The organism is Chitinibacter sp. ZOR0017 (genome assembly GCF_000799095.1).
GTDB lineage: Bacteria > Pseudomonadota > Gammaproteobacteria > Burkholderiales > Chitinibacteraceae > Chitinibacter > Chitinibacter tainanensis.
This window is the reverse complement of the sequence record NZ_JTLG01000042.1, coordinates 5,657-54,509: the sequence shown is the minus strand read 5'-3', so window position 1 is coordinate 54,509 and position 48,853 is coordinate 5,657. Positions and strand designations below refer to the sequence as shown.

The 48,853-nt window shown below is 58.0% G+C and carries 35 protein-coding genes; 18 read left to right on the top strand and 17 right to left on the bottom strand.

Going from position 1 to position 48,853, the window contains the following annotated elements:
* Positions 1 to 299: 299 nt before the first annotated feature.
* Positions 300 to 1,928: a methyl-accepting chemotaxis protein gene (locus L991_RS16610; RefSeq protein ID WP_052190855.1), complete on the bottom strand. Its 1,629-nt coding sequence runs from the start codon at positions 1,926 to 1,928 to the stop codon at positions 300 to 302.
* A gap of 270 nt (positions 1,929 to 2,198) precedes the next feature.
* Here L991_RS16610 and L991_RS12480 point away from each other — a divergent pair, with 270 nt between their 5' ends.
* The 3 genes from L991_RS12480 to L991_RS12470 all read left to right on the top strand — a co-directional run bounded on the left by L991_RS12480 (position 2,199) and on the right by L991_RS12470 (position 3,957).
* Positions 2,199 to 2,525 (top strand): YkgJ family cysteine cluster protein, encoded by a 327-nt coding sequence (locus tag L991_RS12480; protein WP_047395998.1) that lies wholly within the window; start codon positions 2,199 to 2,201, stop codon positions 2,523 to 2,525.
* A 152-nt stretch (positions 2,526 to 2,677) separates the two neighbouring features.
* On the top strand, positions 2,678 to 3,019 hold the full coding sequence (locus L991_RS12475) for a DUF805 domain-containing protein (protein ID WP_047395995.1): 342 nt from the start codon (positions 2,678 to 2,680) through the stop codon (positions 3,017 to 3,019).
* 47 nt (positions 3,020 to 3,066) lie between these two features.
* On the top strand, positions 3,067 to 3,957 hold the full coding sequence (locus tag L991_RS12470; protein ID WP_047395992.1) for a histone deacetylase: 891 nt from the start codon (positions 3,067 to 3,069) through the stop codon (positions 3,955 to 3,957).
* Positions 3,958 to 4,029: 72 nt separating this feature from the next.
* On the opposite strand, the gene L991_RS12465 is transcribed toward L991_RS12470, so the two are convergent.
* Positions 4,030 to 5,241, bottom strand: a complete 1,212-nt coding sequence (locus tag L991_RS12465; RefSeq protein ID WP_047395989.1) for an EAL domain-containing protein — start codon at positions 5,239 to 5,241, stop codon at positions 4,030 to 4,032.
* Positions 5,242 to 5,601: 360 nt separating this feature from the next.
* Between L991_RS12465 and L991_RS12460 the strand changes: the two genes are divergently transcribed.
* Positions 5,602 to 6,300, top strand: coding sequence for an ABC transporter substrate-binding protein (locus L991_RS12460; protein ID WP_052190854.1), 699 nt, complete (start codon positions 5,602 to 5,604; stop codon positions 6,298 to 6,300).
* A 127-nt stretch (positions 6,301 to 6,427) separates the two neighbouring features.
* Here L991_RS12460 and L991_RS16605 read toward each other — a convergent pair whose 3' ends face one another.
* The 5 genes from L991_RS16605 to L991_RS12435 all read right to left on the bottom strand — a co-directional run bounded on the left by L991_RS16605 (position 6,428) and on the right by L991_RS12435 (position 13,458).
* Positions 6,428 to 8,401, bottom strand: a complete 1,974-nt coding sequence (locus L991_RS16605) for a M60 family metallopeptidase (protein ID WP_052190853.1) — start codon at positions 8,399 to 8,401, stop codon at positions 6,428 to 6,430.
* Positions 8,402 to 8,498: 97 nt separating this feature from the next.
* A complete protein-coding gene (locus L991_RS17350) occupies positions 8,499 to 10,241 on the bottom strand; it encodes a DUF3472 domain-containing protein (protein WP_052190852.1) in 1,743 nt (580 codons plus the stop codon).
* Positions 10,242 to 10,513: 272 nt separating this feature from the next.
* On the bottom strand, positions 10,514 to 10,894 hold the full coding sequence (gene panD / locus L991_RS12445) for an aspartate 1-decarboxylase (protein ID WP_047395988.1): 381 nt from the start codon (positions 10,892 to 10,894) through the stop codon (positions 10,514 to 10,516).
* Positions 10,895 to 10,976: 82 nt separating this feature from the next.
* Positions 10,977 to 11,561: a hypothetical protein gene (locus L991_RS12440; RefSeq protein WP_028450314.1), complete on the bottom strand. Its 585-nt coding sequence runs from the start codon at positions 11,559 to 11,561 to the stop codon at positions 10,977 to 10,979.
* A 43-nt stretch (positions 11,562 to 11,604) separates the two neighbouring features.
* Positions 11,605 to 13,458, bottom strand: a complete 1,854-nt coding sequence (locus L991_RS12435) for a ribonuclease catalytic domain-containing protein (RefSeq protein ID WP_047396011.1) — start codon at positions 13,456 to 13,458, stop codon at positions 11,605 to 11,607.
* 177 nt (positions 13,459 to 13,635) lie between these two features.
* Between L991_RS12435 and L991_RS12430 the strand changes: the two genes are divergently transcribed.
* Entirely contained in the window at positions 13,636 to 16,545 is a 2,910-nt protein-coding gene (locus L991_RS12430; protein WP_081986663.1) for an AAA family ATPase, read from the top strand.
* A gap of 59 nt (positions 16,546 to 16,604) precedes the next feature.
* On the opposite strand, the gene prfA is transcribed toward L991_RS12430, so the two are convergent.
* From prfA to dusB, 8 genes are all read right to left on the bottom strand, one after another.
* The gene (prfA, locus tag L991_RS12425) at positions 16,605 to 17,684 is read right to left on the bottom strand and encodes a peptide chain release factor 1 (RefSeq protein ID WP_028450311.1); all 1,080 of its coding nucleotides are present in this window, start codon (positions 17,682 to 17,684) and stop codon (positions 16,605 to 16,607) included.
* Between the two features lie 95 nt (positions 17,685 to 17,779).
* On the bottom strand, positions 17,780 to 19,033 hold the full coding sequence (gene hemA, locus L991_RS12420; RefSeq protein ID WP_047395979.1) for a glutamyl-tRNA reductase: 1,254 nt from the start codon (positions 19,031 to 19,033) through the stop codon (positions 17,780 to 17,782).
* Between the two features lie 98 nt (positions 19,034 to 19,131).
* Complete coding sequence (locus L991_RS12415; protein WP_028450309.1) at positions 19,132 to 20,442, bottom strand: NAD(P)/FAD-dependent oxidoreductase; 1,311 nt, start codon at positions 20,440 to 20,442, stop codon at positions 19,132 to 19,134.
* 195 nt (positions 20,443 to 20,637) lie between these two features.
* On the bottom strand, positions 20,638 to 21,912 hold the full coding sequence (gene purD, locus L991_RS12410; protein WP_028450308.1) for a phosphoribosylamine--glycine ligase: 1,275 nt from the start codon (positions 21,910 to 21,912) through the stop codon (positions 20,638 to 20,640).
* 54 nt (positions 21,913 to 21,966) lie between these two features.
* Positions 21,967 to 22,521 carry a lipid IV(A) palmitoyltransferase PagP gene (gene pagP, locus L991_RS12405; protein WP_047395974.1) on the bottom strand — a complete coding sequence of 185 codons (555 nt, stop codon included), beginning with the start codon at positions 22,519 to 22,521 and terminating at the stop codon, positions 21,967 to 21,969.
* Positions 22,522 to 22,715: 194 nt separating this feature from the next.
* Complete coding sequence (gene purH, locus L991_RS12400; protein WP_047395970.1) at positions 22,716 to 24,278, bottom strand: bifunctional phosphoribosylaminoimidazolecarboxamide formyltransferase/IMP cyclohydrolase; 1,563 nt, start codon at positions 24,276 to 24,278, stop codon at positions 22,716 to 22,718.
* A 64-nt stretch (positions 24,279 to 24,342) separates the two neighbouring features.
* Positions 24,343 to 24,582 (bottom strand): helix-turn-helix domain-containing protein, encoded by a 240-nt coding sequence (locus L991_RS12395; RefSeq protein ID WP_028450305.1) that lies wholly within the window; start codon positions 24,580 to 24,582, stop codon positions 24,343 to 24,345.
* Between the two features lie 17 nt (positions 24,583 to 24,599).
* Entirely contained in the window at positions 24,600 to 25,667 is a 1,068-nt protein-coding gene (gene dusB, locus L991_RS12390; protein WP_081986661.1) for a tRNA dihydrouridine synthase DusB, read from the bottom strand.
* A 226-nt stretch (positions 25,668 to 25,893) separates the two neighbouring features.
* On the opposite strand from dusB, the gene hemF reads away from it, so the two are divergent.
* From hemF to L991_RS12370, 4 genes are all read left to right on the top strand, one after another.
* Entirely contained in the window at positions 25,894 to 26,844 is a 951-nt protein-coding gene (gene hemF, locus L991_RS12385) for an oxygen-dependent coproporphyrinogen oxidase (protein WP_052190851.1), read from the top strand.
* Between the two features lie 180 nt (positions 26,845 to 27,024).
* Positions 27,025 to 31,677, top strand: a complete 4,653-nt coding sequence (gene gltB / locus L991_RS12380) for a glutamate synthase large subunit (protein WP_047395967.1) — start codon at positions 27,025 to 27,027, stop codon at positions 31,675 to 31,677.
* Complete coding sequence (locus L991_RS12375) at positions 31,677 to 33,140, top strand: glutamate synthase subunit beta (protein WP_047395965.1); 1,464 nt, start codon at positions 31,677 to 31,679, stop codon at positions 33,138 to 33,140. The genes gltB (L991_RS12380) and L991_RS12375 overlap by 1 nt, the downstream gene beginning before the upstream one ends.
* A 149-nt stretch (positions 33,141 to 33,289) precedes the next feature.
* Positions 33,290 to 33,841: a hypothetical protein gene (locus L991_RS12370; RefSeq protein WP_047395962.1), complete on the top strand. Its 552-nt coding sequence runs from the start codon at positions 33,290 to 33,292 to the stop codon at positions 33,839 to 33,841.
* Here the strand turns inward: L991_RS12370 and L991_RS12365 are convergent.
* Positions 33,822 to 34,427 (bottom strand): DUF1003 domain-containing protein, encoded by a 606-nt coding sequence (locus L991_RS12365; protein ID WP_052190850.1) that lies wholly within the window; start codon positions 34,425 to 34,427, stop codon positions 33,822 to 33,824. The genes L991_RS12370 and L991_RS12365 overlap by 20 nt on opposite strands.
* A 306-nt stretch (positions 34,428 to 34,733) precedes the next feature.
* Between L991_RS12365 and gltB (L991_RS12360) the strand changes: the two genes are divergently transcribed.
* The 9 genes from gltB (L991_RS12360) to corA all read left to right on the top strand — a co-directional run bounded on the left by gltB (L991_RS12360) (position 34,734) and on the right by corA (position 48,134).
* On the top strand, positions 34,734 to 39,182 hold the full coding sequence (gene gltB / locus L991_RS12360) for a glutamate synthase large subunit (RefSeq protein ID WP_047395959.1): 4,449 nt from the start codon (positions 34,734 to 34,736) through the stop codon (positions 39,180 to 39,182).
* Between the two features lie 105 nt (positions 39,183 to 39,287).
* Positions 39,288 to 40,700, top strand: coding sequence for an FAD-dependent oxidoreductase (locus L991_RS12355; RefSeq protein ID WP_047395956.1), 1,413 nt, complete (start codon positions 39,288 to 39,290; stop codon positions 40,698 to 40,700).
* A gap of 66 nt (positions 40,701 to 40,766) precedes the next feature.
* Positions 40,767 to 42,059 (top strand): GGDEF domain-containing protein, encoded by a 1,293-nt coding sequence (locus L991_RS12350; RefSeq protein ID WP_047395954.1) that lies wholly within the window; start codon positions 40,767 to 40,769, stop codon positions 42,057 to 42,059.
* On the top strand, positions 42,059 to 43,111 hold the full coding sequence (locus tag L991_RS12345) for a tetratricopeptide repeat protein (RefSeq protein WP_047395949.1): 1,053 nt from the start codon (positions 42,059 to 42,061) through the stop codon (positions 43,109 to 43,111). Before L991_RS12350 ends, L991_RS12345 begins: the two co-directional genes overlap by 1 nt.
* Positions 43,112 to 43,155: 44 nt before the next feature.
* On the top strand, positions 43,156 to 43,755 hold the full coding sequence (locus tag L991_RS12340; protein WP_028450296.1) for a MarC family protein: 600 nt from the start codon (positions 43,156 to 43,158) through the stop codon (positions 43,753 to 43,755).
* A gap of 195 nt (positions 43,756 to 43,950) precedes the next feature.
* Positions 43,951 to 44,607 carry a ribose-5-phosphate isomerase RpiA gene (gene rpiA, locus L991_RS12335; RefSeq protein WP_047395942.1) on the top strand — a complete coding sequence of 219 codons (657 nt, stop codon included), beginning with the start codon at positions 43,951 to 43,953 and terminating at the stop codon, positions 44,605 to 44,607.
* A gap of 115 nt (positions 44,608 to 44,722) precedes the next feature.
* The gene (gene phoU, locus L991_RS12330) at positions 44,723 to 45,430 is read left to right on the top strand and encodes a phosphate signaling complex protein PhoU (RefSeq protein WP_028450294.1); all 708 of its coding nucleotides are present in this window, start codon (positions 44,723 to 44,725) and stop codon (positions 45,428 to 45,430) included.
* Positions 45,431 to 45,564: 134 nt separating this feature from the next.
* Positions 45,565 to 47,058, top strand: coding sequence for an exopolyphosphatase (gene ppx / locus L991_RS12325; protein ID WP_028450293.1), 1,494 nt, complete (start codon positions 45,565 to 45,567; stop codon positions 47,056 to 47,058).
* On the top strand, positions 47,007 to 48,134 hold the full coding sequence (gene corA / locus L991_RS12320) for a magnesium/cobalt transporter CorA (protein ID WP_081986660.1): 1,128 nt from the start codon (positions 47,007 to 47,009) through the stop codon (positions 48,132 to 48,134). The genes ppx and corA overlap by 52 nt, the downstream gene beginning before the upstream one ends.
* A 64-nt stretch (positions 48,135 to 48,198) precedes the next feature.
* On the opposite strand, the gene L991_RS12315 is transcribed toward corA, so the two are convergent.
* On the bottom strand, positions 48,199 to 48,678 hold the full coding sequence (locus L991_RS12315) for a DUF456 domain-containing protein (protein ID WP_028450291.1): 480 nt from the start codon (positions 48,676 to 48,678) through the stop codon (positions 48,199 to 48,201).
* Positions 48,679 to 48,853: the final 175 nt, after the last annotated feature.

The following is a 48,853-nucleotide window of genomic DNA, read 5'->3' as shown; positions in this document are numbered from 1 at the left end:
TGCTTCGTCGTGAGCCAAACGATAAAGCCGTTCGTCTCCCTCCTTGCTGCGGTTTTCGCTACACGGGAAACCAAGCCCCAGCTTCACCAGCGCGGTAAATACTGGCGGCAGTATCATGCTGAAGGCATTGCGGGGCGTTGGTTTGGTGAATATACCCTTGCCTTGGTTGCCCCGCCTGGCTCGCGAAGCCGCAGGTTTAGCATCTGCATCAGCTGGCAATCTCGTGCGGCATTAAACCATCAGTGCAAAATAAAAAAACCGCCCAACTGGGCGGTTTTTTTATTGCAGGTAGGCTGGCGTTACAGCTTAAAGCGCCGTACCACGCCATGCAGCGAGCCGGCCATCTGGTTGATGCCGGCTAGCGTGTGCCGGGTTTGTTGCAGTGCTTGGTCAGTGGTGTTGACCTGCTGGCTGATGCGCTCGGAGACCTGAGCGATCTGCTCGGTGGCCAGCGATTGCTCGCGGGTGGCGGCCGAGATTTCGTTGATTTGCGTGAGCACACCCTGCATTTCTTGCTGCATGGCCACGATGCGGTCGCCCACATCGGCCACGGTTTGGCGGCCGGCTTCGGCGCCGGCGGCGGTGGCGGTGGTGCGCTCGACGGCTTGGGCGGTTTCGCTACAGATGGTGCCCAAGAGGCTTTCGATTTCGACGGTGGCTTGCGCGGTGCGCTCGGCCAGGCTGCGCACTTCGTCGGCCACCACAGCAAAGCCACGGCCTTGCTCGCCGGCGCGGGCCGCTTCGATGGCCGCGTTCAGCGCCAGCAGATTGGTCTGGTTGGCGATGTCTTTAATCACATTGGTGATGTTGTTGATCTGTTTGGATTCGTGATCCAGCCGGCTAATCGATTCGGCCAGCGCGTGCAGCGTGGTTTCCATCGAGTCGGTGCGCTGGCGCATGGTGCTCATGGCCTGGGCGCTATTGCGGGCGCCTTCGTCGGCATGGCTCACCGAGCGTTCTACCTGGCTGGTGCTGTCGGCAATGTGGGCAATGCTGACGGTGACTTCCTCGATGGTGGCGGCGGTTTCTGAGACCAGATCGGATTGCGAGCGCGATTCGCGGGCCAGCTGATCAACGACTTTTTCAATATCCTGCACGCCTTGATTCAGGCGATTGGTTTCGGTTTGCACGGTGCTGATCAGTTTGTGCAGCTCGCCAATAAATTGATTAAAGGCGCCGGCAATGCGGCCGGTTTCGTCTTGCTGGCGATCATCCAGCCGCACGGTGAGATCGGCTTCGCCGCTGTTGAGCTGGCGCATGGCAGTCAGCAGGCGCTCCAGTGGGCGGGTAACCAGATTGCCCAGCCAGAACGAGACCGCCGCCGCGATCAAGATCAGGATCAGGCCCGCGCCGGCTTCTTTAATCAGCAGCGTGCGCAGGGTTTTGTGAACAACGCCCAAATCAGCATCGGCCACCGCCACGATGGTGGTGCCATTGGCGGTGCGGAAAGGCAGATAGATCGAGCGGAATTCGCCGTAGCTGCTGCTGTATTCGGCCCAGGTGGGGCGGCCTTCATTCAGTGCGGTGAGCAATTCGGCATTCGGGTTTTCATACACTTTCAGGTATTGCTCGGCAGTGGGGTCGCGCTCTTCTTCGGGGGAGAGCGATGAGAGTACGTAATGCGGTTTGCCGTCTTTCATGACAAAGCTGTACACATAAGGCAGACCCAGCGATTCGGCAAAGCGGGTGAGCTGCACGCTAATGGCGCGCACCTGCTTCAGATCGGCGCTATCGCGCGGCGTGAGCTGGCTGTGCAGTGTTTCCGGCACGATAAAGCGGTAGCCATTGGCCGCGGCGCTGAGCTTGCCATCAATGGCTTCAATGGCCACGGTGCGGGTTTCGAAATAGCTGAAAATACAGAACGTGACCACGGCCAGCGAGGTCAGCAAAATCAGCACCAAGCGGATCTTGGCTTTCAGGGTTGTCATGGCAAATTACCTACCAACAAGGACTAATAGCTCTCACCATAACCGATTGCTGTTCGTTTGGTTAATCAGGGCTGTCGGCAAGGGTGTGATTGCTACAACAAAGTGAAAGTCTGGCGACGAAAGGTCATGTTTCACCTCTCTTTCGCCGGGATAGCGCAGATGTGGCGCGCTGGCACACAACATCTGTCTTGGCGGTCGCATCGCGGCTACTGACGGCGCGCAGAGTTTTTTTTACAATCGCGGCCTTGGTTTAGCGGTGCTTGGCAGCTTATGAGTGATGTGTGTCAGCAATGTGGTGCCTGTTGTGCCACTTTTCGGGTGTCATTTTATTTTGGGGAAACCGATCAGGTGCCCGGCGGCACCGTGCCGGCTGATCTGGTAGAGCCGATTAGCCCCTTTCACGTGGCCATGCGCGGCACCAATCAGCCACAGCCGCATTGCCAGCAGCTGAGTGGCACCGTGGGCCAAGCCGTGGACTGCCAGATTTACCCGCTGCGCTCGAGCACTTGCCGGGAAGTTCAGCCGGGCGATGAGCATTGCCACAAAGCCCGCGCGCACCATGGTTTACCCGCGTTAACGCCGGCACAGCTGGGCTAGCGCTATACGCCGCTTGCAGCAGGCTTTGCTTGATTTTGGGCAAAGTTGCACGCGGGAAAAAATGGCGCGTTCGGGCGCCAATATTGCCGTGATATCCCTGTGGCATGGGGGTAAATTCAGAGCCGTGTTCAACGGAATTCTGGAGCAAAATCATGACCTTCCTGCAGGCGGTACAACGCGGCTTTCAACAATTAACGAATTTTAGCGGGCGCGCTACCCGGGCCGAATTTTGGTGGTGGGCGCTTTTTCAGCTGATGGCGTATTTAGCCATCACGCTGACTTTGGGGCATCAATTAGCCGGCACATTGCTCTTGCTGGCGCTGGCTGTGCCCAGCTTGGCGGTTGGCGTGCGTCGGCTGCATGATATTGGCCGTAGCGGGCGCTGGGTGGTGCTGTGTTTGCTGCCGGTGCTCGGTTGGCTCACGATGCTGTATTGGCATACCCGGCCAAGTGGGGCGCATAACCAATTTGGCCCCCGCCCCGAGTTTCAGTAAGCCGCAGCGCTGCTGCACTTCGCCACCGGCTATGAAACAATAGCGGCATGAAAATCTATCGTTCCGATCGGTACCCCTTGCCGCTCCCGCCCGGACATCGTTTTCCAGCGGAGAAATACCCCATGCTGTATCAGGCGGTAGCCCAGTTCGCGGCTGACCTGATCGAAGATACCCCCTTGGCGAGCGATGCCGAGCTCTTGGCTGCGCACACGCCCGAGTATCTGGCCAAACTGCGCGATGGGGCGCTGAGCGCAGCGGAGCAAAGGGTGATCGGCCTGCCCTGGTCGGCCGAATTGCTGCTGCGCTCGCGCGCCTCCACTGGCGCTACGCTGGCGGCCTGTCGGGCTGCGCTGGCCGAGGGCTGCGGGGTAAGCCTGGCGGGCGGTACGCACCATGCGTTTGCCGATCATGGCAGCGGGTTTTGTGTGTTTAACGATAGTGCGGTGGCGCTGCGGGTCTTGCAGGCCGAAGGCGCAGTGCAGCGCGCGCTGGTGATCGATCTGGATGTGCATCAGGGCAACGGCACGGCACAGATGCTGGCTGATACACCAAGCCTCTTTACCTTTTCCATGCATGGCGCGAATAATTTCCCCTTTGCCAAGCAGCAAAGCGATTGGGATATCGAGCTGGCAGATGGTTGCGACGATGCGACCTATCTGGCCGAGCTGGCCGGCGCTTTGCCGGTCTTGCTCGCGCAAGCGCAGCCCGATCTGGTGATCTATCTGGCGGGGGCCGATGCTTATGCGGGCGATCGCTTGGGCAAACTGGCGCTGACCCCGGACGGCTTGCGCGTCCGCGATGAGTTGGTGCTGGATGCGTGCCGGCGCTTTGCGCTGCCGGTGGCGATCACCATGGGGGGCGGCTATGCGCAGCCGATTAGCGAGACGGTGGCGATTCAAGCCACGACGGTGCGGCTGGCGTGGGAGCGCTTTGCTTGAGTGTATGTTGCGCTAGATATTTAAGCTATTGGGTTGGCAGATAATACGCGGTGGGGTATGTGCGTGTACGCGCTAGTGAATCACGCGGCTGACATTGGGCTTGCCTTGTTGCTGGCGCAGCCAAGGTAGCAGCTCTTCGGCGCTCAGGCCCGGATTGATCAGCGGGCCATCCACCCCATCTACGCCCAATTGCTGAGTGACCGGCCAGAATTTTGCTTCGTTAAACCCGCTGAGATTGAGCTGCAGCCCCAGGCTGTGGGCGAGCAAGATATTGTGTTCGAGCAGGGTTTTGGCCAATGGGTCTTGCGTGAGCTGGTTGAGTACAGCGGCGGCGAGATTGATTTCATTGGCGGGCAATCGGCCAATCAGCTTGACCCATTGCAAATGCAGCTGCGCGGTCTGGATGCCGACCGGTAGATTTTGCAGGCGTAGTAGATTCAGCGCCGCCATAGTGCCGGCGTGCTCTTCGTCCAGCTCATGCAGATTGATATCCAGCCCCAGGCTTTCCGGCTCCAGGGCGTAATCTTGCAGGCGATTGATCAGCGTGCGCGCCTGCAAAGGGCTGCTCAGCAGCGCCAGCGGGATTTGCAGCCGGGCCGAGAACGGCAAGCCTTGCTGTGCCCAGGTACTCAGCTGGGTGCAAATGTTTTTCAAGTGATGATCGTAAAGCTGTAAAAACGCCCGCTCCTGGCAGCCTTGTGGCGCGTACTGGTTTTGCAGCAAGGGGCCGTGTTCGGGGTGTAGCCATACCAGCTGGGCCAAGAGCGCACGCACGGTTTTTCGGGCCGGATCAAAGCGCGGCCAGTAGCGGATTACAAACTGATTGTCATTGATGCCGGTTTGAATTTCGGCCGCACTAAACTGGCTGCTGGCCAGGTTTTGCCGCGGTGCGCGTTGCAACAGCAGATTTTGCAGCATTTCTAGCCGCAGCGGCTTTTGCAAGGCGGTCAGGATAGTCAGCCCGGCTTGGCGGCCCATATTGGCCACGGATTCCAGTAGCGCCGGCTCGCGCGAGCTTAAAATCACAATCGGAATATCAATCTGCGCCCGCCCCAGCTCTTGCAAGAGCCCTACGCCGTTGATGCCGGGCATTTCCAGATCGAGCAAGATCAGATCAATTTGCAGGCCGCTTTTGAGCTTGAGCAGCGCATTCATGCCGTCATCTGCCGTTTCACTCACTGTCCAATGCATTTCAGCGCACAGGCTGGCGGCGTATTGCAGCTGCACGGCTGAATCATCCACCAGCATCACGTGAATGTCGGTTTGGCGTTTGGGTTCGCTCATGATCGCGGGGCTCAAGACAGGGTTATCCCGTTATAGCAAAGCCCGCCCAGCGTCGTGCCGCCGATTTGTGCAGACGCAGCAAGCAAGCGGCCGCAGCGTGGTGGGTGTAAGGCTAGGGTGCTGTTAATACTGGGTGGGGGTAACTATCTGTAGGCTAAATAATTAAATACCTAGCTAGATATACCCGCACTTAAAATCTGACTTTTAAAGAAATAATCGTGTTTGAATGGTGAAATAAAGTGCGTTTTGCCGACCAAATCTTACATCTGTCAGCGCAAAATGACCGGTTATCCCCTTTGCGGCGGTGCGGCGGGCTAGCTCTGCCTAGTTTGCAGCATGCAAAGTGTCGCGGGGGTGAGCATGAAGTGGTTGGGGGTTTTGCTGTTGTGCAGCGCCATGGTGGGGGCCGAGCCGGTGAAGCTGGTCACTGGCAGCGATTATCCGCCATTTACCGATAGCAAGCTGCCGGATGGCGGGCTGGCGACGGTGAGGGTGCAACGGGCATTTGCGGCTGCAGGGGTGGATAGCGAATTATTTTGGCGCCCGTGGGCCAATGGCTATAAAGCCACGCTGCAAGGGGAGTTTGCCGCGACTTTCCCCTATATCCGCACGCCCGAGCGCGAAGCCGAATTTTTGTACTCGCAACCCCTCTTTGAGCTTCGGCTTTTTGTCTTTGGCCGGCTGGGTGAAAACTTGAATGGTAGCCAGCCGGCGACTTTGCGGGGCAAACGCTATTGTCAGCCATTGGGCTGGGCGGTGCTGCCCGCGATTGAGGCGCTGATCAAACGGGGCGAGCTGTATTATCACCGCCCGAATGATATGGCCGCCTGTATGCGGCTGATTGCTCTGAACTACAGCGATTTTACGGTGACCGATCATGCGCAGGGTTTGCAGCTCTTGGGGCAGTTGCCAGCTACCGGCAATATTATTCCGCTGGGTGAGGTGATGAGTGTGCAAACACTGCATCTGATTGTGCCCAAAGCCGCGCCGGGTGGGGCGGCCTTGCTGCAGCAATTTAATACTGGCCTTCAGCGCTTAGGGAATAAGCCTGCGCAATAGGGTATATGCTTGCAGGATTTATGTATCAAGCCTTGTGGCTTGATACATAAGCTGGGTATTTGGAGCTTCGATAAAAAAACAGCCACCCCGCAGGGTGGCTGTTGCCATTGGGCAAGGGTGGTGTAACTTAGCGTGGCTGATACAGCACTTTGCTATCGCGATTCAGCCAGATCGGGTCGGTCAGGGTTTTGAGAGCCATGCCGCGCAGTTTGGTTTGCGTGTCGCCACTGACCGCAATGCCCCACTGGGTAAAGAACGGTGTGAGGTCGTAGCCCGCGACGCGACTGGTTTCGATGATAAAGGTTTGTTTCTCCGCTTCATCACCGCTTGGGCGTTGCGCAGCGGGCATATTGCGGTAGTTGGTGCCCAGCTTGGCATAAAAATCACGCCCAAAGGCCAGATCCAGCTGCCAGAACATGGTGGCGCGCACAAACAGATCGCTCTGCGTCGCAAAATCGCGTGTGGCTTGATTCAGGTAGGCAAAGGTTTTGGTCCAGGTGCCTTGCGTTTCATAGCGCGATGGTTGGCCCAACGCCCGCTGCACATAGGCCGATGACAGATTCACGGTTACTTCGGTCTGGTCGGCCCAGGTGAAAGTGCTCATCTGATACTGGTGGCCCAGCTCATGCCATGGGCCCCAGCCATCGGTTTTCAGCTTTTTGCTATTGAGCACGGTGCCAATCGCGCCATCATCGCTGGCGGTGGCCATCCGGTATTGCCATGAATACATCCAGCCATCGTAGGGAGCCAGCTCGACAAAGTGGAAGCGATGCGGCGTTGGATTGTGCGGCCAGGCTTGGCCGGGTTTGATGCCGTATTGCTCGTCTTCCAGTCGTACGATTTCATCCCACAGCGTCATCAGTGCCACGGGGTCATCCACATGACGCAAGATTTTGCCCATGCTGGCGGTGAGCATCATGCGGCGGCTGACCAGCTCGGCATATGGCGCATCGCCGTATTGCAGCAGCATTTGCTGCCATTCTTCGGCAGTATGCTGGCCCAGCACAAAGCGTGGCATCACGCGGCCACCTGAGAGCAGCTCAACCTTCAGCTCGCCATTGGTCGGGGTATTAAAGGCGGCCACATACACGGCGGCTTTGACTTTGGACACGATGGTGTTGCTACCCACATTCAGTTTGATCTTCTGAGCGGTATCGTAATTCCAAGTGTCGTCATCGATATTGTGCAGCCAGATTTCCGGCTGTTTATTCGGCGCGCTGCCACTGTAGACATAATTCACCACCAAAACATCACCGGGCTGTACCCAATAACCGGTCGATTGGAACGGGGTGTGATTAAAGCTGCGCAACTGCGCGGCACGCAGGCTGCCGACATCACCGGGCTGCTCTAGGGTGAGGCTGCGGGCTGGAATCAGACCGCTGACCGGCGTTGGGCTTGGTTTGGGCGTTGCAGTTGGCGCGGTAGTCGGGGTGGCTGTCGGTGCCGGGCTGGCGGTTGGCGTAGCGCTTGGTTTGACGGTTGGCGTGGCCGTTGGTGCCAGCGTCGGCTTCACCGTAGGGGCGACCGTGGGTGTAGCAGTCGGTGTTGCGCTTGGTTTTACAGTGGGTGTTGCGCTTGGAGTGATGAAGGGGGTACTGCTTGGCGCATTGGTCGGCTGGGCTGAACCGACGAGGCGCCAAACGCCATAGGCCCCTGCTTGCGCTGGATTATCACCCTTGGTCCACCATTCATTGCGATATACCTGCCCCTGATAGCTCACCAGCTGGCCTTTGTTGGCGTAGGTGGTGTTGGCATCCCAGGCTTTTACGGTGCTCGGGGCGGCAGTGGCGCTTGGCGCTGCCGTCACACTAGGCTGTGCGGTATTGGGGGCGGTGGTAGCGACTGGTGGAAGCGTGCTACTTGGAGTTGACGCCGGAGTGACTGTGGCGGCGTTGACTTTGCGCCAGACGCCCCACGCGCCGCTTGTGGCCGGGTTATCCCCTTTGGTCCACCAGCCGTTGGTGTAGAGTTGGCCCTGATAACTCACCACCTGACCTGCTTCGGCGTAGGTGGTGCTGCTATTCCATTCGCTGGCGGCACTCGCAGTCACGACGTGGAGAGCAATGGCGGCGATGAGGCCGTATTGAGGTAGCAATTGCATGGTGTATCCTGTTCGGTGATTCCCAGACATTAAGTACTAGTGCAGGGTATTGCCCGCTAGGCTTTATAAATTATGGCTTGGCGGGTAATACGTATGATTAGTCCAGCGATAGATTGATCACGCTGGGTCCGTTGGGCAGATTGAGTGGCTGGCCAACGACTTCGCCGCCAGTACCCATCAGGAAGCGGCCACCCTCAGCGCTAAAGCTGTAGTTCGCGCAGATTTCGTTGTGCCACTCGTTGTAAACCGCATCGCCGGTCGCTTTGCGAATCTCGCTCCAGGCGCCAGTGCTGGGGTTGCGATATTGCACATTGCTGAAATATGCAGCGCGGCGGGTGTTGGCAAGGCACGAGGCTTTTTCTTCGTACCAGTCCTCCACAAAGGCCGAAGCACCGTACGGTGACACCTTGGCCTGATAGCGCATGGTGGCAAATTTCTTGCGCTGACCATTACTCAGATCGGTGAAGTAGAGCGTGTAATCGGTTTTGCCATCGCTGGTTGCGGCGACTTCCAGCTCGAATCGATAAGTGACATTGGCTTGCGGGGTGTATGGGGCATAACACTTGATGCCAGTCCCTTCGCCACCAAAATTCGAGCAGGTGGCCATCCCTTGATCAATTACCACCGGGCTCACGCCATTTACATCCCAGAGTGAGAACAGCAACTGGGAGGTTTGAATGCCGGTATAACCACCGGGGAAATTGATGGCCGAATAATACGTCGTCGGCGCCCAGCTTACCGGGGTGACATCCACTTTAAAGCCATTCCACAGCGGGGAAGACCAGTTGAGGTGGATCGAGTTGGCACGGGTGCTGTGGGCAAACGCCTGCCCGGTGATTTCGGCCTCGCGGCGGCTGCCATCGGCCAGGGTAATGCTGGCCCGTACCTGCTGACTGCTGGCTTTACCGGCGGTCCACCAGGCACTGATTTGGCCATTGCTATCGGTTTTTGCTGCCAGTGGGAAAACCCAGCCGCTGTCATTGCCGTTTACAGGGCTCCAGCTCACCGCGCAGCCCGCTACAGGCTTGCCCGCATTACTCACCTGAACCTTAATCACTTGTGGGCGATGCGTGTCGTTGCCACTGGTTTCGTTGCTGGGGTCGTATAAAGTGCTGGAATACACCGAGCCGATCCGCGCCACGCCGGCACTTGGGGTGAGCGCGGTAATTGTCGTGGCGGCACAGCTATTCGCAACAGGGCTTGGGCTGGCGGTAGGGACTGGTGCAGCTGTTGGCGCAGGGGTTGCGCTTGCCACTGGTGTGGCGGTTGGGCTTGGTTTCGGGCTGGTACTAGGGGCCAGGGTCGGTGCAGCTGTTGGGGCTAGCGTGGCTACCGGTGTTGGTGCGAGGGTAGGGCGAGGCGTTGCGCTTGCTAGCGGCGTGCTGCTCGGGGTTGCGGCCGCGCCGATTAGTCGCCATACGCTGCTCTGGGCTGGATTGTCGCCGCGGGTCCACCATTGATTGCGATACACCTGACCCTGATAGCTCACAAACTGGCCAGCTTGCGCATAGATGGCATTGGCATCCCAAGGCGCTACGCTATTTGGCACACTGCTGCTCGTTGGGGTGGGAGTGGCGCTGGTGACGGGTTTAGGGGGGGGCGTTACTGTAGGGGCCACCGTCGGTGCTGGACTGTTGCTGCTTACCTTGCTCCAGACGCCCCACGGCCCGGTTTGCCCGGGTGTTTCTCCCCTGGTCCACCAGTTATTTTGATACAGCTGCCCCTGATAGCTTACCTGAGTGCCCGGGGTGGCGTAGATGGTGTTGCTATTCCATTCACTGACGGCCAGCGCGGCCGGGCTGATGGCGATAGCGATCAGACCCATAGCGGTCAAACGCATAAGATGCTCCTCCAGAGCTATTTTTTTGTATTTGCGCACATCGGCTAAATCGATGCGTTCGTCATGATGCCGGAGGAATTTAGCAGAAATATCAGGATTCGATGATGGTCCTGAAGGGCAGCTTGTAATCTGCATCACCGCTAGGGCTGATGGGGGCCAGAAATGGGGTTGGTGGTGGTGCTTAGTGTTTTGATTTAATGGCTAATTTCTTGACTCGAAAGCAATAAAAAACCCGCTCGAAAGCGGGTTGTCCGACGAATGGCGGTAGGCGCTTAGCCAGCCTGGGTCGGGATGGCATTGCTGCTGTGAGTAATGCGGTTATTGCTATCCACATACACCAGCGAAGGCTTGTGATTGCTCAGCTCTTCTTCGCTGTAATCGGCAAAAGTGGCGATGATGAGCAGATCGCCCACTTGCGCGTGGCGGGCGGCAGAGCCGTTCACCGAAATAATGCCTGAGCCGCGCTGGCCTTTGATCGCGTAAGTAGAGAAGCGCGCACCATTATTGATGTTCCAGATGTCGATCGCTTCGTATTCGCGGATATTGGCCGCTTCAAGCAGATTTTCATCGATGGCGCATGAGCCTTCGTAATGCAGTTCAGCATGCGTCGCGGTGACGCGATGCAGCTTCGATTTGAGCATATTGCGTTGCATGGTGTTCTCCCGCCAGAGGCGCAGAGCCGAAAAAGATAGGCGCGATTATAAAACTTTGCCCCAAAAAGCCAAGCGTAAATAATCAGGCTGGACGATAGATCAGGCAGCCGTCTAGTAAGTATTCACCGTCCTTGGTGCGGGCATCGGGCGCGATGCGGTCAAATTCATAGCGCCGGCCATCCAGCAGCAACCAGGCTGGGATCGGTTTTTCCTGAAAGCGGCCGAGCGTTTCTTCGGCCCGCACGATGTCTTGCGCGCTGATGCTGGGGCGATAGCTTTGCTGACGGCTGATTTCGGCCGCATCTTCGCGTGCATCGCGCTCTTCGGGCAGGGGCCAGTTACGCACTTCAGCCTGTGGCGCGGTTTCGCGCGGCTGGGTAGGCAGGCTGCGCAGATACCAGTTAAACAGAATGCGCGGCAAAATAACGCGCTTAACCTGTTTCTGGTTGTTAATCACGCAGGCGACACCAAAATCAGCACCACACTGCTCGCAGCGCGCGGTGGCGGCGATGGCGATATGGTCTTCTACCAGCCGGGCCACGCCATGCATGTGTTTGGCATGCAGCATGTGGCCGCAGCTGATGCAGGGTTTGGAAAATTGCCGTACTTCCTGGCCATTGGCAAATTTCAAAGGCAGAAAATCGGACAAACGACGGTTGGGCTGCATGCGGCTTCCTAAATGAGTGGCCCGGCGCGGCCGGGCCTGACGCTTAAATGGTGGCGATTCGCGCTTCGACGGCCAATTCCAGATAATCGATATTCAAACGTTGTAGTGAGACTGTGGTGCCAGCCGGCAGTTCCGGCAGCCCGCCCACGCGCAAGACCAATGGCATGCCATCGACCCGCACCAGGTTTTCTTTAATGACCTGCGCGGTGAATTCCTGCATGCCTTCCTGTTCCAGATAGCGGATGCACCAGTAGCGCTCCATTTTGTCCTGGAAATCAGCGTAGGCGGCGTAGGCGGCATCAAAAGCCGAAATGGCGCTAAATAGCTCGGCATCATTTTTCTGATAGCGCGGCTTTTCCTGCCGAATCATCGCCACAAGTTGTTGCTGGTTGATGAAATCCACCGCGCGGCGCAGCGGCGAGCTAGACCACATATAGCAATCCACGCCCAAACCGGCATGGGCGGTGGCTTGGGTCGAGAGTTTTACCCGGCCGCCGCCTTGCGAGCGGTAAATACCGGCGATTTCAGCATCGCGCAGGTCGGTACCCCACTGGCTGTTCACCAAAATCATCAGCTCGGCCACCAGTTTATCCATGGGCGCGCCGCGTTTGCGCGGTACGATGCGCACGCGCTCGGGCTGGCCCTCGACGCGATCAATGTAAAAACTGTAATCCAGTCGCACCGGGCCGGGTTGATCGGCCTTGCCGCGGCGGCCTTCCAGGGCGCCAGCCAGATGCCAGAGGAAGGTGAGTTCCTGCTTGTATTGGAAATCCGGCCCGTCGGCTTTGCCGGCGGTCTCTTCATTAAAGTACGGCTCGATGTCGTGGTGACGCAGGTTGGCGGCCACGGGCACGCGCTCGATACGCGAGTAATGGCTTAAGACATCGTAGCCGGGCGAGACTTCCAGATACATCGAGAGGGCGGGACGGGCGGCGCCTTCTTGCAGGGTAAACACTTCAACCACTTCATCCGGCAGCATGGTGATCTTGTCGCCGGGGAAATACACGGTAGAGAGGCGATCGAGCACCAGCTGATCCACCGCCGAGCCCGGCGCAATGCCCAGTACCGGGGCGGCAATGTGAATGCCGACTTGCCAGTTGCCATTGGGCAGGGTTTTCAGGCTGAAGGCGTCATCGATTTCGGTGGTGGTGGCGTCATCAATCGAGAACGCAGCCACATCGGCAATCGGCAAATCTTCGGGCGCGAACACCGGCTCAATCGCTGGAAAGCCTCGGCCTTTCGGGAAATGGGCGCTGAGGAAACCATCGAGGTGATACTGGGCCAGATCGCCCAGTGCGCCGATTTTTTCCAACAGGCGCAGCGGCGATAATTGCGCCGCTTCGGCCGCCTGGGCCAGCGCTTTGTATTCGAGGCCGTTTTTATCCGGGCGATGTATCAGGCGGGAAAGGTTGCTAGCAAAGGCTTCTGGCACGATACCCCGGAGGAGTTCCTCTTGCCAGGCGGCCATTTGCTCGGCTTCACGCGCTTTGCGTTCCAGCCCGGCCAGCGCGGCTTTCAGGTTTTCTTCGGGGGCGGCTTTGTAGCGGCCTTTGCCTTTGCGATAAAAATACATCGGCGCGCCATGCAGGGCGATCACGGCGGCGGCCTGCTGGGTCAGGCTGGGGTTGGCGCCAAAATACTCGGCGGCAATGTCGGCAAAGCCGAATTCATCTTGCCCGCAGCATTCCCACAGGAAATTACTATCCACCTCGGCGGCCAGGGCTTGGGCGTTTTTCAGAAATTCATCGAGGCTGATGCGATCAAAGCGGAGCAGCACATTGGCAGTTTTGATTTTGCTGCGCTTGCCGCGCGCGTCTTCTACCTGCAGGCTGGCGGCCTGTTCGTCGTTGATGGTGGCGACTTTGAAGCTGCCGTCTTCCTCGTAAAATACATTCATTGCGTCTGCGCCAAAGCCAAAACGGCCAATTATATCAAAGCGCTGAGCCTGTGCGCGCAATTGCACCGGCAGCACGCGTCGGGAACTGGCGTATTTTGTGTGATGGCGTGCCGCAGTCATGGTAATTACGCTATAAATCGGCCACAATCACGGCATCTTTTGTGAGTTTTTCAAGCCTTGTCAGCCTCTGCTTCTGCCACCGGTTCTCGCACTCTGCCTGCGGATATCGCCCCCGAAACGCCAGCTTTGGATCGGCGGGCGGTGGCCAGTGCTTTGCGCTTTGCGCTGGCCGAAACCGCCGCCGGCGGGCACAAGCTGGTGATCCTGGCCGGCGAGAGCGGTTCGGGCAAAACCACCTTGGCCCATGAGCTGTTGCCGCATGTACGTGAGCGCGGCGGCATGCTGATCGAAAGCCGGATCGAGTCGCTGAGCTGGGGTAGCCCGCTCGATAGTCTGTTGCTTGGGCTCAGTCAGCTCAGCCAAGCACTCTGCCAGCAGCTGAGCGATTCAGGCCTAAGTGGCCGCGAAGCACTACTGGAGCTGGGTACGCGGCTGGGCCTGATTCAAACCAGCAGTAACGAGCTGGATTTAACCCAGGCCTTGCAGCTGCAACTGTTGGCCGGGGAATTACTCAGCCACGCCAGCCGTGAGCTGCGGCCACTGGTGTGGATTATTGATGGCGTCGATCAGCTGGATCAGGATGCGCTGGCGGTGCTGGATTACCTGATCGAGAATCGCTCCACCCCCTATCTGATGATCTTGCTCTGCGTGCGCGACGCCCAGCTGCCGATGCTGGTGCGCTGGCAGATGCATGAGCTGAGTCAGCTGTATCAGCTGGCGCCATTTAGCATTCGCGACACCATGACCTGGCTGGTGGAAGAGCAGAATATCAATCCGCGCCTGGCCGCCGAGATCGCGCCGTTTTTGCAGCAAACCTGTCAGGGTAATTTGCAGTTGTGCCGCTTTTTGCTCGATAGCCTGGCCGCGCATAATCTACTCAGCCCGGTGCCGGATGCGCAGTGGGCGCAACGCTTGCAGCAAATCTCGCTGCAATTGCGGGTGCCAGAAGCAGAAAACCATTTTCGTGAGCAGCTGCTGCAACTCACCGAAACCGGGCTAGAGATGCTGCAAACGGCCAGCCTGATCGGGCTGGAGTTTGATGCCCGGATTTTGCACGACTACCTACCCGAAAGTGCGGTGCTGGAGCATCTGGCGCTGGCCAGTGGCTATGGCCTGATCGAACATCTGGGCGGTACGGTGTGGCGCTTTATTCATCCGCATCTGCAGCGGCTGGCCCAGCAAAGCTGCCCGCATCAGCATGAGGCCGAGCTGCATGCGCGGCTGGCCTATCGCATGATGAAATTGCCGCAGTATGCCTTGCAAGCGCTGCGGCACGCCCAGCAGGCCGGCCCGGCGCTCACTCAGGCCGATCGGGTGAAATATGCGCAGCGCGGCGCGCAAGTAGCCAGCGAGATTTTGCAGCAGGGCAGCCCGCTGCATGCAGCGCAGATTTTGGAGCAGATGATGGCGCTGCTCGGGCCACGGCTGTGGCTGGACGAGGTGAGCCTGAGCGAGCAAATGATCGACTTATGGTGCGCCTGCCTGCAAGAGCCCAATCAATATCGCGAAGTGCTGGTGGTGCAAAAAAACTTGCCGGCCGAGGCCAGCGCGCAAGTGCGCTACACCTTGTCGGCCTGCCGCCAGCGGCTGGCGCTACTCACGCAAGATTACGCCGGGCTATTTGGCGCGGCCGAAGATGCGCTCGGTAGTCTGGGCCAAGATTTATCCACCCAAACCCCGTATTGGTCGCTGGCCCGTGAGCTGGTGCTGGCCGGTTGGGAGCGGCTACGCTATCGTCCCGCGCAGCAGGCTTGTGGGCAGAATACCCCGATGGATTCGGTGCTGCGCGCGCAGCGGGTGCTGGCGGCGCTGTATGGCCCGGGTCTGTTGGCTCGGCCAACCGCGCTGGCGGGGGTGACAGTGCGCCAGCTGCGGCTGCAACATCGCTATGGCCGCTCGCCCCACGATGTGGTGGCCAAAATTGGTGCGGCGTTGGCGCTGACGGCCCTGCGCCGCTATGCCGCGGCCTTTAAGCTCGCCGATGTGGCGGAAGCTGAAGCGGCGGCACTGGATGAAAACCTGATACTGTGGCCTCGCCATCAAGTGCCGATTTTGAGCTTGGGCTTGATTCAGCCATGGCGAGCCGGCTTGCAGCAGCTGCTGCCGAATTTGTGGCGCTGGCAGCAAAACGCTTTGCTGGAAGGCGATTTTGAATATGCCGGCTATGCCAGCATGTTTTACATTGGCCATTCGCTGCTGAATGGCAGCCCGCTGCAGCATCTGGAGCGTGAAGCGGCCAAGGTCGAAGATGATTTGCGCCATACGCGGCAATTGCAGTTGTTGCCGATGTCCAATGCCTTCCGCCAGGCGCTATATGGCCTAGCACATACAAGCGATAACCCGCCCTGGCTGGGTGTCGGCGCGTTTCTCACGCAGGAAGGCTTTGCGGCGCTGATGCAGCGCGATGATGCGTTGAATCTATGCCATTTCCATTTGCTGTCGGCCCTGACGGCGACCTACTGCGGCGCCAGTGATGCCGCGCTCGGCCAGCTGGCTGTGGGCTGGCAGCGTCATACCGCGGTGCGTGGCTCGATTCTGGCGGCGCTGATGCAGTATTTGCAGGGCCTGAATGGCTGCCGGCTGGGGCATTATGATGGCCCTTGGGCGCGCCGGCGCTTAAACCGCATTCGCCAGCGGCTGCAGCAGTGGGCAGAGCTGAATCCGGCCTTGTTTGCCTGCAAGGCGGCATTGCTGGAAGCGCAATATGCCGGGCGTTTTGCCGAATTCGAGCAGGCGCAAGCGGCGTTTTTGGCTGCAATCGAGCTGGCGCGCCAGCAGCAGCAACACCACGATTACGCGCTGGCGACCTTGCTGTATGGTGAATATCTGTTTGGGCAGCAGCATTTTCACCATGCCCGCCAGCTGATTAATCTGGCGGTAACCCAATACGAGCATTGGGGCGCGCATGGTGTAGCGCATTATCTGGAACGCCGCTACGGCAATTTCCTGCTGCCACCGCGGCGCTAGGGTATTGCGCTGTAGTCCATATTAGGATTGGCTTGCAGGGCAATACCCACTAGGGGCGCTTAGCTTTCACCCAGCTGGGCCAGCAACTCGGTCTGATGCTCATTGATCAGCGCCTGGGTGAGCTCGCTCAAATCACCATCCATCAGCGAATCGAGTTTATACAGCGTCAGGTTGATGCGGTGATCGGTCATCCGCCCTTGCGGATAGTTGTAGGTGCGGATGCGTTCGGAGCGATCGCCCGAGCCGACCAGCGATTTACGCTCGGCCGCTTCCTTGGCCTGAATCTCGCGCAGCTGGGCGTCTTTAATCCGCGCCGACAATACCGCCAGGGCGCGGGCTTTGTTTTTATGCTGCGAGCGGTCGTCCTGGCATTCCACCACAATGCCGGTTGGAATATGCGTGACCCGCACGGCCGAATCAGTTTTGTTAATGTGCTGCCCGCCAGCGCCGCTGGCGCGGAAGGTGTCGATGCGTAGGTCAGCCGGGTTGATATTAATTTCTTCCAGCTCATCCGCCTCGGGCATCACAGCAACGGTGCACGCGGAAGTATGAATACGGCCTTGGGTTTCGGTGGCCGGTACACGCTGCACACGATGGCCGCCCGATTCGAACTTCAGCCGCGAATAGGCGCCAAAGCCGGCAATGCGCGCAATGATCTCTTTGTAGCCGCCAAGGTCAGATTCGCTGGCCGACATGATCTCCACCTGCCAGCGATTGCGCTCGGCATAGCGGCTGTACATCCGAAATAGGTCGGCGGCAAACAGCGCCGATTCATCGCCACCGGTACCGGCGCGAATTTCCAGAAAGATATTGCGCTCATCGTTGGGGTCTTTGGGCAGCAGCGCTTTTTGCAGCTCCAGATCGAGCTCTTCAATCCGGGCCTTACCGGCTTTGATTTCTTCTTCGGCCAGCTCTTTCATATCCGGGTCGCTGAGCATGTCTTGCGCGGCGGCAATGTCGGCATTCACGCGATTAAACTCATGCCAGAGCTCCACCACCGGGGTGAGCTCGCTGTGCTCGCGGTTGAGCTTGCGATATTGTTCCATATCGCGGGTGGCTTCTTCGGATGACAACAGCGCGTTGACTTCTTCGAGGCGGTCGGCCAATTGGGCCAGTTTGGCTTGGATAGACGGTTTCATGGTGTCTTCAATTCAAAAGCAAATCGGGTCTACCGCGATGGTAGACGACAAGAGGGGTAGCGTCGGGCGCCGCTAGAATAGGCAGGGGCCGCGCATCAGGCTTGATCCTGTAGGCGGTACAGGCGGCGCACCAGCGCCACCAAGGCTTCCTGCTCATCGGGCTGGGCGCTATTGAGTGCGGCCAGCGGTGCATGCAGAAATTTATTGCTGATTTGCTGCGCCAGTTGCTCCAGTACCCGCTGGGCATCATCCCCAGCGGCGAGGCGTTTTTGCGCTTTTTGCAGCTCGGCGCGGCTGATGCGCTCGGCATGGTCGCGCAGATCGCGAATGGTGGGCACCATTGCGCGGCTGGCTAGCCATGCGTCAAATTCTTTGACCTTTTCGCCCACGATGGCTTCGGCGCTGCTCACCTCGGCTTGGCGAGAAGCCATACCTTGTTGCACCACCTGGGCCAGATCATCCACGGTGTAAAGGTAGGCGTCTTGCAGCTCGCCCACTTCGCTTTCCACATCGCGCGGTACGGCCAGATCGACGATAAACATCGGCCGGTGGCGGCGCTTTTTCAGGGCGCGCTCGATCATGCCTTTGCCCACAATCGGCAGCGGCGCCGCGGTAGAGGTCACTACGATATCGAATTCGTGAATCCGCTCGGGTAGCTCGCTGAGGATAAATGCCTCGCCACCATGCTCGGCCGCCAGCGCCGCGCCCCGTTCCAGAGTGCGGTTGGCAACGGCGATCTTACAGGGGGACTGCGCGGCAAAATGCGTGGCGCACAGCTCGATCATCTCGCCGGCGCCAATCATCAGCACCTTGCATTCGGCTACGGTAGGGAAAATCCGCTCGGCCAGCTTCACCGCAGCCGCGGCCATCGAGACCGAGGCGGCGCCAATTTTGGTTTGGGTGCGCACATCTTTGGCGACGGCAAAGGCGCGCTGGAATACCCCGTTGAGCAAGGTGCCCATCGTGCCGGCTTCTCGCGCCTGGCGCTCGGCATCTTTGAGCTGGCCCAAAATCTGGGTTTCACCCACCACCATGGAATCCAAGCCACAGGCCACGCGATAGGCATGGCGGGCAGCTTCGGCATTTTTGTATAGATACAGGTGGGGGGTAATGTTCTGCAGGTCTTGATGGCGATTGTTTGCCAGCCAATACGTCACAGCATCAATGTCACGGGCGTGACAATACAGCTCGGTGCGATTACAGGTAGAGACAATCGCCGCTTCAAACACGCCTTTGAGCGCCACCAGCTCGGTGAGCGCCGGCAACATGTCTTCCGGATTAAAGGCCAGCCGCTCGCGCACTGCGACGGGCGCAGTCTGGTGATTCAGACCAAGAACGATGAGCTGCATGCCAATGCCGGACAAGGAAGCGGTAAACCGGCTATTTTAACCGGAAAAGCGTAGTTTGGGCGGCGGCGGGCGGCGTTTTTCTCCGCCCGCTCCGAGACTTAGTGCAGCTTGAGGCTCGGGCGTGCTACCCGGCGCAGTTTATCGCCGATCCACAATAAGCCCGCCAGTACCCAGCCATGTACTGCCGCCTGATGCAGCCGATAGAGCGAGGCGTAAATCAGCTTGGCGCCGCGACCTTCCACATAGTAATTGCGCTTGGGCCCCACAATCGCCGCCAGGCTACCCACGGCGGCGTGTTTACCCAGCGACACCATCATGCCTTGCGGCTTGAATACAAAGGGGGTAATCGGCTGTTGGCGCAGCTTGCGAATCAGCGCATCGGCCAGCCAGCTGGCTTGCTGATGGGCAACCTGAGCAGTGGCCGGCAGCTGTGGGCCGCCTTCGCCATCGGGGGCGCTGGCGCAATCGCCGATGGCAAAAATCGCCGGGTCGGTCAGGGTCTGCAGCGTGGTGGTGACTTCGATCTGGTTATTGCGATTGGTATGCAGCCCCAGCGTGGTAAGCCAATCGGCGGCTTTAACCCCAGCAGCCCAAACGCGAATCATGGCCGGGATTTGCTGGCCATCGGCGAGGGCAAAACCTTCGGGGGTAACCGCCGCAACACGGCTATTGCAGGCCACCATAATGCCGCGCTGTACCAGCGCTTCATTGGCATAGGCGGATAATGATTCGGGGGCGCCAGATAAAATCCGGTTGGCGCCTTCGATAATGGTGATTTCCAGCTGGGCTGGGTTTAAATTGGCGCCATAGTTATGCATTTCGCGAATGGTATGGTCGATCTCGGCAGCGAGTTCCACACCCGTTGCGCCGCCGCCGACAATCCCGATCGTAAGTTTGCTAGCGCCATTGCCCGTGGCGCCCACCGCAAACGACAAATCCAAAATGCGCCGGCGTAGTTGCTCCGCATCGCCGGGGGTATTCAGAAACATGCAGTGCTCGCGCGCACCGGGGGTGCCAAAATCATTGGCAATCGCGCCCAGCGCCAGCACCAAAGTGTCGTAGCCGATTTCGCGTGCGCCAGTCAGCTGCTCGCCATTGGCGCCTTGCACCGGGGCGAGGGCAATGGTTTTGCGCTCGCGATCGACGCCTTGCAGCCACCCAAATTCAAACTGATAGCCATTGCGATAGCCATGGCCGAAATAATTGACTTCATCTTCGCCGGTGTTGAGCGCGCCGGTGGCCACTTCGTGCAGCAGCGGTTTCCAGATATGGGTGGGCGAGCCATCCACCAGAATAATCTGCGCTTGCCGGCGCCCGCCCAATTGCCGCCCCAAGCGGGTAGCTAATTCCAAACCGCCGGCGCCGCCGCCGACAATAACGATACGGTGTAATGCAGTCGATGTGCTCATGGCGCCCCGCCCTCGGAGGAATCATTACAAGATAGCGGCTGCCCGGATCACTTGCAGCCTCATTTGCTCAATGGCTCTGGCATTCTCGCACACTTGCCGTTAGTTACGTAGTTTTGTTACAAAATATGCCGCTGGCGTGTGTGTGGGCGTAAAAAAAGCAGCCCGAAGGCTGCTTTGTGTAGCGCGGTGTGGCGCTTATTTGCGGTTGATCGCGCGCCAGGCGATGTCATTGCGGTATTGCATACCATCAAAGTGGATGCTTTCCAGAATTTCATAGGCGCGCTTTTGTGCCATTTTGTAGCTGTCGCCAAAGGCGGTTACGCAGAGCACGCGGCCGCCGCTGGTTACGGGCTGGCCTTCGGCATTCAAGGCGGTACCAGCGTGGAAAACATGGCCATCGGCCAGCTCGCCCGGTAGGCCGGTAATCACATCGCCTTTGCGTGGGGTTTCTGGGTAATTGGCCGCGGCCATCACCACGCCCAGCGCCACGCGGCGATCCCACTCGCATTCCACTTGATCCAGCGTGCCATTCACGCCGTGTTCGATCAGCGTGACGAAATCGGATTTCAGGCGCAGCATGATCGGCTGGGTTTCTGGGTCGCCAAAGCGGCAGTTAAATTCCAGTGTTTTCAGGCTGCCGTCTTCAGCTACCATCAGGCCGGCATACAAAAAGCCGGTGTAGGTGATGCCATCTTTGGCCATACCTTGCACGGTGGGCAAAATCACTTCGCGCAGCGCGCGCGCGTGGATTTCTGGGGTAACCACGGGGGCCGGGCTGTACGCGCCCATGCCGCCGGTGTTCGGGCCTTCGTCGCCATCGAGCAAACGTTTGTGATCTTGGCTTGAAGCCATCGCCAGCACGTTTTTGCCATCGACCATCACGATAAAGCTGGCTTCTTCGCCGGTGAGGAATTCTTCAATCACCACGCGCGCGCCGGCGTCGCCCAGTTTGTTGTCTGACAGCATCGCATCGACCGCATCGTGGGCTTCGGTCAAAGTCATTGCCACAACTACGCCTTTGCCTGCAGCCAGGCCATCGGCCTTGATCACAATCGGTGCGCCTTTGGCGTCGATATAGGCATGCGCTTTGGCGGCGTCAGCAAAGGTTTCGTAATCAGCGGTGGGAATACCGTGGCGTTTCATGAACGCTTTGGCAAAGTCTTTCGATGATTCGAGCTGGGCGCCGGCTTGGGTTGGGCCAAAGATTTTCAGGCCGGCGGCACGAAAGGCATCCACCACGCCTTGCGACAGTGGCGCTTCTGGGCCGACCACGGTCAGGGCGATGTTTTCTGTTTTGGCAAATTCAACCAAAGCGGCAATGTCAGTGAGATTGACGTTGGTGAGATTTTTATCCAGCGCGGTGCCGGCATTGCCGGGCGCCACAAACACTTTACCTGCGCGTTCAGATTGCGCCAGCTTCCAGGCTAGCGCGTGTTCGCGGCCGCCAGAACCAATCACCAGAATGTTCATATGGACTCCATCAGGATGCCCGCGCCGGACGAGGCCAGCGCGCGGACAGGTAGTTTAGTAATCGAAACGGGCAAACAGGAACAAGACATTCCCGTTGTTTTTGCCACCTGGGATATAGGTGGCATAGAAATTGGTTTTGTCGTATTTCACGCCCAGCATGGGTAGCACAAAGGGCACCGGCAGGTAGTTGAAATCGGAATTACGGAAGAACACCCCGCCTGTCCAGCCTGCCCCGGCGCGCAGTGGGCCAGCCACATTCCAGTACCACATATGGCCGTAGCCGACGTGAAACTGCGGTTGTTCGTGTGAATCGGCAAAGCCAATGGCGTAGATCATTTCTTCGTTGCCATTGCCGACCGGGCGGTGATAGCCCAAGCCGCCGCCGTAGGCGAATTCGTTGTAGCTATCGATATTTTCTTTGTCGTAGGTGGCGCGGTTATGCCAGGCGTAGCCGGTGAGGTACAGCCCGCCGGTGCCTTCATTCCAAGTGCCGCTAATGTGGCTACAGGCGGCATCAAAACCCCACCACCAGTTTTCACATTCGACTGCTTTGGCTGGCAGGGCAAGGGTGGCGGCCAGTAGGCAGATGGCCCAGATTTTTTTCAGCATGGCTGACTCCTGAATGGGTATATCGATACAAGCCTTGTTTATTGATGGCTGCATGGATATACGCACTGATGGTATGTAGAAAATACAAATGGGATGCTGGCAGTGTACTGCAGCATCCCCGCGTGGCGCGTGACGTTTCGTAACCCATCCCGCGCCGCGGCACTCACCGGAGTGTAGTGCCGCTGTGTGTGCGCTTAGTGACGGAAGTGACGAATGCCGGTCATCACCATCGCAATGCCGTGCTCATCGGCGGCGGCGATGACTTCTTCATCACGCAGTGAGCCGCCCGGCTGGATGATGGCCGAGACGCCGTTTTCGGCAATCACATCCACGCCATCACGGAACGGGAAGAAGGCATCCGACGCGGCGACTGAGCCACGCAGCTCAAGGCCCGCATTGCGCGCTTTAATTGCGGCGATTTTGGTTGAATCCACGCGGCTCATCTGCCCGGCGCCAATCCCGAGGGTCTGGCCTTTGCCGCAGAACACAATCGCGTTGGATTTCACAAATTTCGCCACATTCCAGGCAAACAGCAGGTCTTTCAGCTGCTCATCGCTTGGTTGCAGTTTAGTTACTACTTTCAGATCGGCCAGAGTCAGCGCGTGCACGTCTGGGGTTTGCACCAGCAGACCGCCACCCACGCGTTTCAGATCAAAGCGGTTTTCACCGGTTTCGATGGCGACTTCCAGTACGCGTACATTCGGTTTTTTCGCGACCAGAGCCAGCGCTTCAGGGGTGTAGCCCGGAGCGATCAGCACTTCGAGGAATTGCGCCGATACCGCTTCCAGCGTGTCGACATCCACCACTTTATTGAAGGCGATAATGCCGCCAAATGCGCTGGTGGTGTCGGTGGCAAACGCCAGGCGATACGCGGTGTACAGATCTTTGGCCACGGCCACACCACATGGGTTGGCGTGTTTCACGATCACGCAGGCAGGCTCGGCAAACTGCTTCACGCATTCCCACGCGGCATCCGAGTCGGCGATGTTGTTGTAGCTCAGCTCTTTGCCTTGGTATTGCTTGTAGTTGGCGAGGCTACCCGCTGCTGGCTGCAGATCGCGGTAGAACGCCGCAGATTGGTGTGGGTTTTCACCGTAACGCATGTCCTGCACTTTTTCGAACTGCAGGTTCAGGCGGTTTGGATAGGCGGCTTTTTCGCCATCTTCGGTCAGCGCGGTCAGGTAGTTGGAGATCGCGCCATCGTAAGCGGCGGTGTGGCTAAAGGCTTTCTTGGCCAGGTTTTTGCGGGTGGCCAGGCTCAGGGCGCCAGCGTTGGCCTGCATTTCGGCGATCAGGGCGCTGTAATCGGCGGCATCGGTCACGATGGAGACGTGAGCGTGGTTTTTCGCGGCAGAGCGCACCATGGCCGGGCCGCCGATGTCGATGTTTTCGATCGCATCTTCGTAGCTGCAGTTAGGCTTGGCGATGGTGGCTTCAAATGGATACAGATTCACGCACACCAGATCGATATTGCCGATGCCGTGCTCTTGCATGGTGCTCACGTGGGCATCCAGATCGCGGCGACCCAGAATGCCACCGTGGATTTTCGGGTGCAGCGTTTTGACGCGGCCATCCAGCATTTCTGGAAAGCCGGTGTAATCGGCGACTTCGATCACGGGCAGACCTGCGTCTGCAAACAGCTTGGCCGTGCCGCCGGTCGACAGGATTTCGACGCCTTGGGCCACCAGGGCTTGCGCGAATTCGAGTACGCCGGTTTTGTCAGATACGCTAATCAGCGCACGAGTGATTTTGCTCATCGTTCTTCCTCAAAGATCACACTACTCAATCAAAAAAAGGCCAAGCTGCGGTGCGCCGTGAGGCTTACAGCAGATTGTAGGTTTGTAATTTCTTGCGCAGGGTATTGCGGTTAATGCCTAGCATTTCGGCGGCCTGGGTCTGGTTACCCCCCACGCGCGCCAGAATATCGATCAGCAGCGGCTTTTCCATGCGGCCCAGTACCATGTCGTACAGGGCGCTGGGCGGCTCACCGTCCAGATCGTTAAAGTATTGGTCCAGCGATTGTTGAATCGCGATGGCAATCACATCGGTTGCTTGGTTCATGGTTAATCCGATTTTTCTTATTGTGGGTGGCGCGCATCCGCTGCGGATGGCAGGGCGGCGGCCGCAGAGTCAGCCGGGGTCGCCGGCTGGTATTGCAAGCGCTCGCCAAAGGCGAGCAGCTGATCAAAAAATTGGCGCGTCATCTGCGCCTGGCCGGCGGTAGATTCCTCGGCGTACATGGCTTGCCGGAATTCATTACTCCCCGCCAGGCCCTTGGTATACCAGGCAATGTGCTTGCGGGCGATGCGGCAGCCCGAATATTCGCCATAAAAGGCGTACAGATCATCCAAGTGCTGCAGTAAGACGTCGCGAATCTCGATGACTTCCGGGGGCGGCATTTCTTCGCCGGTGGCCAGAAAGTGCGCAATTTCGCGGAATATCCACGGCCGGCCTTGTGCGGCACGGCCAATCATAATCGCATCGGCGCCCGTGTCCTGGAGCACCTGTGCGGCCTTGCGAGGGCTATCGATGTCGCCATTGGCAATCACCGGAATCTGCAAACTGCGTTTCACTTCGCGAATCAGCGCGTAGCGGGCGTTGCCGTTGTACATGTCTTCACGCGTGCGGCCATGAATCGCCAGCGCGGCAATTCCGGCCGCCTGCGCGCGCTCGGCTACCCGCAGGATATTCTCGGCGCCATTGGCAAAGCCGAGGCGGGTTTTTAGCGTAACCGGGATATTGTCCGGCGCCACCGCGGCGACGACGGCATCCAGTATCTGCCCCACCAGTGCTTCGTCTTGCAGCAGGGCTGAGCCAGCCAGCTTGTTGCAAACCTTTTTCACCGGGCAGCCCATATTGATATCGATAATCTGCGCGCCATTGGCCACCTGATAGCGGGCCGCTTCGGCCAGCTGAGCCGGATCAGAGCCGGCAATCTGCGCCGAAATGGGCGCCAGCTCGCCGACGAAATTGGCGCGATTGATGGATTTTTTGTGCGCCCGCAGCGATTGATCGGCCGTGATCATTTCCGACACGGCGTGGCCGGCGCCAAAGCGCTTGCACAGCTGGCGAAAAGGGCGATCAGTCACCCCGGCCATCGGCGCAACGATCAGATTGTTTTTGAGCTGATACGGGCCAATGTGCATGGCGCAAGGGCTGGGGGAATCAAGGAAGGCGCGGATTGTACCCGCTGATTAAAAAATAGGCAAACAATAAAAAGAGCAAGCAAATTGACCTGTCTGGGTATAGCCCAGCGAGCAAATACCCCTCTGTGTTGTATGGCTATACAGGGTGGGGGTGAGTAGGGTGGAGTCGCAGGCGGGCACAGCGTATCATGGCGCGCATTCACGTTTTTGCCCGGAGCGGCCACCCATGACCCACGCCAGCCAGCCTGATTCTGCCGCACTGTCCAGCCAGCAACTGGCGGCAGTTAAAGATTATCTGCTTACCCTGCAGCAAAACATCGTAGCCACGCTGGAGTCGATTGATGGTCTGTGTTTTCGCACCGATAGCTGGGAGCGCGCTGAGGGTGGCGGCGGGATTAGCCGGCTGATCGAAGAAGGGCAGGTATTTGAGCGCGGCGGGGTAAATTTCTCGCATGTGATGGGGGCGCAGCTGCCACCGTCGGCCAGCGCGCATCGCCCTGAACTCGCCGGCCGCGCCTGGGAGGCGATGGGCGTCTCGCTGGTGCTGCACCCGCGCAACCCTTATATCCCCACTGTGCATATGAATGTGCGCTTTTTCATCGCCAAGCCGGCGGCCGGTAGTGCAGATGCACCGGTATTCTGGTTCGGCGGCGGGATGGATCTGACTCCGTATTACGGCCACGTGGATGATGCGCGGCATTTTCACCAGACCTGCGCCGCTGCGCTGGCGCCGTTTGGGGCGGAGCTGTATCCGGAGTTTAAGTCTTGGTGCGATCGTTACTTCTACCTGAAACACCGGCAAGAAGCGCGCGGCGTGGGCGGGATCTTCTTTGATGATTTTGCCCGGCTGGGTTTTGCCGAGAGTTTTGCCCTGCTGCGTGCAGTGGGCGATGCCTTTTTGCCTGCCTATGCGCCGATTATGGCGCGCCGCAAAGATTGCGAATACGGCCAGCGCGAGCGCGATTGGCAAGGCTATCGCCGGGGGCGCTATGTAGAGTTTAACCTCGTGTGGGATCGCGGCACCCTGTTTGGCCTGCAATCGGGTGGGCGGACCGAATCGATTTTGATGTCGATGCCGCCGGTGGCCAACTGGCGCTACGACTACCAGCCCGCCGCCGGCAGTCCAGAGGCCGCGCTGTATACCGATTTTCTGCCAGCGCGCGACTGGCTGGCCTAAACGCTGGCCCAGCTGGGGCGAATCGTGCGGCGTGGGTCTGACATGGATTAAATTTTCGTGAATTTCCCTAATTGACGCCGGCGCTTTCTGGCAAACTGCTGGACGACTGACGATAGTGTGGCAGGTAGCACGCACGCCGCCGTGGGGTGGCAGTCAGACCAGCAGAGAGGACACCAGCGGATGTTAGAACAACGACCAGAAGCGCAGGGGATGTACGACCCGGCAAATGAACACGACGCCTGTGGCGTGGGCTTTGTGGCCCATATCAAAGGGCAGAAAAGCCATAGCATCATCGAGCAAGGCTTGCTCATTCTGAAGAATATCGATCACCGCGGCGCCGTGGGTGCCGACCCGCTGGCGGGTGATGGTGCGGGTATCTTGATCCAGATCCCGGATGCGCTGTATCGCAAGGCTATGCTGGGGCAGGGTATCGTGTTGCCGCCGCAGGGCGACTATGGTGTGGCGATGTGTTTTCTGCCGCAAGAGCCTGCCGCCCGGATGGCCTGTGAGCAGGAAATCGAGCGCGCAGTGCGGGCCGAGAAACAAATCGTGCTGGGCTGGCGCGATGTGCCGGTCAATCGCGAGATGCCAATGTCGCCGCTGGTGAAGGCGAGCGAACCAGTCATTCGCCAGCTGTTTATTGGCCGCGGCAACGATGTGCTGGTGACCGATGCGCTCGAGCGCAAGCTGTATATCATCCGTAAACGTGCCTCGCACGCCATTCGTGCGCTGAAACTCAAACATGGCGGCGAGTATTACATTCCGTCCTGCTCGGCGCGCACGATTAACTACAAAGGCCTGCTGCTGGCTGATCAGGTGGGCGAGTACTACCTCGATCTGCAAGACCCGGCCTGTATTTCTGCACTAGCCTTGGTGCATCAACGCTTCTCGACCAATACTTTCCCCACTTGGGATCTGGCGCACCCGTTCCGCTATATCGCCCACAACGGCGAGATCAACACGCTGCGCGGCAATGTGAACTGGATCCGTGCGCGTGAGCGCGCCATTAGCTCGCCCGTGCTCGGTAAAGACCTCGATAAAGTCTGGCCGCTGATTTATCCGGGCCAATCGGATTCCGCCTCGTTTGATAACGCGCTCGAACTCTTGGTGATGGGCGGTTATTCCCTCGCGCAAGCGATGATGATGATGATCCCCGAAGCGTGGGAAAAGAACGGCGAAATGGACGAAAAACGTCGCGCCTTCTACGAATACCACGCCGCGATGATGGAGCCATGGGATGGCCCCGCCGCAGTGGCGTTTACCGATGGCCGCCAGATCGGCGCCACGCTGGATCGTAATGGTCTGCGCCCCGCACGCTATCTGGTCACCAACGATGATCTGGTGGTGATGGCGTCAGAATCGGGCGTATTGCCGATTGCGGACGAGCGCATCAATAAAAAATGGCGCCTGCAGCCGGGCAAAATGTTCCTGATCGATCTGGAGCAAGGCCGTATTATTGATGACAAAGAGCTCAAAGACAGCCTGGCCAATGCCAAGCCTTACCGCGAGTGGATTGATAAAATCCGCGTGAAGCTCGACGAAATCGAATCGGATGCCGCGCAGTCCGTGGCCCCGAAAGCCAGCCTGCTCGATGCCCAGCAAGCGTTTGGCTTTACCCAGGAAGACATTAAGTTTCTGCTGGAACCCATGGCCAAAAATGGCGAAGAAGCCACCGGCTCGATGGGCAATGATGCCGCGCTGCCGGTGCTTTCGAGCAAAAATAAGCCGCTGTATCACTACTTCAAGCAATTATTCGCGCAGGTAACCAACCCGCCGATCGACCCGATCCGCGAAGATATGGTGATGTCGCTGGTATCCTTCATCGGCCCGAAACCCAATCTGCTGGGCACCACCGATATCAACCCGCCGATCCGGCTGGAAGTGGCGCAGCCAATTCTGTCGAGCGCCGAGATGGAGAAAATCCGCCATATCGGCCAATACACCAGCGGCAAGTTTTATTCGCATGAGCTGGATATTTGCTATCCGGTTGCGTGGGGGCAGGCTGGCGTTGAAGCCCGTCTGGCGTCCTTGGTGGCCGAAGCGGAAGACGCGGTGAAATCAGGCGCCAATATCCTGATCGTTTCTGATCGCAATATGGATCAAGACCATGTTGCGATCCCGGCCTTGCTGGCCACTTCGGCGGTGCACCAGCATTTGGTCAAACGCGGCCTGCGCACGAGTACCGGCTTGGTGGTTGAAACCGGTTCGGCGCGCGAAACACATCACTTTGCCTTGCTGGGTGGCTATGGCGCTGAAGCCGTGCACCCTTATCTGACCTTGGCTACCTTGGCGGATCTTGCCGGTAACGACGCCGAAACCGCGGCGAAATACCAGAAAAACTTCATCAAAGCGGTCGGCAAAGGCCTGCTGAAGGTGATGTCAAAAATGGGTATTTCGACCTATATGTCGTACACCGGCGCGCAGATCTTTGAAGCCATTGGCTTGCAAAAAGCCTTTGTGAAGAAATACTTCACCGGCACACCAAGCAATGTCGAAGGCATTGGCCTGTTTGAAGTGGCCGAAGAAGCCGTGCGCCTGCATACCGCCGCCTTTGGTGCCGATCCGGTGCTGGCCAATATGCTCGACGCCGGCGGTGAATATGCCTTCCGGATTCGCGGCGAAGACCATTTGTGGACGCCTGATTCAATTGCCAAGTTGCAGCACGCAACACGAAGCAATTCGTACTCAACGTACAAAGAATACGCCGCGCTGATCAATGATCAAAGCAAACGCCACTTAACACTGCGCGGCCTGTTCGAGATTAAAGCCGCGGGTGCTGCTGTGCCGCTGGAAGAAGTCGAACCGGCTGCCGAGATTGTGAAGCGCTTTGCTACCGGCGCAATGTCGCTGGGCTCCATCTCGACCGAGGCGCACTCAACGCTAGCGATTGCGATGAACCGCATTGGTGGTAAATCGAACACCGGTGAAGGCGGTGAGGATGCAACGCGCTTCAAACCGCTGAAAGCCGGTCAAACGCTATCCGAAGTGATTGGTAAAAACCGCATCGAGCGCGACTATACGTTTAAAGAAGGCGATAGCCTGCGTTCGGCGATCAAGCAGGTGGCGTCGGGGCGTTTTGGGGTGACGACTGAATACCTCGTCAACGCCGATCAAATCCAGATCAAGATGGCGCAAGGCGCCAAGCCGGGCGAGGGGGGGCAGCTGCCCGGCCATAAGGTTTCGGAATACATCGGTAAATTGCGGCACTCGGTGCCGGGCGTGGGCCTGATTTCGCCGCCACCGCACCATGATATTTACTCGATCGAAGATTTGGCGCAGCTGATTCACGATCTGAAAAACGTCAATCCAGTGGCCTCAATTTCAGTCAAGCTCGTTGCCGAAGTCGGCGTGGGTACCGTGGCGGCGGGGGTGTCGAAAGCCAAAGCCGATCACTTGGTCATTGCGGGTCACGACGGTGGTACCGGTGCTTCGCCACAATCGTCGATCAAACACGCGGGCGGGCCATGGGAATTGGGCTTGGCCGAAACGCAGCAAACGCTGGTGCTGAATAAATTGCGTGGCCGGATTCGCGTGCAGGTTGATGGCCAGATGAAAACTGGTCGCGATGTGGTGATTGGTGCCCTGCTCGGCGCCGACGAATTCGGCTTTGCCACTGCGCCGCTGGTGGTTGAGGGTTGCATCATGATGCGCAAGTGTCACCTCAACACCTGCCCGGTCGGTGTGGCAACCCAAGACCCAGTACTGCGCCAACGGTTCTCAGGCCAGCCTGAGCATGTGGTGAATTACTTCTTCTTTGTGGCTGAAGAAGCGCGCCAGATCATGGCGCAGATGGGTATTCGCAAATTTGACGACTTGATCGGCAGATCTGATCTCTTGGATAAACAAGCCGGGATCGAACACTGGAAGGCCAAAGGGCTGGATTTCAGCAAGATCTTCTATCAGCCAAGCATGCCAGCCGAAGTGGCGCGTCTACACGCAGAAACGCAAGATCACGGCCTGGTTAAAGCGCTTGACCAAGAGTTGATTAAACAAGCGGCGCCGGCGCTGGAACGCGGTGAAGCCACGCAAATCAATCTTCCAGTGAAAAACATCAACCGCACTGTGGGTGCGATGTTGTCGGGTGAAGTAGCGCGCCGTTATGGTCACGCCGGTTTGCCAGATGACACTCTGCGCGTGGCCCTGCAGGGCACGGCGGGTCAGAGTTTTGGTGCGTTTTTGGCGCGAGGCATTACCATCACACTCACCGGTGAAGGCAACGATTATGTCGGCAAAGGCCTGTCGGGCGGGCGGATTGTGATTCGCCCAGCGGCTAGCTTTGTGGGCCAAACCTGGGAAAACATCATCGTCGGTAATACCGTGTTGTTTGGCGCGATTGCCGGTGAGGCGTTCTTTGCCGGTGTCGGCGGCGAGCGCTTTGCGGTGCGCAATTCCGGCGCCACCGCGGTGGTCGAAGGCGTGGGCGATCACGGTTGCGAATACATGACCGGCGGTACGGTGGTGGTGCTGGGCAACACGGGCCGCAACTTTGCCGCCGGGATGTCGGGCGGGATTGCCTACGTTTACGACCCAGAAGGCGTATTTGCGAGCCGTTGCAATATGGCGCAAGTGGCGCTGGAGCCGGTGCTGGCAGCTGAAGCGCAAGCCCAGCCATTCCACAATGGCCTGACCGACGAAGCCCAGCTAAAAGCCCTGATCGAGCAGCACGCCGCCCTGACCGGTAGCCTGCGCGCTGCCGAGATTTTGGCGAACTGGACTGAAAGCCGCACCGCTTTCGTTAAAGTATTCCCGAACGAATATCGCCGCGCGCTGACTGAAATGCAGGAAATGGCCGCCGCCAAACTTGAAGAAGCCACCCGGAAGGAGATCGCATAATGGGTAAGCCGACTGGTTTTCTGGAAATTGAACGCATCAAGGAAACATATGAGCCGGTGGCGCAGCGCCTGACGCACTATCGCGAATTCGTACCAGCGCTTGATGATGCCGCTGCCAAGCTGCAAGGCGCGCGTTGTATGGATTGCGGTATTCCGTTCTGCAATAACGGTTGCCCGGTCAATAATGTGATCCCGGATTTTAACGATCTGGTATATCGGCAAGATTGGCAAAATGCGCTCACCGTGCTGCATTCGACGAACAACTTTCCCGAATTCACCGGCCGGGTCTGCCCGGCGCCGTGTGAGGCTGCCTGTACTTTGGGCATTAATGCCGAGCCGGTGGGGATTAAATCGATCGAGCGCGCCATTATCGACAAAGGCTGGGAAAACGGCTGGATCGTGCCGCAACCGGCGGCGCAGGCCACTGGTAAAAAAGTGGCCATCGTCGGTTCCGGCCCGGCGGGCCTCGCCGCCGCGCAGCAGCTGGCGCGGGTGGGACATGCGGTCACTGTGTTTGAAAAAAATGACCAAGCCGGCGGTTTGCTGCGCTATGGCATTCCGGATTTCAAGCTTGGGCAGGATGTGATTGATCGCCGGCTGGCGCAGCTGGCGGCTGAGGGTATTGTCTTCAAAACCAATACTGTCGTTGGCTCTGGCGATATACCCGCTGGGATTGTCAATGATGCTACGACCGTAGTGACGCCTGCTGAGCTCAATGCTGAGTTTGATGCGGTGATTCTGGCCGGGGGCGCTGAAGTGCCACGTGATTTGCCGGTAGCCGGCCGTGAGCTCAAGGGTATTCACTACGCGCTCGAACTGCTGATTGCGCAGAACAAGCAAGTGGCAGGTGGCGCGGCCAACCCGATCAATGCCGCAGGTAAGCATGTGGTGGTGATTGGCGGTGGCGATACCGGTAGCGATTGTGTCGGCACCAGTAATCGCCATGGCGCCGCCAGCGTGACTCAGTTAGAGCTGATGCCTATGCCGCCTGAAAGCGAAGACAAACCGCAGGTATGGCCGTATTGGCCGGTGAAGCTGCGGACGTCGAGCAGTCACGAAGAAGGGGTGAGCCGTGATTTTGCGGTGCAAACCCAAGGCTTCGTGGGCGAGAATGGCCAGGTCAAAGCCGTGAAACTGGTCAAGCTGGATTGGGCCAGCGGTAAGCCCGAAGTGGTGGCCGGCAGCGAGTTTGATATCCCGGCCGATCTGGTTTTTCTGGCCATGGGCTTTACCAATCCGATTGCCAGCATTTTGGATGCCTTTGGCGTGGAGAAAGACGCACGTGGCAACGCCAAAGCCAGCACAGAAGGTCAAGGCTGTTACCGTACTAGCGTCGATAAAGTCTTTGCCGCCGGCGATATGCGCCGTGGCCAATCCTTGGTGGTGTGGGCCATCCGCGAGGGCCGGCAGGCGGCGCGTGAAGTGGATGCTTACCTGATGGGGGCGAGTAGTTTGCCACGCTAAGTGGGTATCTGTTGTGTGGTAGCTTTTTATCTAGCTTGCCGAGCAATACCCCTTATATAAGCCAGCCTTGCGCTGGCTTATTTTTGCGCGGCCACCCTTGGCGGCGCACCGTATAATGAACGATTACCTGTTTTGCACTGGAGTTCAGCATGAGCGATCAAGCCACCCCTGCCGCGCCCGCCGATTGGCTGGTGATTTTGCGGCCCGACCATGAGCGTAAAGTGGCGGCCAAAAGTAAGCTGTATCGCCTGCGGCATAATCAGCCTGAGCGCCTGCGCCAACTGGAAGCCATCGTCGGGGATGCTCAGTTTAAATACAACCGCTACAAACGGGTGATTGATTCGCCAGAACCCAAGTTGATCGAGCGGCTGCGCCAGGCTTGTGTGGCGGTAATCGGCCACGATCGAGATTTGGTGCATTATCTGATCGCGATAGCGATTGAGCGCAGCGATGCGGCGCATCAGCGTGGCTTGACGGGGCCGGCGAGCGCTACTACTGCGCGTCCGGTGCCTGCGCGGCTGACGGGGTCGCCCAGGGCCAGACAGGCGAAGGCTGCGCAAATGAAGGGCGCACCCGCAGCTGCTGGCGAACAGCCTGTCACCGAGGCGAAGAAAACGCAGACCGTTCGCCCGCGTAGTAATAAGGAAGGAGCCGCCGCGCCGGCGCCAGCCGGCAAGCCCACTAAGCCGCGCTCGGCTTAAGCTCATCCTGCTTGGGTTGGGCCGCTGCGCCGCTATCTGGCATAGCGGGTGCGCCCGCCGCGCTGGATTTACCTTGCGCTTTTAGTTCGTGCAGATCGGCCAGGATTTGCCAGCTAAGGTGATCTACCCGCTGATTCAGCGCTTGCAGCGCAGCTTCGGCTTTCAGATTGACCTCGAAATCGCGCAGCATGGTGAGCCGATCGCGGGCAGCCTGGCGGTTTTGCGACATCATAATGATCGGCGCCTGGATCGCGGCCAGCATCGACAAAATCAGATTTAAAAACACATACGGGTAGGGGTCGAAAGCCTGCGCACGCAGGATGTCGGTATTCAGTACCGCCCAGCCGAGCAAAAATGAGGCAAAGAGCAGGATAAAAGTCCACGAGCCGCCAAATTCGGCCACCCGGTCGGCCAGTCGCTCGCCAAAGGTCACCCCTTCGACCGGGATGCGCTCATCCCCCCGATTGGCTTGCAGGCGGCGCGAAATACGCAGCAGGGCATTGCGTTCGCGCTCGCCGATGTCTTTAAACCCCAAGTTCAGCAAATGTTCGGCCAGAAAGCGCAGCTGATGATCATCTTGACGCATGATGGTCTCCGGCGGGAAAAGGTGTGGGCGCTTAGTGTACGAAGTTTTGCCTCGCCGGCAGCTTAAGCTTTGTTCATTTTGCCGGCGGCAGCCGTGGGCAATTGACGAGGGCTTGAATCGGATTTGAATTCAGGCTGACAAAGTGAAAAATACCCAGATGGCGTAGTTTCAGGGTTTTTCCCGATTGTCCAGTGCCAATTGGTTTGGGTTGCGTTTAGCACCCTTAAAAGCTAGAATCAAGCCCTTTCTCTTGACTAGGGTCAATCCCTAGTGCGTTTGTTTTTTTGGCTTAAGGGTTCCGTTGTGATGGATAGACAAAGCTGGTTGGAAGGCACGCTGTACCGCCCGCAGTTCGAGCAAGATAGCTGCGGCTTCGGTTTGATCGCGCAGATGGATGATAAACCGTCGCATTGGCTGGTATCGACTGCGATTAATTCTCTGGCCTGTTTGACCCACCGCGGCGCCGTGGCGGCCGATGGCAAGTCTGGCGATGGCTGCGGTCTGTTGTTCCGCAAACCCACTGGCTTTTTGCAAGCCGTGGCCGCCGACAATGGCTATACCCTGGCGGAGCAATTCACTGCCGGCCTCGTATTTGCTGGCTTGGACAAAGATACCTGTGCTCAGTCACTGGCAAATCTGCAAGCTGCAGTCGAAGGCCAAGGCCTGAGTGTAGCCGGCATTCGTGACGTACCTGTGAATCTGGATGCGCTGGGTGAAGCCGCAATGGCCTCATTGCCTTCGATCAAACAGATTTTCGTGAACGCCCCAGCCGGTCTGTCCGAACTCGACTTTGCCCGCAAGCTGTACCAAGCCCGCCGTATTGCCGAAAAAGCCAACGCCAACGACAAAGATTTTTACATCCCAACCCTGAATCCGTACGTGCTGTCGTACAAGGGTTTGGTTACCCCCGATAATCTGCCAGTGTTCTACCTCGATCTGAAAGACGAGCGTTTTGCCTCGAGCCTGGCGGTGTATCACCAGCGTTTCTCGACTAATACCTGGCCACAATGGAAACTGGCGCAGCCATTCCGTTTCCTCGCGCACAACGGCGAGATCAATACCCTGACCGGTAACCGCGCCTGGGCCAAAGCGCGTGAAGCCATCATGCACAGCGAACAGCTGGACATGGATGCGATCCGCCCTATCGTTCAAACCAATGGTTCAGACTCGATGAGTCTGGATAATATGCTGGAAAGCCTGGTGCTGGGCGGCGTAGATGTCTTCCGCGCCTTCCGCCTGCTGGTGCCACCGGCTTGGCAAAACGTGGATTCGAACGATCGCGACCTGCGTGCGTTCTACGAGTACAACTCGCTGCACATGGAGCCATGGGATGGCCCGGCCGGTATCGTTTGGGCCGCAGGCGACTACGCCGGTTGTGCACTTGACCGTAATGGCCTGCGCCCAGCGCGTTATGTGATCACCAAAGATCGCCATATCACCATCGCCTCAGAAATCGGTGTATGGGGTTACAAACCGGAAGAAGTGGCCAAAAAAGGCCGAGTTAAACCGGGTCAGATCGTGGCGGTGAACCTGAAAACCGGCGAGTTTATCGATACCGAAACCATCGATAACGGCCTGAAAGGTGCACCACCTTACCGCGCATGGCTGAAAGAGCACGCCATCCATCTGGAAATGGCCGAAGACAACAAACCACTGGAAGAAATGGATAAGGCAACACTGTTGACCTACCAAAAACAATTCCAGTTGACGTTTGAAGAGCGCGACCAGATTCTGCGCGTACTGGCCTCGGATGGTCAGGAAGCCATTGGCTCGATGGGTGATGACACCCCGATGGCGGTGTTGAGCCAGAAAGTGCGTTCACCATTTGATTACCTGCGCCAGCAATTTGCGCAGGTCACCAACCCACCGATCGATCCGATTCGCGAAGCGATCGTGATGTCGCTGAACACCTGTTTTGGTCCCGAGCGCAATCTGTTTGAAGACGGCCCAAGCCACGCTAAGCGTCTGGAAGTCACTTCACCGGTGCTGTCGACCGATAAATTCGACGCTATCGTGTCGCAAGCCGATGCCGATTTCAAAGCTGCCCGCTTTGATCTGAGCTTTGATGGCGCGAGCACCACGCTGAAAGCTGCGGTTGAGCAATTGCAAGCCGATGTACTGGCGAGCGTGCGCAACGACGGTACCGTGATTGTGGTGCTGTCCGACAAGAACATCGCCAAAGGCCGTCTGCCGATTCCGGCGCTGTTTGCCGTGGGCGCCGTGCACCATGCGCTGATCAACGCTGGCCTGCGCTGCAAAACCAATATCATTGCTGAAACCGCAACCACTCGCGACCCGCACCACTTTGCGTGTCTGATCGGTTACGGTGCGACGGCGGTCGTGCCCTATCTGGCTTACCAGACCATCAAAGAATTGATCGAGCTGGGCCAAATCGAGCATTCGCTGGAAAAAGCCGCCAATAACTTCCGCAAAGGGATCAACAAGGGTCTGATGAAGATCCTGTCGAAGATGGGTATTTCGACCATCGCCTCTTATCGCGGCTCACAGCTGTTTGAAGGTGTGGGGATTGGCGAAGAAGTGATCGACCTGTGCCTGACCGGTACGGTTTCTCGTATCTCTGGTGCGGGCTTTGCCGACTTCCAAGAAGATCTGGCCAAACTGAACAAGCTGGCCTTCAACCCAATGCGCCCACTGGCGCAGGGCGGTCTGCTGAAGTATGTATTTGGCGAGGAATACCACGCCTACAACCCAGACGTGGTGATGGCGCTGCAAAAGGCCGTGCAAAACGGCGACTACAAAGCCTACAAGCAATACGCTGAACTGGTGAACAAACGCCCAGTAGCCATGCTGCGTGACCTGATGGCGCTGAAACTGGATCCAGCCAAAGCCATTAGCCTTGACGAAGTTGAGCCGCTGGAAAGCATCGTGAAGCGCTTTGACTCAGCCGGTATGTCGCTGGGTGCGTTAAGCCCTGAAGCGCACGAAGCCTTGGCCGAAGGTATGCACCGTTTGGGCGCGCGCTCGAACTCGGGTGAAGGTGGTGAGGATGAAGCTCGCTACGGCACGCCGAAAATGTCAAAAATCAAGCAGGTGGCCTCAGGTCGTTTCGGTGTAACGCCGCACTACCTCGTGAATGCTGAAGTGCTGCAGATTAAAGTTGCCCAAGGTGCTAAGCCGGGTGAAGGTGGTCAGCTGCCGGGCGATAAAGTATCGCCACTAATCGCAAAACTGCGTCACAGCAAACCAGGTATCAGCCTGATTTCTCCGCCACCGCACCACGATATCTACTCGATCGAAGATTTGGCGCAGCTGATTTTCGACTTGAAACAGGTGAACCCTGAAGCGCTGGTATCGGTGAAACTGGTGGCCGAGCCAGGCGTGGGTACGATTGCGGCCGGTGTTGCCAAAGCGTATGCCGATCTGATCACGATTTCCGGTTACGACGGTGGTACTGCGGCTTCGCCTCTGGCTTCTGTGAAATACGCCGGTTCGCCATTCGAGCTGGGCCTGACCGAAGCGCAGCAAGTATTGCGTGCAAATGGTCTGCGTGGCCGCGTACGCGTGCAGGCGGATGGCGGTCTGAAAACCGGTCTGGACGTGGTGAAAGCGGCAATTATGGGTGCAGAGAGCTTCGGCTTTGGTACCGGCCCAATGGTGGCGCTGGGTTGTAAATTCCTGCGGATTTGCCACTTGAACAACTGCGCGACCGGCGTAGCCACGCAAGAAATCAAACTGCGTAGCAAGTACTTCATCGGCCTGCCAGAAATGGTGGTGAACTACTTTACCTTCATCGCGCAAGAAACCCGTGAGCTGATGGCGTCACTGGGTATCCGCAAATTTGAAGATCTGGTGGGGCGCACCGAGCTGCTGGAACTGATCGATGGCGCCACCGAGAAACAGAAAAAACTCGCCCTGAGCGCCCTCTTGAGCCAAGGCAGCACGCCAGAAAGCGAGCCACGCTTCTGCGTTGAAGCCAGCAACCCGTCTTTCGATAAAGGCGAGTTGGCGGAAGAAATGGTGCGTGATGCCTTGGCGGGTATCAAAGCCGGCACCCGTCAGCGCTTTGAATACAACGTGCGCAATATCCATCGCTCGATCGGTGCTCGTTTGTCCGGCGAGATCGCTAAAGCCCACGGCGCAGCAGGTTTGGCCGATGGAGCGATGCACATCAAGCTGAACGGCTCGGCCGGTCAGTCGCTGGGGGTGTGGAACTCGAAAGGCCTGACGCTGGAACTGGAAGGCGATGCCAACGATTACGTGGGCAAAGGCATGAACGGTGGCAAAGTGGTGATCTACCCACCGAAAGGCAGCGATTTTGCATCGCACGAAGCCACCATCGTTGGTAACACATGTCTGTACGGTGCAACCGGTGGTGAGCTGTTTGCCGCGGGTATGGCCGGCGAGCGTTTCGCAGTACGCAACTCGGGTGCTACCGCCGTGGTCGAAGGCGTAGGTGATCACGGTTGCGAATACATGACCGGCGGTTGCGTGGTGGTACTGGGTGAAACCGGCTACAACTTCGGCGCGGGTATGACTGGTGGTTTTGCGCTGGTTTACGATCCAAACATGAAGTTTGCTTATCGCTACAACAACGAGCTGATCGATACCAATCTGATCAATGGCGAAGCGTACGGCGCGATCCGAGCCTTCCTGAAAGACAAGATCAAGGCGCACGCGGAGCTGACTGGTTCGGCGAAAGCGGCCGAGCTGCTGGCCAACTTCGATGAAGCCGTGGATTACTTCTGGCTGGTGAAACCGAAAGTCGCCAAGCTGGATGCGCTGTTGAAAGACTAATGTGTGCGGTGCAGCGCAAGGGTGCTGCACCAGACGAGTTCAAAGGTAGGTCTGTGGGGTATTGCCCGCTAACGCATGATCTACCTTGCATTGAGGTTTATACCCATGTCTGATGTGTTTCAGTTTCTGAATGTAGCGCGCAACCCCGGCGAAAAAGTGGCGGTGGAAAAGCGCAAATTCATTTTCAAAGAAATCTACAGCCCGCTGGATAAAAGCGCGGCGGGCGAGCAGGCTGGCCGCTGTCTGTCCTGTGGTAACCCGTACTGCTCGTGGGAGTGCCCGGTGCACAACCACATTCCCCACTGGCTGCAACTGGTGGATGAAGGCAAGCTGTTTGAAGCGGCTGAACTGAGCCACAAAACCAACTCGCTGCCAGAAATTACCGGCCGCGTCTGCCCGCAAGATCGCCTGTGCGAAGGTGCGTGTACGCTGAACCAGGGTGGTTTTGGTGCGGTGTCGATTGGCTCGGTGGAAAAATACATTACCGACGAAGCCTTCAAAGCCGGCTGGCGCCCTGATATGTCGGGCGTGATTAAAACTGACAAGAAAGTCGCTGTCATTGGTGCGGGCCCAGCCGGTTTGGCATGTGCTGACGTCTTGGTTCGCAATGGCGTACAACCTGTCGTATTTGATCGCTACGAAGAAATTGGTGGTTTGCTGACATTCGGTATCCCTGAATTCAAGCTAGAAAAAGAAGTCATCGTAACCCGCCGCAAAATCATGGAAGCGATGGGCGTTGAATTCCGCCTGAAAACCGAAATCGGCACCGATGTAACCATCGACGAGTTGCTGGCCAACTACGATGCGGTATTTATGGGCATGGGCGCCTACAAATACATGAAAGGCGGCTTTGAAGGTGAAAGCCTGCCAGGCGTACTGGAAGCACTGCCATTCCTGATCAACAACGTGCGTAACACCATGGGCACGCTGGATGGCGAAGCGTTCCAGTCGATGCAAGGCAAGCGCGTGGTGGTGTTGGGTGGTGGCGATACCGCGATGGACTGTAACCGCACTTCAATTCGCCAAGGCGCCGCTAGCGTGATCTGTGCTTACCGTCGTGACGAAGAAAACATGCCGGGCTCGAAACGCGAAGTGGCCAATGCCAAAGAAGAAGGCGTGGAATTCCAGTGGAATAGCCAGCCAGTGAAAATCGAGCAAAACGCCGATGGCAGCTTGGCGCTGACTCTGGTTTCAACCCAACTGGGGGCGCCGGATGAGAAAGGCCGTCGTCGTCCTGAGCTGGTGGCAGGTTCTGAGCGTGTGATCAATTGTGATCACGTGATCGTAGCCTTTGGTTTCCAGGCTGAAGCTGAAAGCTGGTTTGCGGCGCAAAACGTGAAGACCGATGACTGGGGCCGCACCGTGGCGCCAGAGCAGCAAGCGTTTAAACACCAGACTAGCAATCCGAAAATCTTCGCCGGCGGCGATCAGGTGCGTGGTGCCGATCTCGTGGTGCGTGCGATTTATGAAGGCCGTAACGCTGCTGAGGGTATACTGGCCTATCTGGGCGAGTGGTAAGCCAAGCAGCAACCGTCAAAACCCCGCTCGCGGGGTTTTTTTACGGCCAATTTTCGGGATAGGGCAGTGACAGTACAGCAAAGCCTGCAGCAGGGTCTGCAGTTTTTCCGCCAAGATCAGCTCAATAGCGCCGTGCGGGTCTGGCTGCGTGGCCTCAATGGCGTCAGCGCCCCAGCGGACGAAGCGCCGTTCTGGTGCTGGCTGGGAGCTGCCTTGCGTCGGGCTGGTCAGCCCGCGCAGGCGTTGTTGATTCACCAGCAGCTCTTGCAGGAACAACTCGCCACCCCCTACTGGCTAGCTCATGCCCGCATTCAGCTGGGGCTGGATCTGCTGGCCCAGCGTGAGCCCAAACTCGCCAAGCACTACGCCCAACCACCGACGGCAGAATGGGCGCAGGATGGTGAACTACTGATGCAGTACGCCGAATTGCAGTTGGGTCTGGCTGACGATCGTGGCGCCGAGCAAAGCCTGGAGACCGCCATGCAGGCGCTAGATACCGATCCACTGGCCGTGGCCGTGGCCGGGCTGCATTTATTGCAGCTATATGGGCGGGATGGGCAGGTGAGCGCGGCGCGTTTGCAGCAGGTGATCGCCCGCGCCAGCGGCCATGTGGCCTTACTGGGACAGCAGGCGCAGCGCGAAATGTGGTTGCTGCTTGGGCAAGCGTGTGAGCGCTTGGGCCAGCGGCAAGAGGCAGTGCAGCACTTCGAGCGTGCACTGGCCTGCCCGGTGAGCAAACCCACGCCAGCCAAACCACGCCGACTATCGCTGGTGGAATATAAGCTGCGGCAGATGACCAGCGAAATCGAAATCGAGCTCTTGCGCGAGAAAAACGCGGTACAGCATCAGCAAGTGCAGCAGCTTGAAGCCTCGGGTTTTCGCGATGAAATTACCGGCCTGTATAACCCGCGCTATCTGGCCATGCGCTGGCATGATCTGCATGCCGCGGTGGAAGAGGGCGGTATGCTTTGCCATGTAAGTATGGGGATTGATCTCTTTGCCAGCATAAGTGAGGTACTCGGCAAAGACAATGCGCTGGTGTGTTACCACCAGGTGGCGCGGGTGGCGCAAGAAGCCTGCCCGGCCGACTGGATCTTGGTCGCCAGTGGTGCTGGGGCATTTGATCTTTTAGCCGCCAATGCCAGCCGCACGGCGATCGAACAATTTTATGCCCGGCTGCAAAGCGCGGTGCAAGCGCTGGATATGCTCTACCTGCCCGAGCCTTTGCACCTCAGCGCCGGGGCGGCATTTCATCAGCGCGGTGAAGCGCGCGATATTTTGCAGTTGCGCGCGAATCTAGCGCTATTTTTGGCGCAGCGCGAACAGCGCAACCAGATTTGCTGGGATGGAGAAGTCTGATGCAAGCTGCGCACGAATACGCCCAGCAAAAACTCGAGCTGCAAACCATTTTGCAGGATTCGGCTTGTGGGCGGCCGCCTTCAACCTATATCGCGCTGCAGTTAATGCAAAGCACCGAAGGCCAGCCCGAGTTGGCCGCGATTGCTTGTCTGATTCAGGGCCATGCCTGGCAGCACATTAGCGAGCATGCCAAGGCGCAGATGGCTTTTGCCGCCGGCATGGAGGGCTTTCGCCAGCTGGGCATGGCCGCCGAAGAATGCGACGCCAGCATTTTGCTGGGGATGTCATATCTCTTGGCGGGGGAGCCGCAGAAAGCGCTGGATCAATGGTCGAATGCTCTGCAGCTGGCGCGCAAACTCAGTGATCGGGGTTTGATCTGCAGGGTATATCTCGGAGTGGGGCAGGTTTACATAGGTTTCAACGATATACCCTCGGCATTGGCCTTTAACGAGCTGGCGCTAGAGCTGGCGCGGCTGTTAAACGATGATCAACGCAAAGGTGAAGCGCTGTTGAATGTGGCCAGCGATGCCTACCGCTTGGGCCGCTATAGCTACACCCTGCAATGCATCGCCGAGGCAGAAAAACTGCTGCAAAGTACCGTCACCAATGCCATCTGGTCGGCCGAAGTAGTGTATTACCGCGGCCTCGTCCACACGCGGCAGCAACACTATGCGCAAGCTCGCGCTGAGCTGGAAACAGCCTATATGCTCAGCGATCGCAATGACAATCTGTGGGGCAAAGCGCATGCGCTCACAGCCCTGGGCGAGCTACTTTTGCTGCTGGATGACCCGATCGCGGGTGAAACCCTGAGCAACGCCTTTGGTCTGGCCAGCGGCGCGCAGATGCAGGCGCTGATGCAGCGTTGCGCCACGGGCTTGGTCGGCTGGTATAAACAGCAGGGTCAGCATGAGGCGGCCTTGCCGTATTACGCAGTGCTGCTGGCGCCGCAGCAGGGTACGACGGCCAACATCTCGCCAGCGTATCTGCGGCAGATTCAGGCACGGCAAGCGCAAAGCCGCATCCGCTGGCTAGAGACCCAAGTGGCTGGCTGATATCCCGTATTGGACTGTCATGCCGCGCTGATTAGACTGTCGGCATGGATAGCCCAACTTTTCTCTCTGCTTTTATTCTGCTGCTGCTGGTGACCGACCCGCTGGGCGGCATTCCGCTGTTTGTTTCGCTGCTCAAGCAAGTGCCGCGCGAGCGGCGCTGGCGGATGATTATCCGCGAAGTGAGCGTCGCGTTTATCGTGCTGCTGCTGTTTATGGTGTTTGGCCGGCAGTTTCTGGAAGTAATGCACCTGTCGCAAACGTCTTTGGGTATCGCCGGTGGGGTGATTCTGTTCTTAATCGCCCTGCGCATGGTGTTCCCGCACCCGGAAGGCGTGTTTGGCGATCAGCAGGGCGGCGAGCCGTATATTGTGCCGCTGGCGATTCCGCTGCTAGCGGGGCCGTCGGCCTTGGCTACGGTATTGCTGCTGGTATCGCGCGACCCGGGGCGTTTTTGGGTATGGGTGGCGGCGCTGGCGCTGACCATGCTGGTGTGTGCCTTAACGCTGGCCTTTGCCGAGAAAATCTCGCTGGTGTTAGGCGAGCGGGTAACGACGGCTTTTGAGCGGTTAATGGGCTTGATCCTCACCGCGATTGCCGTGCAGATGTTGCTGGATGGGATTCGCGCCTATTTGGCGACCCTTTGAGGGTATAGCCTCGAGCGTCTTCGTTTTATTGGCCTAGGGCTTGATACCTGCTTAGGTATTGCTGCGCCGCATTCGTGTGCTTCTTGATGCGCGGCAAAATGGCCACGGCCGGCTTGGCGGACAATACGGCGGTGCGGGCAACCATGTATCCTGCTGGTCTGCACGCTATAATCTGCCCTCTGCCTAGGAGCTGCCATGACTCAGAATGAATTGAAAGAAGCGGTTGGTCGCGCGGCGATCGCCTATGTCCCGGATGATTGCATTGTGGGGGTGGGCACCGGCTCTACCGCCAACTATTTTATTGATGCGCTGGCCGGTATCAAAGGTCGCATCAAAGGCGCCGTTTCTTCATCCGAAGCCAGCGTAGCTCGCCTGAAAGCGCACGGCATTCCGGTGTATGACCTCAACACCATCGATCAGCTGCCGGTGTATGTGGATGGCGCTGACGAAATCAACCATCAGCTGCAAATGATCAAAGGTGGCGGCGCCGCACTGACGCGCGAGAAAATCGTCGCCGCCGTGGCCGAGCAGTTTATTTGTATCGCGGATGAATCCAAGTTGGTGGATGTGCTGGGTACTTTCCCGCTGCCGGTAGAAGTCATCCCGATGGCGCGCTCACACGTGGCGCGTGAGATTGTGAAGCTGGGTGGCCATCCGGCTTACCGTGAAGGCGTAGTGACCGATAACGGCAATATTATTCTGGATGTGCATGGTCTGAAGATCACGCAGGCGAGCGAGCTGGAAGGCAAACTGAACCAGATCGTTGGGGTGGTCACGAACGGGATTTTTGCCCAACGCCGCGCCGATGTGTTGCTGCTGGGTACTGCGAATGGCGTGAAAACCATCAAGTAAAGCCCACAAGCAGTAAAATGAAGCGAACTTGCCGTGGCAACGCGGCAAGAGATGCAACAATTCTGTAACGAATTGCTGTTATGGTGCGCTGATCAACTAATTTGGAGTAATGCGGATGGCTGAATCTCAACATATTTCCTCGCAATTCGATGCGGACCTGAATGCTATTCGCTCGCATGTAATGGCGATGGCCGGTCTGGTTGAGGAGCAGGTCCGCCTGTCGATGCGCGCATTGGCGACGGGTGATCTGGCCGTCATCAACCAAGTGATCGAGCAAGAAACCAAAGTTAACGCCATGCACGTTGAGCTGGACGATATGTGCGTGCACATGATCGCCCGCCGCCAGCCCGCAGCTTCTGATCTGCGCTTGGTGATGACCGTGATCAAATCGGTTGAAGACCTCGAAAGCATCGGCGACAAAGCGCACAAAATCTGTCTGCGCGCGAAAAACATCTTCGAAAGTGGCAAGATGCAAGTACCTAAATTCAGCGATGTAAACCACATCGCTAATCAGGCACTGGAAATGCTGACGCGCGCACTGGATGCGTTTGCGCGTCTGGATGCGGGCTCGGCTGCCGACGTGATTGGCGCAGATAATCAGCTGGATCAGGAATACCGCGCCCTGCAGCGCCAACTGATTACCGTGATGATGGAAGATCCACGCTCGATTTCGCTGACGCTGGATATCCTGTGGATCGCCAAAGCCACCGAGCGTATTGGTGATCTGGCGGTGAGCATTGCCGAGCACGTGGTCTATCTGGTGAAAGGCCGCGACGTGCGCCACAAACCGCTGGCCGAAGTGGAAGAAATCGCCAAGAGCTAAGCCGAGGTAAGGCGGGTGCTAACAAAAAATGGGGCAATTGTATTGCCCCATTTTTTCATAGGTTTTTTGTCCGAGTTACGGTACATTGACGCACTTATTGAACGCGACCTTACAGTGCATGGAGTACCCGCCGGATGAGCGACAATACGATCATCGCTGCTGTTGATCTAGGCTCGAACAGTTTTCGCCTGCAAGTGGCCCGAGTGGTCGAGGGCTCGCTATTTCCGCTGGATTCCCTGAAAGAAACCGTCCGCCTTGGCGCTGGCCTCGATGCCCATGGCTGCCTAAGTGAAGAGGCAATCGCGGAGCTGATTGCTGCGCTCACCCGCTTTGGCGAGCGCCTAGAAGGCCTGCCACCACAATGTGTGCGGGCCGTGGCCACCAACACTTTCCGTGTGGCGCGCAATGCCGCCCAGTTTGTTCCTGCGGCGGAAGCCGCGCTGGGCTACCCGATTGAAATTATCGCTGGCCGTGAAGAAGCGCGGCTGATTTATCTCGGCGCTGCGCACAGCTTGCCCAGCACCCGTGAACGCCGGCTGGTAGTGGACATCGGCGGCGGCTCAACCGAGCTGATTATCGGGAGTCAATACAAATCCTTTCGCACCGAAAGCCTGCAGCTAGGCTGCGTGGGCTGGAGCATGCGCTATTTTCCCGATGGCGTGATTACCCGCGAGCGGCTTGAAGCTGCCGAGCTGGCCGCCCGTGGCGCGTTTCTGCCGCTAGTGCCCGATTTTCATACCAGCGAATGGCAGCGCGCGATTGGAACCTCGGGTACTGCCCGCTCGCTGGCGGATATCCTTGAGTTGAACGATATGTCCCCCCTGGGTATCACGCGGGCGGGGATGGCGCAGCTACGGCAGCTGATGCTGGAAGCGGGCCATATCGATCGCATTCAGCTCAATGGCGTACGCGATGATCGGCGCCCGGTGCTGGCCGGCGGCTTTGCCATTATGCAGGCCGCTTTCGATATGCTCGGCATCGAGCGCATGAATATCACCTACGGCGCGCTGCGTGATGGCGTGCTGTATGACTTGATGCAGCGGCAAACCCAATATGATGTGCGCAATCGCACCGTGGATTTTTTCCAGCGGCGCTATCACGCCGATGGCGAGCAGGCCAACCGGGTTGCGGCGCTGGCCATGCAGTTGTTTGAATCATTACGGGGCGAAGCAGTGCCGGCCGATGCCATTCTGGCCCGGCATCTGCATATGGCCGCCAATCTGCATGAGGTGGGGCGCTCGATCGCCCATGCCAGCTATCACAAGCATTCGGCGTATATTTTGCAGCATGCCGATATGCCGGGCTTTTCGCGTCGCGAGCAGCTATGGTTGTCGCGCTTGGTGCTGGCCCATGCCGGTCGGCTGACCAAGCTCGATGGTGAAACGCTGACCCAGGCCGATTGGGATGCAATCCTGGCTCTGCGGCTGGCGGTGATTATGTATCGCTCGCGGCTGGATGAAGTGCTACCGACGCTCGAATTACTGCGGCAAAACGAGTCATACACCTTGACCATTGATGAAGAGTGGTTGCTAGCCCACCCCCTCACGGCGCTGGCACTGAATGAGGAAAAAATGGCATGGGAAAACATCGGCGTGACCCTGTCACTGCACACCATCGCCGGCGATTAAAAGCCACCCTAAAGGCCAGTAAAGCCGGCGCTGCGCCCGGTACATTGCAATATGTGGGCCAGCAAGCGGCGCAGCCGACTTTGGCCACCCTGATCGAATATGGCCGGCAAGACAGCGAATTTCTAACCACGCAGTTCACCAGCCTTGAGCAAGGTCGTGAATTTAAGCCGACCTATGACACCTTCTGGCTGAATCTACATGGCTTGGAGGATGTGTCGCTGCTGCAGCTTATTGGCCAACGTTTCCGGCTGCACCCCTTGGTGCTGGAAGACATCCTTAATACCCAGCAGCGGCCCAAGGTCGAGCAATACCCGGGGTATTTGTATATCACCGCGCGCATGGTGGCGCTGGATGAGGATGACCTGATTTGCTCCGAGCAGATCAGCATTGTGCTGGGGCGGGATTTTGTGCTCACCTTTCAGGAAAAACCTACCGGCACCTTTACCGCAATTCGTGAGCTATTGCGCAATACCGAGTCGCAAGTGCGTAAATTTGGCGCGGATTATCTGGTCTATGCGCTACTAGACAAGCTCGTTGACCGATATTTTGCCGTGCTGGAGCAGCTGGGCGAGCGGATCGATGAGCTTGAAGACGAGATCAACGAGGGGCTACATCCGCGGCAAATGCAGGAAATCCAGCAGCATCGGCGCTCGCTGCAGGCGCTAAAGCGTGGGCTGTGGCCGCTGCGCGAGGTAATCAATATCCTGCAGCGGGATGAGGCTGATTTCTTCCACGACGAAACGCAGCTGTATTTGCGTGATGTGTACGACCATACGGTGCAGCTGATCGAGAGCGTAGAGGCGCTGCGCGAGGTGATTTCTGGCCTGCAGGATAGCTATCTGGCGTTACAGTCGCAGCAGATGAATGCGCAAATGCGCACGCTGACCGTGTTTACCATTATTTTCAGCCCACTCACGCTGATTGCCGGGATATACGGGATGAATTTTGAGTACATGCCCGAGCTGAAGTGGCGTTATGGCTATTGGGCGGTGCTGGCGCTGATGGCGGTACTGGGGATCGGCTTAGGGGGCTTCTTTTGGGCTAGACGCTGGATCTCGCGCGAATACTTCAGGTAGGTATGGCTGTGTAAATCTTTCTATTTAAGGGGTATCAAGCGATACCCCTTAAAATTGTTTGCGGCTAGATAAAGTAGGCCGCCCAAAAAATCCCGAGCATCAGCAAAGCCAGCAGTAATTTGGCCAAATTGCCCAGCATGGTGCCTAGCCAGCTGGCTATCCCCACCTTGCCCGCCTGCCAAGCCGCCCGGCCAGCATAGAGTTCACCCGCCGTCGCACCCACTAGCGGCCCGAAAATCAGCCCGATTGGGCCAGCAAAAACCCCAAGGACTGCGCCAATGGTGGCGCCTAACACGGCACTGCGGCTGGCGCCGGCCATTTTGGCACCCAATGCGCCGGCCAGATAATCCAGCGCGCTGGCGATCAGCATTAGCCCAGCTAGTACGGCCAGCGTCCAGCCACCCACCAGTTGAAAATCGCCATGCCAAGCTAAAATCAGCATGCCGGCAAAGATCAGCGGTGTTGAGGGCAGTAGTGGCAAAATAATCCCAGCCAAGCCCAGCAGCATGCAGCCGAGCGCAATACCCCACCAAAGTAATTCCATATGTGCTGATCCATTATTGGTTGAATGTCTTCAATACGACCGCTAAAGCGCGGCTTGGTTCGCAATTAAAAGCACTGCCAAAACAATACCCTAAATAATTAAGCGCCAAAAAGGTTTGACGCTGGGGCGTAGCTAGTGTTTAATTCCGCTTCTCGCAGCAAGTTGCGTAGAAAAG

Bases quoted from the DNA above. Each gene is read 5' to 3' on its own strand.
- L991_RS12365 (WP_052190850.1), bottom strand. From the start codon at position 34,427: ATGCGTCAAGATGATCATCAGCTGCGCTTTCTGGCCGAACATTTGCTG.
- L991_RS12315 (WP_028450291.1), bottom strand. From the start codon at position 48,678: ATGGAATTACTTTGGTGGGGTATTGCGCTCGGCTGCATGCTGCTGGGC.
- purH (WP_047395970.1), bottom strand. From the start codon at position 24,278: ATGAGCAAAATCACTCGTGCGCTGATTAGCGTATCTGACAAAACCGGC.
- hemA (WP_047395979.1), bottom strand. From the start codon at position 19,033: ATGCAGCTCATCGTTCTTGGTCTGAATCACCAGACTGCGCCCGTCGCA.
- L991_RS12475 (WP_047395995.1), top strand. From the start codon at position 2,678: ATGACCTTCCTGCAGGCGGTACAACGCGGCTTTCAACAATTAACGAAT.
- rpiA (WP_047395942.1), top strand. From the start codon at position 43,951: ATGACTCAGAATGAATTGAAAGAAGCGGTTGGTCGCGCGGCGATCGCC.
- L991_RS12355 (WP_047395956.1), top strand. From the start codon at position 39,288: ATGTCTGATGTGTTTCAGTTTCTGAATGTAGCGCGCAACCCCGGCGAA.
- L991_RS17350 (WP_052190852.1), bottom strand. From the start codon at position 10,241: ATGCGTTTGACCGCTATGGGTCTGATCGCTATCGCCATCAGCCCGGCC.
- L991_RS12435 (WP_047396011.1), bottom strand. From the start codon at position 13,458: ATGAATGTATTTTACGAGGAAGACGGCAGCTTCAAAGTCGCCACCATC.
- L991_RS12345 (WP_047395949.1), top strand. From the start codon at position 42,059: ATGCAAGCTGCGCACGAATACGCCCAGCAAAAACTCGAGCTGCAAACC.
- purD (WP_028450308.1), bottom strand. From the start codon at position 21,912: ATGAACATTCTGGTGATTGGTTCTGGCGGCCGCGAACACGCGCTAGCC.
- gltB (WP_047395967.1), top strand. From the start codon at position 27,025: ATGTTAGAACAACGACCAGAAGCGCAGGGGATGTACGACCCGGCAAAT.
- L991_RS12465 (WP_047395989.1), bottom strand. From the start codon at position 5,241: ATGAGCGAACCCAAACGCCAAACCGACATTCACGTGATGCTGGTGGAT.
- phoU (WP_028450294.1), top strand. From the start codon at position 44,723: ATGGCTGAATCTCAACATATTTCCTCGCAATTCGATGCGGACCTGAAT.
- prfA (WP_028450311.1), bottom strand. From the start codon at position 17,684: ATGAAACCGTCTATCCAAGCCAAACTGGCCCAATTGGCCGACCGCCTC.
- L991_RS12415 (WP_028450309.1), bottom strand. From the start codon at position 20,442: ATGAGCACATCGACTGCATTACACCGTATCGTTATTGTCGGCGGCGGC.
- L991_RS12460 (WP_052190854.1), top strand. From the start codon at position 5,602: ATGAAGTGGTTGGGGGTTTTGCTGTTGTGCAGCGCCATGGTGGGGGCC.
- dusB (WP_081986661.1), bottom strand. From the start codon at position 25,667: ATGCACATTGGCCCGTATCAGCTCAAAAACAATCTGATCGTTGCGCCG.
- ppx (WP_028450293.1), top strand. From the start codon at position 45,565: ATGAGCGACAATACGATCATCGCTGCTGTTGATCTAGGCTCGAACAGT.
- pagP (WP_047395974.1), bottom strand. From the start codon at position 22,521: ATGCTGAAAAAAATCTGGGCCATCTGCCTACTGGCCGCCACCCTTGCC.
- L991_RS12470 (WP_047395992.1), top strand. From the start codon at position 3,067: ATGAAAATCTATCGTTCCGATCGGTACCCCTTGCCGCTCCCGCCCGGA.
- L991_RS16605 (WP_052190853.1), bottom strand. From the start codon at position 8,401: ATGCAATTGCTACCTCAATACGGCCTCATCGCCGCCATTGCTCTCCAC.
- gltB (WP_047395959.1), top strand. From the start codon at position 34,734: ATGGATAGACAAAGCTGGTTGGAAGGCACGCTGTACCGCCCGCAGTTC.
- corA (WP_081986660.1), top strand. From the start codon at position 47,007: ATGGGAAAACATCGGCGTGACCCTGTCACTGCACACCATCGCCGGCGA.
- L991_RS16610 (WP_052190855.1), bottom strand. From the start codon at position 1,928: ATGACAACCCTGAAAGCCAAGATCCGCTTGGTGCTGATTTTGCTGACC.
- L991_RS12340 (WP_028450296.1), top strand. From the start codon at position 43,156: ATGGATAGCCCAACTTTTCTCTCTGCTTTTATTCTGCTGCTGCTGGTG.
- L991_RS12375 (WP_047395965.1), top strand. From the start codon at position 31,677: ATGGGTAAGCCGACTGGTTTTCTGGAAATTGAACGCATCAAGGAAACA.
- L991_RS12370 (WP_047395962.1), top strand. From the start codon at position 33,290: ATGAGCGATCAAGCCACCCCTGCCGCGCCCGCCGATTGGCTGGTGATT.
- L991_RS12440 (WP_028450314.1), bottom strand. From the start codon at position 11,561: ATGCAGCCCAACCGTCGTTTGTCCGATTTTCTGCCTTTGAAATTTGCC.
- L991_RS12480 (WP_047395998.1), top strand. From the start codon at position 2,199: ATGAGTGATGTGTGTCAGCAATGTGGTGCCTGTTGTGCCACTTTTCGG.
- L991_RS12395 (WP_028450305.1), bottom strand. From the start codon at position 24,582: ATGAACCAAGCAACCGATGTGATTGCCATCGCGATTCAACAATCGCTG.
- hemF (WP_052190851.1), top strand. From the start codon at position 25,894: ATGACCCACGCCAGCCAGCCTGATTCTGCCGCACTGTCCAGCCAGCAA.
- panD (WP_047395988.1), bottom strand. From the start codon at position 10,894: ATGCAACGCAATATGCTCAAATCGAAGCTGCATCGCGTCACCGCGACG.